36 protein-coding genes and 3 tRNA genes are annotated in these 41,575 nt (G+C 60.5%); 25 read left to right on the top strand and 14 right to left on the bottom strand.

What is annotated here, in order from left to right; all coding sequences use genetic code 11:
* Window positions 1-166 precede the first annotated feature (166 nt).
* Window positions 167-802, bottom strand: coding sequence for an HAD family hydrolase (locus ACTNBU_RS07070; RefSeq protein ID WP_441032128.1), 636 nt, complete (start codon window positions 800-802; stop codon window positions 167-169).
* Window positions 803-994: 192 nt separating this feature from the next.
* On the opposite strand from ACTNBU_RS07070, the gene ACTNBU_RS07065 reads away from it, so the two are divergent.
* Window positions 995-1,071 (top strand) — tRNA-Pro (locus ACTNBU_RS07065).
* A gap of 97 nt (window positions 1,072-1,168) precedes the next feature.
* A tRNA-Pro gene (locus ACTNBU_RS07060) sits at window positions 1,169-1,245 on the top strand.
* Between the two features lie 94 nt (window positions 1,246-1,339).
* On the opposite strand, the gene ACTNBU_RS07055 is transcribed toward ACTNBU_RS07060, so the two are convergent.
* The 5 genes from ACTNBU_RS07055 to ACTNBU_RS07035 all read right to left on the bottom strand — a co-directional run bounded on the left by ACTNBU_RS07055 (window position 1,340) and on the right by ACTNBU_RS07035 (window position 6,198).
* Window positions 1,340-2,056: an SAM-dependent methyltransferase gene (locus ACTNBU_RS07055; RefSeq protein WP_441032126.1), complete on the bottom strand. Its 717-nt coding sequence runs from the start codon at window positions 2,054-2,056 to the stop codon at window positions 1,340-1,342.
* Between the two features lie 5 nt (window positions 2,057-2,061).
* Window positions 2,062-3,096: a ribosome small subunit-dependent GTPase A gene (rsgA, locus tag ACTNBU_RS07050; protein WP_441032124.1), complete on the bottom strand. Its 1,035-nt coding sequence runs from the start codon at window positions 3,094-3,096 to the stop codon at window positions 2,062-2,064.
* Complete coding sequence (locus ACTNBU_RS07045; RefSeq protein WP_441032122.1) at window positions 3,093-3,662, bottom strand: TetR/AcrR family transcriptional regulator; 570 nt, start codon at window positions 3,660-3,662, stop codon at window positions 3,093-3,095. Before ACTNBU_RS07045 ends, rsgA begins: the two co-directional genes overlap by 4 nt.
* Before the next feature lie 509 nt (window positions 3,663-4,171).
* Window positions 4,172-5,644, bottom strand: coding sequence for an anti-sigma-I factor RsgI family protein (locus ACTNBU_RS07040; RefSeq protein WP_441032120.1), 1,473 nt, complete (start codon window positions 5,642-5,644; stop codon window positions 4,172-4,174).
* Window positions 5,641-6,198, bottom strand: coding sequence for an RNA polymerase sigma factor (locus tag ACTNBU_RS07035; RefSeq protein WP_441032118.1), 558 nt, complete (start codon window positions 6,196-6,198; stop codon window positions 5,641-5,643). The genes ACTNBU_RS07040 and ACTNBU_RS07035 overlap by 4 nt, the downstream gene beginning before the upstream one ends.
* Window positions 6,199-6,440: 242 nt before the next feature.
* Here ACTNBU_RS07035 and ACTNBU_RS07030 point away from each other — a divergent pair, with 242 nt between their 5' ends.
* Together ACTNBU_RS07030 and ACTNBU_RS07025 are read left to right on the top strand one after the other, a co-directional pair.
* The gene (locus ACTNBU_RS07030; protein WP_441032116.1) at window positions 6,441-7,745 is read left to right on the top strand and encodes an FAD-dependent oxidoreductase; all 1,305 of its coding nucleotides are present in this window, start codon (window positions 6,441-6,443) and stop codon (window positions 7,743-7,745) included.
* A 106-nt stretch (window positions 7,746-7,851) separates the two neighbouring features.
* Entirely contained in the window at window positions 7,852-8,511 is a 660-nt protein-coding gene (locus tag ACTNBU_RS07025) for a YesL family protein (protein WP_441032114.1), read from the top strand.
* Window positions 8,512-8,661: 150 nt separating this feature from the next.
* Here ACTNBU_RS07025 and ACTNBU_RS07020 read toward each other — a convergent pair whose 3' ends face one another.
* A complete protein-coding gene (locus ACTNBU_RS07020; RefSeq protein ID WP_441032112.1) occupies window positions 8,662-9,324 on the bottom strand; it encodes an SGNH/GDSL hydrolase family protein in 663 nt (220 codons plus the stop codon).
* Window positions 9,325-9,327: 3 nt separating this feature from the next.
* Complete coding sequence (locus tag ACTNBU_RS07015) at window positions 9,328-10,710, bottom strand: ROK family protein (RefSeq protein WP_441032110.1); 1,383 nt, start codon at window positions 10,708-10,710, stop codon at window positions 9,328-9,330.
* 184 nt (window positions 10,711-10,894) lie between these two features.
* Between ACTNBU_RS07015 and ACTNBU_RS07010 the strand changes: the two genes are divergently transcribed.
* From ACTNBU_RS07010 to ACTNBU_RS06965, 10 genes are all read left to right on the top strand, one after another.
* On the top strand, window positions 10,895-12,097 hold the full coding sequence (locus ACTNBU_RS07010; protein WP_441032108.1) for an AGE family epimerase/isomerase: 1,203 nt from the start codon (window positions 10,895-10,897) through the stop codon (window positions 12,095-12,097).
* Window positions 12,098-12,133: 36 nt separating this feature from the next.
* Entirely contained in the window at window positions 12,134-12,988 is an 855-nt protein-coding gene (locus tag ACTNBU_RS07005) for a MurR/RpiR family transcriptional regulator (protein ID WP_441032106.1), read from the top strand.
* A 170-nt stretch (window positions 12,989-13,158) separates the two neighbouring features.
* On the top strand, window positions 13,159-14,454 hold the full coding sequence (locus ACTNBU_RS07000; protein ID WP_441032104.1) for an ABC transporter substrate-binding protein: 1,296 nt from the start codon (window positions 13,159-13,161) through the stop codon (window positions 14,452-14,454).
* A gap of 96 nt (window positions 14,455-14,550) precedes the next feature.
* On the top strand, window positions 14,551-15,468 hold the full coding sequence (locus ACTNBU_RS06995) for a carbohydrate ABC transporter permease (RefSeq protein WP_441032102.1): 918 nt from the start codon (window positions 14,551-14,553) through the stop codon (window positions 15,466-15,468).
* Between the two features lie 13 nt (window positions 15,469-15,481).
* Window positions 15,482-16,366 (top strand): carbohydrate ABC transporter permease, encoded by an 885-nt coding sequence (locus ACTNBU_RS06990; RefSeq protein WP_441032100.1) that lies wholly within the window; start codon window positions 15,482-15,484, stop codon window positions 16,364-16,366.
* Between the two features lie 50 nt (window positions 16,367-16,416).
* Window positions 16,417-17,331 carry a dihydrodipicolinate synthase family protein gene (locus tag ACTNBU_RS06985; protein WP_441032098.1) on the top strand — a complete coding sequence of 305 codons (915 nt, stop codon included), beginning with the start codon at window positions 16,417-16,419 and terminating at the stop codon, window positions 17,329-17,331.
* Window positions 17,332-17,362: 31 nt separating this feature from the next.
* Window positions 17,363-18,115, top strand: a complete 753-nt coding sequence (gene nagB / locus ACTNBU_RS06980) for a glucosamine-6-phosphate deaminase (RefSeq protein ID WP_441032097.1) — start codon at window positions 17,363-17,365, stop codon at window positions 18,113-18,115.
* Window positions 18,106-19,239 carry an N-acetylglucosamine-6-phosphate deacetylase gene (nagA, locus tag ACTNBU_RS06975; RefSeq protein WP_441032095.1) on the top strand — a complete coding sequence of 378 codons (1,134 nt, stop codon included), beginning with the start codon at window positions 18,106-18,108 and terminating at the stop codon, window positions 19,237-19,239. Before nagB ends, nagA begins: the two co-directional genes overlap by 10 nt.
* 196 nt (window positions 19,240-19,435) lie before the next feature.
* The gene (locus ACTNBU_RS06970) at window positions 19,436-20,566 is read left to right on the top strand and encodes an ABC transporter ATP-binding protein (RefSeq protein ID WP_441032093.1); all 1,131 of its coding nucleotides are present in this window, start codon (window positions 19,436-19,438) and stop codon (window positions 20,564-20,566) included.
* A gap of 143 nt (window positions 20,567-20,709) precedes the next feature.
* Window positions 20,710-21,246 (top strand): TetR/AcrR family transcriptional regulator, encoded by a 537-nt coding sequence (locus ACTNBU_RS06965; protein ID WP_441032091.1) that lies wholly within the window; start codon window positions 20,710-20,712, stop codon window positions 21,244-21,246.
* Between the two features lie 151 nt (window positions 21,247-21,397).
* Here the strand turns inward: ACTNBU_RS06965 and ACTNBU_RS06960 are convergent, their stop codons facing one another.
* Window positions 21,398-21,856 carry a YhcH/YjgK/YiaL family protein gene (locus tag ACTNBU_RS06960; RefSeq protein ID WP_441032089.1) on the bottom strand — a complete coding sequence of 153 codons (459 nt, stop codon included), beginning with the start codon at window positions 21,854-21,856 and terminating at the stop codon, window positions 21,398-21,400.
* Between the two features lie 178 nt (window positions 21,857-22,034).
* Here ACTNBU_RS06960 and ACTNBU_RS06955 point away from each other — a divergent pair, with 178 nt between their 5' ends.
* The 5 genes from ACTNBU_RS06955 (at window position 22,035) to ftsH (ending at window position 28,578) form a co-directional block, all read left to right on the top strand.
* Window positions 22,035-23,183 (top strand): sialic acid TRAP transporter substrate-binding protein SiaP, encoded by a 1,149-nt coding sequence (locus ACTNBU_RS06955; RefSeq protein WP_441032087.1) that lies wholly within the window; start codon window positions 22,035-22,037, stop codon window positions 23,181-23,183.
* A 70-nt stretch (window positions 23,184-23,253) separates the two neighbouring features.
* The gene (locus tag ACTNBU_RS06950) at window positions 23,254-23,811 is read left to right on the top strand and encodes a TRAP transporter small permease (RefSeq protein ID WP_441032085.1); all 558 of its coding nucleotides are present in this window, start codon (window positions 23,254-23,256) and stop codon (window positions 23,809-23,811) included.
* Window position 23,812: 1 nt separating this feature from the next.
* Window positions 23,813-25,102, top strand: coding sequence for a TRAP transporter large permease (locus ACTNBU_RS06945; protein ID WP_441032083.1), 1,290 nt, complete (start codon window positions 23,813-23,815; stop codon window positions 25,100-25,102).
* 896 nt (window positions 25,103-25,998) lie between these two features.
* Window positions 25,999-26,535, top strand: coding sequence for a TetR/AcrR family transcriptional regulator (locus ACTNBU_RS06940; RefSeq protein ID WP_441032081.1), 537 nt, complete (start codon window positions 25,999-26,001; stop codon window positions 26,533-26,535).
* A 225-nt stretch (window positions 26,536-26,760) separates the two neighbouring features.
* On the top strand, window positions 26,761-28,578 hold the full coding sequence (gene ftsH / locus ACTNBU_RS06935; RefSeq protein WP_441032079.1) for an ATP-dependent zinc metalloprotease FtsH: 1,818 nt from the start codon (window positions 26,761-26,763) through the stop codon (window positions 28,576-28,578).
* Between the two features lie 77 nt (window positions 28,579-28,655).
* On the opposite strand, the gene ACTNBU_RS06930 is transcribed toward ftsH, so the two are convergent.
* On the bottom strand, window positions 28,656-30,203 hold the full coding sequence (locus tag ACTNBU_RS06930) for a nitrite/sulfite reductase (protein ID WP_441032130.1): 1,548 nt from the start codon (window positions 30,201-30,203) through the stop codon (window positions 28,656-28,658).
* A gap of 356 nt (window positions 30,204-30,559) precedes the next feature.
* On the opposite strand from ACTNBU_RS06930, the gene ACTNBU_RS06925 reads away from it, so the two are divergent.
* Entirely contained in the window at window positions 30,560-30,829 is a 270-nt protein-coding gene (locus ACTNBU_RS06925) for a DUF4368 domain-containing protein (RefSeq protein WP_441032078.1), read from the top strand.
* A gap of 388 nt (window positions 30,830-31,217) precedes the next feature.
* Here the strand turns inward: ACTNBU_RS06925 and ACTNBU_RS06920 are convergent.
* Window positions 31,218-31,304: transfer RNA gene (locus ACTNBU_RS06920), tRNA-Leu, on the bottom strand.
* A 67-nt stretch (window positions 31,305-31,371) separates the two neighbouring features.
* Complete coding sequence (locus ACTNBU_RS06915; RefSeq protein WP_441032076.1) at window positions 31,372-33,822, bottom strand: ATP-dependent Clp protease ATP-binding subunit; 2,451 nt, start codon at window positions 33,820-33,822, stop codon at window positions 31,372-31,374.
* A gap of 297 nt (window positions 33,823-34,119) precedes the next feature.
* On the opposite strand from ACTNBU_RS06915, the gene ACTNBU_RS06910 reads away from it, so the two are divergent.
* The 3 genes from ACTNBU_RS06910 to rsmI all read left to right on the top strand — a co-directional run bounded on the left by ACTNBU_RS06910 (window position 34,120) and on the right by rsmI (window position 36,005).
* Window positions 34,120-34,293: a DUF362 domain-containing protein gene (locus ACTNBU_RS06910; protein WP_441032074.1), complete on the top strand. Its 174-nt coding sequence runs from the start codon at window positions 34,120-34,122 to the stop codon at window positions 34,291-34,293.
* Between the two features lie 138 nt (window positions 34,294-34,431).
* A complete protein-coding gene (locus ACTNBU_RS06905) occupies window positions 34,432-35,166 on the top strand; it encodes a tRNA1(Val) (adenine(37)-N6)-methyltransferase (protein ID WP_441032072.1) in 735 nt (244 codons plus the stop codon).
* Window positions 35,163-36,005 carry a 16S rRNA (cytidine(1402)-2'-O)-methyltransferase gene (gene rsmI / locus ACTNBU_RS06900; protein ID WP_441032070.1) on the top strand — a complete coding sequence of 281 codons (843 nt, stop codon included), beginning with the start codon at window positions 35,163-35,165 and terminating at the stop codon, window positions 36,003-36,005. The genes ACTNBU_RS06905 and rsmI overlap by 4 nt, the downstream gene beginning before the upstream one ends.
* Window positions 36,006-36,078: 73 nt before the next feature.
* Here the strand turns inward: rsmI and ACTNBU_RS06895 are convergent, their stop codons facing one another.
* On the bottom strand, window positions 36,079-36,864 hold the full coding sequence (locus ACTNBU_RS06895; protein ID WP_441032068.1) for a ZIP family metal transporter: 786 nt from the start codon (window positions 36,862-36,864) through the stop codon (window positions 36,079-36,081).
* A gap of 320 nt (window positions 36,865-37,184) precedes the next feature.
* Here ACTNBU_RS06895 and pckA point away from each other — a divergent pair, with 320 nt between their 5' ends.
* Both pckA and ACTNBU_RS06885 read left to right on the top strand, forming a co-directional pair.
* A complete protein-coding gene (gene pckA, locus ACTNBU_RS06890; protein ID WP_441032066.1) occupies window positions 37,185-38,753 on the top strand; it encodes a phosphoenolpyruvate carboxykinase (ATP) in 1,569 nt (522 codons plus the stop codon).
* 132 nt (window positions 38,754-38,885) lie between these two features.
* Window positions 38,886-39,404 carry a DUF6199 family natural product biosynthesis protein gene (locus ACTNBU_RS06885; protein WP_441032064.1) on the top strand — a complete coding sequence of 173 codons (519 nt, stop codon included), beginning with the start codon at window positions 38,886-38,888 and terminating at the stop codon, window positions 39,402-39,404.
* 142 nt (window positions 39,405-39,546) lie between these two features.
* Here the strand turns inward: ACTNBU_RS06885 and ACTNBU_RS06880 are convergent, their stop codons facing one another.
* Window positions 39,547-40,596 carry a G5 domain-containing protein gene (locus tag ACTNBU_RS06880; RefSeq protein ID WP_441032062.1) on the bottom strand — a complete coding sequence of 350 codons (1,050 nt, stop codon included), beginning with the start codon at window positions 40,594-40,596 and terminating at the stop codon, window positions 39,547-39,549.
* Window positions 40,597-41,575 lie beyond the last annotated feature (979 nt).

The following is a 41,575-nucleotide window of genomic DNA, read 5'->3' as shown; positions in this document are numbered from 1 at the left end:
TGGAAATGGAATGACTCTGCCCATTTCCTATTTTCGATTCTATTTTCCCGAATATGTGCTGAAAACCCGGTTGCCGCCTAATTGCGCAACCGGGTTTCTCGACAGCCTGAGACCGTACTCATTACAGGAGTACGGCCTCTTGCTTTTTTCAGACAGGTCCGCCATCTCATTTTCCGAGCCGTTCCAGCGTCTCCGGCAGCTCTGCAAGGCTGTGAACGGCAGGGACGCCCTCCACAACGCCGAAGCCATAGGCCGCATGCAGGAAGGGCACTCCGGCCTCTCTGGCAGATCGTTCGTCCAGCGCGGTGTCGCCCACATAGATGGGGCGTTTCAGGCCATGGCGGCGGACCACCAGCCGGATGTTTTCGCTCTTGGGCAGTCCGGTGCGGCCGGCGCACTCGAAATCCGCAAAGTATTTTCCCAGCCCGGTCCCCTGATAGAAGGCCTGGATATATCCGTCCTGGCAGTTGCTCACCACGAACAGCGGGCACTGTTCCGACAGACGCGCCAGGACCGTCTCCGCGCCGGGATAGACGGCGGCGCCATGGACGGCCAGATATCGGTTCTCCTCGTCGAAGCACGCCTCCATCAGCTCCGCCTGCCGCTCTTCCGGCAGATCAGGGAACAGCCGGGCGGCGATCTCCATCTGCCGCAGGCCCATGCAGGCGCTCATCTCCTCCTCCGTCAGCGGCGGGCGGCCTGCGCCGCAGCGGGCCAGGACCTGATTCCAGGAGAGGATGACCTCCGGCACAGAATCCCAGAGGGTACCATCCAGATCGAACAGGATGCCGTCGAAAACCATGGTATTCCCCTTTCTGTATCTCAGTACTCGTTCAGAAGCATTTATCAATATATCAGCTTTTTCCCGGAAGCGCAACGATCTCTTCCGCCTGTCAAACGCCGCTGCAAAAAAATGATTTTTTTGAAATTAGGGGTTGATTTTTCCTGGGAGGTGTGGTAATCTAAATAAGCTGAAACGAACGAGGCAACAAATCCGGGTGTGGCGAAGCTTGGTATCGCGCTTGACTGGGGGTCAAGAGGCCGCTGGTTCAAATCCAGTCACTCGGACCAAAAAATCCTGAAACCTTTGGGTTTCAGGATTTTTTCCGGAAGGTTTGGTCAATCGGCCAGACTGAAACGAATAAAACAAACGAACGAGACAGCAAATCCGGGTGTGGCGAAGCTTGGTATCGCGCTTGACTGGGGGTCAAGAGGCCGCTGGTTCAAATCCAGTCACTCGGACCAAAAATCGACAGGTTTCGATAGGAAGCCTGTCGATTTATTTTTTATGCCCAATGCGCTTGTCTTGCCCGGAAATTGGCGGCCTTCGCATTCATTCTTATTTTTTCCTCAACACGATTTTGATAAAGTTCAAATACTTTCCCCCACCGGCTTCCATGGCTTTGCGGTCGCCGATCGCATACGCATTCTCCTGCCTTAGCCAGTCCGCCCACACTTCTTCATTGGATTCCATCTGGCTGACTTCGATGATCTCGGCATCCCCGCTCCGGCTGACCATGTCGCGCCAGTAGGCCACATCATGCATATAGTCCATTTGTTCCGGCGTCCAGGACAGCAACAACTCCGGTGGCAAATGCTTGTGACAATCATGCTTCATGCCCGGGATCGCGATGTAGACATATCCGCCTTTCTTGAGAAAGGGCAGCAGCTTTCGATCCAGAAAGTCCGGATTGCGGCCAAAATAATTGTAGGAATCCGTGCTGACAATGCTGTCAAAAAATTCTGTTTCAAATGGCAAAGCGGTTGCATCCGCTTTGACTGGAATGATTTCTGCTTCGGATAACCCCATTTCCCGGAAAAAACGCCGGTTTTCCTCCGGATCGCTCCACAGGTCTGCGGCATAGACAGTAAAACCGTATTCCTTTGCCAGAAACACGCTGGTCAGCCCCTGTCCGCTGCCAAGGTCACAGACCACGCTCCCGGCAGGGATCTGATGACCGGTCAGAAGTTCTTCCTCCAATTTCATAGGATTTGGACCCATGATTTTCCCCATGAGTTCCGGCGTGTTGTATTTTTCACTGAGCGGATATTTCATGCAGATTACCTCTTCTTGTTATACTTATTGATTTTTGAGATCTCTTTGGATTTCTTTTCTTTTGCGGCCAGATAGCTTTCGCTGTCGGCGGCATAGGAATTCTCGTTTTTCAGCTTCTGATAGGACTGCCAGCGGCCGCTGTCCAGTTCACCGCTCCGGATGGCGGCCCGGACGGCGCAGCCCGGTTCGCCCGAGTGAGAACAGTTGCGGAAACGGCACCGGGCTGCCAGTTCTTCAATATCTCCGAAGGTCTGCCCGACCCCGGAAGCGGCATCCCACATTCCCAGTTCACGCATTCCCGGTGTATCAATGACCATGGCCCCGTTGGGCAGAACCAGCAGTTCCCGATGGGTCGTGGTGTGATGGCCCTTATCATCATTTCGAAGACCGTCTGTTGCCAGGCGTTCTTCCCCCAGCAGGCGGTTGATCAGCGTGGACTTGCCCACACCGGAGGAACCCACAAAGGCAACGGTCCTGCCCTCCGTGATATACGGCATGATCTGCCGGTATCCGTCCGACTCCATGGCGGAGGTGGTGAGAATCTCCACGCCCATGGCGATGGCTCCCACTTCCCTTTGTTTTTGGGGCAGGTCCGCGCACAGGTCCGCTTTTGTCAACACCACCACCGGATCCGCTCCGCTTTCCCATGCAACGGCAAGATAGCGCTCCAATCGGCGCAGATTGAAATCGTTGTTCAGGCTCATACACAGAAATACAGTGTCGATATTGGCAGCCACTACCTGTTCTGTTTTAGAAGTGCCTGCCGCCTTGCGAACAAACAGGCTTTTACGGGGCAGCACCTGATGGATGATGGCAGTATCCGGATCGGCACAGTTGACCATCACATAGTCGCCTACGGCGGGGTAATCGGACGGGGACTGGGCATCGAATTGAAACTTACCGGAAACCAGAGCGTTCTCTTCGCCTATGCTGGTGCGGATCCGGTACATGCCCTTTTCCTGTAACGTGATCCGCCCCACGGTCAGTTCGGGGTACTGATCGGCCAGCGCCGCCCAGCGGTCCGGGATCAAAAAATTCATCTGCGCCACCTCTCCAAATGGGCGTCCAGCAAGGCAAATACGGACGCCTTATCCTCCGCGTCATCGTAGACGCTGTACAATAGGTACATCGGGCCATAAAAAGTCAGGGCTTCCGCCTGAGAACCCAATAAATCCGCGACATAGTTCAGCGGGCCGGCACCAAGATACTGATGGTAAAGGCCGTTCATTTCTTCGCTGCGGTATTGTTCCACCGTCAGCATCTTACGGAAAGCAGATGCAAACGCATCTTCCGTCCAATAACGGAATTGCTGTTTGCTGAATGTGATCAGATCCTCTATGGACGATCGTTCATAGGCTTCCGGCATGACCTCTGCCGTTCCTTCCGGCAAAGAACAGGCGATCGCGTTTTCTCCATCCCGCTGTTCCATGACCCGTAAGATGCTGTCAAAAATATCGCGTTTACTTTTGTAATGCTTATAAAGGGAAGGGGCTTTGATACCGACAGCTTTTGCGATCTGATCGACACTGACAGCCTCATATCCCTCTTTTGAAAACAGTTTTACTGCTTCCGTCAGAATTCTTTGTTTCGTCGTTTCGTTTTTCATAACACCCTCGTAGCTAACGATTATTAGCTAAATTATAAGCTAATAATTATTAGCTGTCAATACAGTCTTTCAAAAAAGCTGCAAGCGGTGGTGTTGTTTTCAATTCTGATCATGAAGCGACCGGCATTGTTACACGTGGAATCGTTTCACTTACAGATGATACGGATCATGAAAAACAAGAATTTGTTTCATTGCATTTCGTTTTTGAGCCTATGAAATGCATGACTCAAATCTGCTTTTGAACCATGCCGCTGACTATTTTATTTTCATTTGGATAAAAGCATCTTGCTTGCTGCTTGCAAACCATTGATTTTACTTACGTTTGACAGATCCTTTCATGACACTCCGACCAAAAAATTCTGAAACCTTTTGGTTTCAGGGTTTTTTCTTCTTTAAAAGTTGTGGATCAGCTGGGAAACGAACCGCCGCGGCCGGATGCCCTGAGGGCTTTCTGGCCGCGGCGTCTTGTTTTTGCGATGTACTGTCCTCCGGTCTCAAATCACAGCGGCTCAGTCATCGTCTTCGTCTCTGTCATCGTCATCGTCGTCATCTCTGTCATTGTCTTCGTCCCGATCGTCGTCCTCCTCATCCTCGTCATCCGCTTCGGCCTCAATATCCTGTTTGAGGATCTCGCCGCTCTCGGCGTCGACCTCATATTCGTATTCGCTCCGGCCAGACCGGAAGGATATCTCGTAGACCCAGCTGCCGTCCTCATCGTCCAGGCTGCACCGGACGTTGGAGACGTCGGAGCTGCTGACGCCAGCCTTGCTGTAGGCATACTTCAGCGCTTTCTCCCGGCTGATCAGCTCCGGCTGCGCGCTGCCGGCACTCCAGGTCTGATCCTCCTCTTCCTGCTCCATGTCCCGGCTCAGGATCTTGCCGGTCTTCGCGTCGATCTCGTACTCATACTCATTCTTTCCGGACCTGAACTCCACTTCATACAGCCACTCGCCGTCATCCTCGTCCAGCTTGCACTTCTTCAGCTCCGCCTGGCTCGACTTCACACCGGCATCCGCATACGCGATCTCCTGCGCCTTTTCGGCGGTGATGAGTCCGTCGGGGATGGTATTCACCTGGTTTCCGCCGTTCAGCTTCGTGGGATAGAAGTTCAGGATCTCGCCGGACAGGGCGCTGATCTCAATGCCGTACTTGTAAGTGTCGGTGAGGATCTCCAGGTCGTAGAGATAGACCAGCTGCTTTTCATAGAACGCCTCCTTGAGGAACGTCACCTGGCCGGCCGTCTTGCCGATCTTCTCCAGCGCAATGGCCTTGGCGTCCTCCAGGGAGATCATGGTGGTGCTCTCCGGATAGACGATCTCCCACAGGTCGATGACCGGCATCTTCACGGCGTCCTCAAAGGTCAGGGCGCCGTCCTTCGCAGTCACCGCCTGCTCCGCCAACGCCGCCTTGCCCACGGAGACATTGTTCTCCTTGGCCAACTGCTCCAGCTGGGTGTTCTTCTCCGTGGTCTGGGTCATGACAGAGCCGTTCACCGCGTTGCTGGAGAGAATGCTGTTGACCGCCTCCGTCAGCTTTCTGCTCAACGCCTCGCTGCGCTGAGGATCACTGTTCTCCACGCAGATATTGATGGCGTTGTTGGCCTTGTCCAGATAGCCGTTTTTCAGCATGGAGCCAATGACCGCGTTGACCGCCACGTCCAGATCCACGTTCTTCAGATCCATCCCGTCCAGGACGATCTCCGCGTCCTCGTTCAGCGCCTGGACGGACAGGACCTTTTCATTCCGGTTGACGCTGATCTCCAGGCTGGGATTGACGTCGATGCCCACCACCGAGTCCACCCTGAAGTTGGCGTAGGTCAGATTGATGCCGAACACCAGGATCAGTGCCGCCGCCACGGCGCCCACCTGCATCCAGATCCGCCGGGTGCGGTTCCGCTTCTTGTCCGGCACGTAGGATCCAGCCCCGGTGATATAGTCGTCGCTGATCTCGCCCAGCGCCTTTGAAAATTTCTGTGTGTTCATACGATGACCCCTCTTTCCAGAAAGTATTTCCGCATCTGTGCGCGGGTTCGGGTGAGCCGCACGGATACATTCTTCTCTGTCATGCCCATTCGCGCCGCGATGTCCGCGTAGGGATCCGAAAACCAGTATCGCCGCAGGAAGATGACCCGATTCTCCAGGGACAGCGTATCCAGAAATGCCTCGATGATGCGGACCAATTCCTTGGTCTCCATCTCGCTCTCCACGGTGTTGGAGGACGCCAGGCAGTTTTCCAGTTCTTCCATGGCCGCGTCATAGCTGCTGTTCCGTTTGACGGCAGTGTTCGCGTAATAGCGCTTCAGAGAGATGTTCCGAACGATTTTGTAGAGATAGGCGGACAGCGGATCGGGCTTCGCCGGCGGGATGGCGTTCCAGGCGCCCAGATAGGCGTCATTGACGCACTCCTCCGCATCCAGCTGGTCTTTGAGGATGTTGTTTGACAGCCTGTGGCAGTCTTTGCCGTACTTCGCATCCATCTCCCGGATGGCCTGCTCCGACCGCTCAAAAAACAGCTTCAGAATTTTCTGATCTTCCATCGATGGCGCCGCCTCCTTTTCCCTTCACATATTCACTACGGTTCTGCCAGCGAAAACTACACTGAAAAGAAATTATTTTAAAACTTTTCAAAATCTTCCAAAAAGGGGAGCTCATCCCCCATACCTCTATTTTACCCGACGGCAGGGCGGGAAGAAAGGGCAAACCCACTCCCGCCGCCTGATTTTCCGCCGCGGCCTGATATTTTTTCCTCCGGCGCGCATACTATCCCCGGTGATGAAATATGCTGGACTCCATCTGGACGGCCGCGGCGGAGCTGCCGTCCTTCCCCCGTCTGGAACAGGACGTGAAAACAGATGTGCTGATCATCGGCGGCGGCCTTGCCGGACTGCTGTGCGCCTACGCTCTGGAACAGCGGGGCATCGACTATCTGCTCATCGAAGCGGACACCATTTGCAGCGGCGTCTCCCGCAACACCACGGCGAAGCTCACCTCCCAGCACGGACTGATCTATGACAGGCTCGTCCGCCAGTTCGGCGTGGGCGCCGCCCGGTTGTACTGGCGGGCCAACGAGGCGGCCCTGAAGCGGTACCGGCAGCTGGCCAGGCGGTTTCCCTGCGATCTGGAGACAAAGGACGCCTACGTCTACACCTTGGAGGACAGGAACAAGCTGGAGCGGGAGCTACGCGCCCTGGAGGCCATCGGCGCACCCGCCGAATTGGTGGAAAAGCTGCCCCTCCCCTTCCCCACCGCCGGAGCCGTCCGGCTCCGGGAGCAGGCCCAGTTCCACCCTCTGAAGCTGACGGCGGGCATCGCACAGGGGCTGCACATCCGGGAGCACACGGCGGCCAGGGCCTTTGAGGGGAAGACCGTGGTCACGGACCGGGGCGTCATCCGGGCGGAAAACGTCATTGCGGCCACCCACTTCCCCCTGAACAACAAGCACGGCGCCTATTTCCTGAAGCTGTACCAGCACCGCTCCTACGTGCTGGCGCTGGAAAACGGGCCGGATCTGGACGGCATGTATGTGGACGCGTCGGGCACCGGATTGTCCTTCCGCAATTACGGCGGCTTCCTGCTTCTGGGCGGCGGCGCCCGCCGCACCGGCCATCCGGACGGCGGCTGGGCGGAGCTGGAAGCCTTCGCCCATGCCCACTATCCGGATGCCCGGGAGCGCTGCCGCTGGGCGGCCCAGGACTGCATGTCCCTGGACGGCGTGCCCTATATTGGCCAGTACAGCAGGCGGACTCCCGGCTTTTTCGTGGCCACCGGCTTCAACAAGTGGGGCATGACCTCCGCTATGGTGGCCTCCATGATCCTCAGCGATCTGGTGCAGGGAAAGGAGAATCCCTTCGCGCCGGTGTTCTCCCCCTCCCGGACCATGCTCCGGCCCCAGCTGCTGGTGAACGGGGTCACCGCCACCGCGAATCTGCTGACGGTGTCGAAGCACCGCTGTCCCCACATGGGCTGCGCGCTGAAGTGGAATCCCCAGGAACACTCCTGGGACTGTCCCTGCCACGGTTCCCGCTTCGACGAGAACGGCACGCTGCTGGACAATCCCGCCACCGGGGACCTGGATATAGGCTGATCGCTGCCGGGGAGTTGCGGAACGGATCGAAGAATGCTATACTGAGACAAACGACCCGGCCCGCGGCGTCCCCCGTCCCCGCCGCCGGTAGCACACGGAGGTCCTTATGTTTCAGAGCTTTTTCAATCCGGAGAACCCCATCTTCCGCTTTACCGGACGGGTGCTGGACATTGTGGTGCTCAGCTTCCTGTGGCTTGTCTGCTCCCTGCCCGTTGTGACCGTTGGCCCCGCCACCGCCGCCCTGTATTACAGCTGCGTCAAATGCCTGCGGTACAAGGAGGGCGGCGCCTACCGCTCCTTCCTCTCCGCCTTCCGGCAGAATCTGAAGACCGGCACCGGCGCCGCCGTGATCCTGCTGGCGCTGGGTCTGATCCTGGACGCGGGCTGGATCTTCTTCACCATGGCCGCCGGTACCGGTGAGACAGTGTGGGTGGTCCTGCGGGCGGCCTATCTGGTGTGCCTGCTGATCCCCCTGTCCGTGCTGACCTGCGCCTTCCCCCTGCTGTCCCGGTTCACCTATACCGCCGGGAGCCTGCTGGCCAACAGCCTGCGGCTCACCTTCCGCCATCTGCCCCGGCTGGTGGGGGCGGGCGTGGTGAACGGCCTGTTCATCCTGGTGACGCTGAAGGGCTGGTATTACGGCCTGATGCTGCTGACCCCCGCCCTGGACGCCCTGGCGGTGTCCTTCCTGCTGGAGCCGGTGTTCCGGCAGTACACGCCGTCGGAGGAGACGGCGGACGGGGAGACGCCCTGGTATCTGCGATAACGCCAAACGTAACCGCTCCCCGGCCGGGGAGCGGTTTTCTGAATATATAAGAAGATGTGCAAACCGGTTTGGTTTGCACATCTGATTCGTAAATGGCCGTGTCCAGTTTTTTGTCGTACCGGAGAATGCGTGCTTTGCCGGTGATCCGCCTTACGCCAGTTCCGGCACCAGCTCCGCCAGGACCTCCGCCAGACGGGCATGGCTGGCGCGGGTCAGGTGCATGAAGTCCACCTCATTGAACGCGCAGCCCAGGGCGCCCACGTCCAGGAAATGGACCCCCAGCTCCTCCGCCAGGGACCGGAACTGCCCCGGCACCTGACGAGACTTCTCCACGGCGCCGGTGCCCATCTCCTCCGCCGCGTAGGAGCGCAGGACGCCCTCTCCCATGGCCGGCGGGGCCATCAGCAGAATGTTGGGCGTTCCGTCCGGACCCCAGCAGTCCACGGTCCGGGCCTTTTCGATGAGACGGCCCATGCCCTTCCGGATGGCGTAGGCGTTGGCCCCCAGCCGCTCCTTGGTGTCGTTGGTGCCCAGCATGATGATCAGCAGGCTCACCGGCTGATGGCTCTTCAGGCAGGGACGCAGGTACGGCAGAGCGGACAGTCCCTCCTCCACCGGGTCCTCAAAGACCGTGGTGCGGCCGGAGAGGCCCTCCTCAATCACCAGATAGTCGTCTCCCAGCGCCTTTTGCAGCAGGCGGGGCCACCGCTCCTCCTCACTGAACCGGGCCAGGGCCCCGTCGGCGCAGTCGGCGGGGTCCGGGCAGTAGCCGTGGGTGTTGGAATCCCCCAGGCAGACGATGTGCTTCTTCACCGCTTACTTCTTCAGCTCGGGCAAGCTGGCGGCGGCGGCGGACTGGCCCACGCGGCGGAACTTCTCGTCGGGCAGGGCCAGATGGATCTTCTCGTTAACTTCGGGATACTCGTCGGCCAGCACCTTCTTGCAGGTGGCCAGCAGCAGGTCGCCGCCCTTGCCGCTCATGACGCGGCCCAGCAGCAGCACATGGCGGTAGCCGTACAGCTCGTAATACAGGGTCAGGGCGTGGGCCAGATACACGCCGATGCTCTCGTAGATCTTGGCGGCCCGGGGATCGTCCTGCTCCATCAGGCCCTGGACCACCTTCAGCTTCTCGGCGGGAGACAGAGAGGCGTCCAGCTCGATGCCGGCGGCGGGGGCCAGCTTGATGACGGAATCCTGGGAGAAGTACTTGACGCCGCAGCCGATGTCGCCGGACCACTCGTCCTGCATGGCGGTGGGGGCGGCGTCCACGGGGACGAAGGCCAGTTCGTTGAGCCAGCCTGTGATGTTGCCGTCCTCGTCCACATAGCCCACGGCCTCGCTGGTGCCCATGGCGATGCCCAGGACATTGTTGTCCTCCAGGCTCATGGCGCCGGCCAGGGCGGACACGTCGCCGTCGTTGACCACGGCGTAGGGCACGTCGCCGAAGGTGTCGGTGATGGCGCGGATGTAGATGTCCTTCACCTTGGCATCGAACTGGTCCTTGGGCACCTTTAGGAACAGTGAGGCGTTCATGGTGCGGTTGTCAATGTACACGCCGGCGGAGCTGACGCCCACGGCGTCCACCCGGGGCAGATGCTCGGCGGCGGACTTCAGGGCCGCCACGATGCCGTTATAGTGGTAGTCGGGGTCGGAGTTGGTCTTGGGGAACCAGACCACTTCCTCGCTGTAGACGCTCTCGCCGTCGATGACAGCGGAGACCTTGCGGTCGCTTCCGCCGGCGTCGAAGCCGATGCGGCAGCCGTCCAGATGGCGGCCGATGGCCTTGGAGAAGCTCTTCTCCTCGGGCACCCGGTCCACCCGCAGCACCTCGAAGGGATGCTCGAACACATTGCCCATGTAGTCGAAGTCGAAGTCCCGGGAGCCGCCGGCGGAGTAGTGCTGCTTCATGGCGTCGCAGACGGCCTCGTTGCCGGCCAGGTACACCCGGAAGCCGCCCTTCACCCACAGCAGGGTCTTGATAATGCGGTCGATGTAGTAGATGTCCGCCTCCCGCATGTCCTCCGTGCCGTGGACACGGGTGCGGTAGACGGCCATCTGGCCCTGGGAGCGCTCCACAGCCACGTCGAAGGGCTCCCTGGCGTCCTTCAGGAACGCCTCATTGAACAGGTTCAGGGGAATGAACGCGGGGTCCAGCGGGGGCAGGTTCTTCACATTCACGTCGATGCCGAGGTATTTCATAACCAGAATCCTCCTTTATGAATTTAAACAGTTTTTATGGCCGGACTGCTTTTGCTTTCACCTCATAGGCTACCAGCTTTTTTCATTTTGTCAAGAGTTTGAAAATTTTTTTCTAAAATTTCTTGACGTACCGCACAAAAGGACATATGATGGAGTTATCAAACGAAAGGATGGTGCCCAAAACATGGACAAAGCAAAGCTGCAATCCTATCGGGATTGGGTGCAGAACGAACTGGACGTCTGCGCCAACTTCTGGCTGAAGAACGGTATGGACCGGGTACACGGCGGCGTTTACACCTGCCTGGACCGCAAGGGTGAGATCTACTCCACCGACAAGAGCGTGTGGATGCAGGGCCGCTGCGGCTGGATCTTCGCCTTCCTGTGCCACACCTACGGCGTCAGGGAGGAGTGGCTGGCGGCCTCCAAGAGCTGCCTGGACTTCCTGGAGAAATACTGCATCAACCACGCCGCCGGCGGCCGGATGTACTTCACCGTCACCGAGGACGGCAAGCCCCTGCGCCAGCGCCGCTACTACTTCTCCGAGGCCTTCTACGCCCTGGCCAACGCCGAGTACTACGGCGTCACCGGCGAGAAGGAGAACCTGGATCGCGCCCGCCGGGCCTACGACCTGTACTGGGATCTGGCCCACGGCATGCCCGACCCCGTGGGCATGGGCCCCAAGACCATCCCCGAGACCCGCTCCGGCCGCGCCTTCGGCATCCCCATGATCATCCTGAACGTCACCGGCGTCATGCTGCGGGTGGACGAGGAGCGGAAGGCCCTGTACGAGGAGCGCGCTCAGGCCTGCGTGGATGAGATCTTCAAGTATCACGTCCATCCCGAGCTGAAGTGCGTGCTGGAGAACGTGGACGTGGACGGCACTCCCCGTCTGTACTACACCGAGGGCCGCACCGTCAACCCCGGCCACGACATCGAGGGCGTGTGGTTCCTGCTGGAACACGCCAAGCGCACCGGCGATCAGGAGCTGGTGAAGAAGGCCGCCCAGATCTTCGACTGGGCCATCGAGGCCGGCTGGGACAACGAGTACGGCGGACTGCTGTACTTCACCGACTGCCTGAAGAAGCCCCCCGAGGCCTACGAGCACGACATGAAGCTGTGGTGGCCCCACAACGAGATCCTCATCGCCTCCCTGATGCTGTACCGGGACACCGGCGACGAGAAGTATCTCAACTGGTTCGACAAGACCCTGACCTACTGCAAGGAACACTTCTCCGATCCCGAGTTCGGCGAGTGGTACGGCTACCTCCGCCGGGACGGCCTGCCCACCCAGCCCTCCACCAAGGGCTCCACCTTCAAGGGACCCTTCCATCTTCCCCGCTGCCTGATCATGTGCGACACCATGCTGGGCGAGCTGCTGGATCGCTGAGCCGCTCCGCGACAAACGGAGAGGAGGCGTCCCCGAATGCCTGAAGAAAATGTCTTTACCCGCATCACCCGCGAATACTACCAGCTTACCGCCTCTGAAAAAAAGCTGGCGGCCTTCGTGACGGCCAACGGCCAGCGTTCTCAGACCATGTCCATCTCCGAGCTGGCCGCCGCCTGCGGCGTGGCGGAGGCCACCATCTCCCGCTTCTGCCGCCGGATGGGCTACCGGGGCTACAGCGCCTTCCGTCTGGCCATCGCCGCCGCCACCGCCGGCCGCTCCAGCTCCGATCCCCTGCACGGCGAGATCCTGCCAGAAGACACCGTGCCGGACCTGTGCGCCAAGCTGGCCGGCGTGGACACCGACGCCATCCGGGAGACCCAGTCCCTCATCATCCCGGACTCCATCATCGCCGCGGCAAATATCCTGACGGCGGCGGACAAGGTGCTGTGCATGGGCCAGGGCGGCTCCATGCTCATGGCCGAGGAGGCCGCCCACCTGTTCACCACCGCCTTCCCCGGCTTCTTCGCCGTGGCGGACTCCCACATGCAGGTCATCACTGCGTCCAGTCTGACGGAGCGGGACGCCATTCTGTTCTTCTCCTACTCCGGCTCCACCAAGGACCTGATGGATGTCCTGCACGTGGCCCGGCAGCAGCACGCCAAGAGCATCCTCGTCACCCGTTACCCCGGCTCCCCCGGCGCCGCCCTGGTGGACGTGGTGCTCCAGTGCGGCTCCATCGAGGGTCCCCTGCAGTTGGGCTCCGTGGCCGCCCGCATCGCCCAGCTGTATCTCATCGACGTTCTGTTCTCCGAGATGTGCCGCCGGGACATGGAGCGGTGCCGGCATCAGCGGGAGCTGGTGGCGGAGGCCCTGTCCGAAAAGCATGTGTGACGGTCCGGTTTTCAGGGAGAATCCACAAGTTGTTTCAAAATTTTTTCATATTTTGACGGTTTTGAAAATTTTTTTGCGGACGACTTGACAACCCTTTCCAGGGATTGTACAATTTGCACATAGGCAATGGAACCCGGCACGCTATTTTTATCATATCAGGAGGAATGAAGATGAAAAAAGTTCTTGCGCTCGTCATGTCTCTCGCAATGGTCCTGTCCCTGGCCGCCTGCGGTGAAAAGGCTCCCGCCTCTTCCGCCAGCAGCGCCAGCGCCGGATCTTCCGCCCCCTCTGCCGCTCAGACCGAGATCGTCTGGTGGGCCTTCCCCACCTTCGGCGTGGACTCCGGCTATGAGCAGGAGCTGGCCGACGCCTTCATGGCCAACAACCCCGATGTGAAGATCACCGTTGAGACCATCGACTTCCAGTCCGGCCCCGACGCCCTGACCTCCGCCATCACCGCAGGCACCGCCCCTGACGTTCTGTTCGACGCTCCGGGCCGTATCATCGAGTACGGCAACGCCGGCAACCTGGTCTCCCTGGACGACATGATCGACTCCCTGAAGAGCGATCTGGCCAGCGAGAGCCTGCTGGAGACCTGCGTGGGCGCCGACGGCTCCTACTACATGTATCCCATCTCCTCCTCTCCCTTCTACATGGGCCTGAACAAGGAGATGCTGGAGGCTGCTGACGCCCTGCAGTATGTGAACCTGGAGGGCGACCGCACCTGGACCACCGACAACTTCGTCAAGATGTGCGAGGCTCTGCGCGACGCCGGCGTCTGCATGACTCCCGGCATCGTCTACTGCGGCGCCCAGGGCGGCGACCAGGGCACCCGTGCTCTCGTCAACAACCTGTACTCCGGCACCATCGTCGGCTCCGACGGCAAGTGGAACGTGGGCGCCGAGGGCGTGAAGGCTCTGGAACTGCTGAAGTCCATGTATGACAACAAGTCCATGGACGCCGGCTTCTCCATGGCCGCCGCCGACGAGCTGCAGCAGTTCCAGCAGGAGACCTGCGCCATGACCTTCTGCTGGGGCACCTCCAACGCCAAGAGCTACGCCTCCGAGGACTACACCCAGATCTCCGTTCCCTTCCCCTCTGACGATGGCGTGCCCGAGCTGGAGTACCTGGTGAACGGCTTCTGCGTGTTCGACAACGGCGACGACGCCAAGGCCGACGCCGCCAAGCGCTTCATCGCCTTCATCTGCGACGACGCCGAGTGGGGTCCCAAGAGCGTTGTCCAGACCGGCGCCTTCCCCGTCCGCGCCTCCTTCGGCAACCTGTATGAGGGCAACGAGGAGATGAGCCTGCTGGCCTCCTGGTCTCAGTACTACGGTCCCTACTACAACACCCGCGCCGGCTTCGCCGCCATGCGGCCTCTGTGGTTCAACATGCTGCAGCAGGTCTTCAACGGCACCCCCGCTCAGGAAGCCGCCGACGCCTTCAACACCAACGCCAACGGCTGAGCATAACGGTTTTCACTCCCTCCCTCTGCATCAGCGGCGGGGGGGAGTGACCCCGTAGCGAGATTTCTCATGACTTGATGAAACGAGGGAAGCCCCATGGCAACCACAAAAGCACCCAAGCGCAGCCTTGTTCTCCAGCGGAGAGAAACCATCGTCTCCTATCTGTTCCTGCTTCCGGCGCTGTTTTTCTTCGTTGGCTTTGTCCTGACGCCCATGGCCATGGGCGTTGTCACCAGCTTTACCGACTCCAACTTCAGTAACGTCAACACTGGTTCCCATTTCGTGTTCCTGGACAACTACATCCGGCTGTTCAAGGACCCCATCTTCCTGAAATCCGCAGTAAACACCGTCATCATCGTGATCGTGGCGGTCCCCACCGTCACCGCCTTCTCCCTGTGGGTGGGCTCCGCCATCTATAAGATGCACGCCGCCGCCCGCTCCTTCTTCCGCTGCGTGTTCTACCTGCCGGTGGTCACCGGCTCCGTGGCCGTCGTCGTGGTCTGGAAGTGGATGTTCGACAAGTACAACGGCCTGTTCAACTACGTCATCCGCACCATGGGCGGCCAGGGCCTGATGTGGACCGAGAGTGAGAAGACGGCCCTGTGGTGCATCATCCTCATCCTGTTCACCACCTCCATCGGCCAGCCCATCGTGCTGTACGTATCCGCCCTGGGCAACGTGGACAACTCCCTGGTGGAGGCCGCCCAGGTGGACGGCGCCACCGATCTCCAGGTGTTCTGGAAGATCAAGTGGCCCTCCATCATGCCCACCACGCTGTACGTGGCCGTCATCACCACCATCAACAGCTTCCAGTGCTTTGCCCTGATCCAGCTGCTGACCTCCGGCGGACCCAATTACAGTACCAGCACCGTCATGTATTACCTGTACGAGATCGCCTTCCGCACCACCAAGGACTTCGGCTACGCCGACGCCATGGGTGTGATCCTGGCCATCGTCATCGCCCTGTTCAGCGCCTTGCAGTTCAAGGTCATGAACGGCGGCACTACAGAATAAGGGGGGCGAGAGCATGACTGGTAAAAAGAGAAAGGTAACTCCGTATTTCGTCATCTGCGTGATCCTGCTCATCGCGCTGGCCATCTTCTTCCTGTTCCCCCTGTACTGGATCGTCACCGGCTCCGTGAAGGAGAAGAGCGACATCATCATCAAGGCCGGTGAGTCCGTCAAGTGGATCCCCACCTCTATCTCCTGGGGCAACTTCGCCCGCCTGTTCAAGACCCAGACCACGCTGTTCGGCGTCGGAATGCCGCTGGCCCTCCGCTGGCTGTTCAACAGCGTGTTCATCTCCGTGGTGGCCATGGCCCTCACCTGCTTCAGCGCGTCTCTCGCCGGCTACGCCCTGGCGAAGAAGCGCTTCTGGGGCCGGGGCTTCGTGTTCTCCCTGTTTGTGTGCGCCATGGCGCTGCCCAAGCAGGTCATCCTGATCCCCCTGCTGCGGGAGATGTCGCTGCTGCATCTGGTGGACACCGTCTGGGGCTCCATCTTCGCCGTGATCTTCCCGGTGGTGGGCTGGCCCTTCGGCGTGTTTTTGATGAAGCAGTTCTCCGAGGGCATTCCCTCCTCCCTGCTGGAGGCCGCCCGCATCGACGGCGCCGGTGAGGTCAAGACCTTCATGAACGTGGCCCTGCCCATCATTCAGCCCGGCATCGGCGCGCTGGCCATCTTCACCTTCATCAACGCCTGGAACGAGTATCCCCTGCAGCTGATCATGCTGTCCAAGTCCGACGCCAAGACCATCGCTTTGGGCATCGCGGGCCTCCAGAGCGAGATGTCCAACGACTACGGCCTCATCATGGCCGGCGCCGCGCTGGCCGCCGTGCCCATCATCATCGTGTTCCTCTGCTTCCAGAAGTACTTCACGCAAGGCATCACCATGGGCGCCGTGAAGGGCTGATGGTTTCACTTTCAGGATCGACCAAATAAACAGAAAGGATCTGTATAACAATGACTGACATCAAGAAATACCAGGGTATCTTCCCCGCCTTCTACGCCTGCTATGAGGACGACGGCTCCGTCAGCCCCGCCCGCACCCGGGCGCTGGCCAAGTATCTGCTGGACAAGGGCGTCAAGGGCCTGTATGTGGGCGGCTCCTCCGGCGAGTGCATCTACCAGAGCGTGGCCGAGCGCAAGGTCATCCTGGAGAACGTCATGGCCGAGGTGGGCGGCAAGATGACCATCATCGCCCACGTTGCCTGCAACAACACCGCCGACTCCCAGGAGCTGGCCCGTCACGCCGAGTCCCTGGGCGTGGACGCCATCGCCTCCATCCCCCCCATCTACTTCCACCTGCCGCCCTACGGCATCGCCCAGTACTGGAACGACATCTCCGCCGCCGCTCCCAACACCGACTTCATCATCTACAACATCCCCCAGCTGGCGGGCGTGGCCCTGTCCATCCCCCTGCTCCAGGAGATGCGGAAGAATCCCCGGGTCATCGGCGTCAAGAACTCCTCCATGCCCACCCAGGACATCCAGATGTGGAAGGATGAGGGCGGAGCCGACTTCGTGGTCATGAACGGTCCCGACGAGCAGTTCATCTCCGGCCTGGCCATGGGCGCCACCGGCGGCATCGGCGGCACCTACGCCGTCATGCCCGAACTGTTCCAGAAGGTCTACGACCTGTATCAGGCCGGCGACATGAAGCCCGCCGCCGAGATCCAGAACGAGATCTGCCGCATCATCTACAAGCTGTGCGCCGGCCACGGCAACCTGTACGCCGTGATGAAGGGCGTCCTGAAGAAGCACGGCTGCGACATCGGCTCCGTCCGCAAGCCCATGCCCGCCCTCATCGACAGCGACCAGGCCGTCGTGGACGAGGCCTCCGCCATGATCGACGCCGCCATCGCCAAGTACTGCTGAGCAGTTTATCCAAGCAAAGGAGAATCGCACTATGAGAATTTATCAAGAGGCGGATTACGAGGGCATGAGCCGCCGGGCCGCCAACCTCATCTCCGCCGAGGTCATCCGCCAGCCCGACTGTGTGCTGGGTCTGGCCACCGGCTCCACCCCTGTTGGCACCTACAAGCAGCTGACCGTCTGGAACCAGCGGGGCGACTTCAGCTTCAAGGAGGTCCACACCGTCAATCTGGACGAGTACAAGGGCCTGGCCCCTACCCATGACCAGAGCTACCGGTACTTCATGCAGACCAACTTCTTCGACCACATCGACATCCACTTTGAGAACACCCACGTGCCCGACGGTCTGGCCACCGACGCCGCCGCGGAGTGCGCCCGGTACGACGAGCTGATCCGCTCCCTGGGCTACGCCGACCTGCAGCTGCTGGGCCTGGGCCGCAACGGCCACATCGGCTTCAACGAGCCCTGCGACTGCTTCGTGAAGGAGACCCACGTGGTGGATCTGACCCAGAGCACCATCGACGCCAACGCCCGGTTCTTCGCCAGCGCCGACGATGTGCCCCGTCAGGCCCTGACCATGGGCATCGGCTGCATCATGGCCGCCCGCCGGGTGCTGCTCATCGCCAGCGGCGCCGACAAGGCCGACGCCGTGTACAACGCGTTCTGCGGCCCCATCACCCCCCAGTGCCCCGCCTCCATCCTCCAGCTCCACAATGACGTGGTCCTGGTGGGCGACAAGGCGGCCCTCAGCAAGCTGGTGGCCGCGGGGGTACACGTATGCGAGTGATCAACGGCCAGGTCTTTGACCTGGAACAGGGCTTCGTGGAGCGGGACGTCTGCACCGACGGCACCCTCCTCTCCGCCGCCAGCGGCGACGGAGAGACCCTGGACGCCGCGGGCTGCTACGTCATCCCCGGTCTGGTGGACGTTCACTTCCACGGCTGCGTGGGCGAGGACTTCAGCGACGCCACTCCCGACGGCCTCCAGCGCATGGCCGACTTCGAGCTGAGCCAGGGCGTCACCTACATCTGCCCCGCCGGTATGACCCTGCCGGAGGACCAGCTGACGGCCATCTGCAAAAACGCCGCGGCCCATCGTGCGGCGGCGTCCCACGGCGCGGAGCTGGCGGGCCTCCATCTGGAGGGCCCCTTCCTCTGCATGGCCAAGAAGGGCGCTCAGAACGGCGCCTTCCTCCACGATCCCGACGGCGATATGCTCCACCGGCTCCAGGAGGCCGCGAACGGCCTTGTGAAGCTGGTGACTCTGGCCCCGGAGCAGCCCGGCTCCCTGGAGTTCATCCGCGCCGCCCGGGCCGACGGCGTCAACGTCTCCCTGGGCCACACCACCGCGGATTACGAGACCGCCAGCGCCGCCTACGAGGCCGGCGCCCGGCAGGCCACCCACCTGTTCAACGCCATGCCCCCCTTCACCCATCGGGAGCCCGGCGTGGTGGGCGCCGCCTTCGACCATCCGGAGGTCCGGGCCGAGCTGATCTGTGACGGCATCCACATCCACCCCAGCGTGGTCCGGGCCGTCTTCCGGCTGTTCGGGCCAGAGCGGGTCATCCTGATCTCCGACTCCCTGCGGGCCACGGGCATGCCCGACGGCGTCTATCCCTTCGGCGGCCAGGAGATCGAGGTCCACGGCAACCGCGCCACCATGCTGGGCCATCCGGAGACCCTGGCCGGGTCCGTCACCAGCCTGATGGGCTGCCTGCGGCAGGCCGTGTCCTTCGGCATCCCCCTGGCGGACGCCGTCCGGGCTGCGTCCTTCAACCCCGCCCAGTCCATCGGCATCGACCAGCGGGCCGGCAGTCTGGACACCGGCAAGGAGGCCAGCTTCGTCCTGCTGGACAAGACCGACCTGTCCATCCGCTCCATCGTGTTCAAGGGCGCTCTGGTGCAGGACTGAACCCTTCCCCGAATTTTTGAATCAGGCGCCGTGTGCTACTCCATCCCTATAGCGCTCGGCCAGCCATAAAAAAGGAGGAGACCATATCCGCCGGCCGGCGGTGCGGCAGTGTGGAGACCTGCCGTAATACGTCAGAGGTTCCGCTCCTCTGCCGCGAGGGAGTCCGTGCGGATGCAGGGCTCTTACGGCCGTTTCAATGGCAACTGTTTCTCTGAAAGGCATCAAAAAGATCTACGACAACAAGGTCACCGCTGTCCACGACTTCAACCTGGAGATCGCGGACAAGGAATTCATCGTGCTGGTAGGCCCCTCCGGCTGCGGCAAGTCCACCACCCTGCGGATGGTGGCCGGTCTGGAGGACATCTCCGAGGGCGACCTGCTCATCGACGGCAAGCGCATGAACGATGTGGAGCCCAAGGACCGGGACATCGCCATGGTGTTCCAGAACTACGCCCTGTATCCCCACATGACCGTGTATGAGAACATGGCCTTTGCCCTGAAGCTGCGCAAGGTCCCCGCTGACGAGATCGACCGGAAGGTCCGGGAGGCCGCCGAGATTCTGGACATTACCCAGTATCTGGAGCGCAAGCCCAAGGCCCTGTCCGGCGGCCAGCGCCAGCGCGTGGCCATCGGCCGCGCCATCGTCCGCAGCCCCCGGGTGTTCCTGATGGACGAGCCCCTCAGCAACCTGGACGCCAAGCTCCGCAACCAGATGCGCGCCGAGATCATCAAGCTCCGCCAGCGCATCGACACCACCTTCATCTACGTCACCCACGACCAGACTGAGGCCATGACCCTGGGCGACCGCATCGTCATCATGAAGGACGGCTTCATCCAGCAGATCGGCACGCCGCAGCAGGTCTTCGACCATCCCGCCAACATCTTCGTGGCCGGCTTCATCGGCATGCCCCAGATGAACTTCTTCGACGGCCAGCTCCTGCTGGAGGACGGAAAATACGCCGTGAAGGTCATGGACGCCGTCATGGAGCTGTCCCCCGAGATCCAGGCCCAGCTGAAGGCCCGGAACATCCCCGCCAAGGCCGTGACCCTGGGCATCCGTCCCGAGCACGTCTCCTTCGTGCCAGAGAGCGGCCCCCACTGCCTCACCGGCTCCGTGGACGTCAGCGAGATGATGGGCAGCGAGATCCATCTCCACGTCAACGCCGGCGGACGGGACGTGGTGCTGCGGGTCCCCACCACCGAGCTGGCCAGCGAGCACAAGGGCGGCTTCGCCTACGGCGCGCAGGTCCACTTCACCTTCCGCAGCGACCTGATCCATCTCTTTGACCCCGAGACTGAGGAGAACCTCCTCCCCCTGGAACAGTAAAAAACAGGAACACGGCGGGCCGGATATTCCGGCCCGCCGTTTGTTTCTCCATCACTGTGAAAAATTTCACTCTTTCTGGACAACCCTTCCGGTTTGTAGTATGATAGTATTCAAAAGTATACCTCATCGCGGGAGGGCAGACGATGTCCAACAAAACCAAAAAACTGATCGCCGAGACCCTGTTGTCCATGGCCCAGCATAAAAACCTGGATAAGATCACGGTGACGGATCTGGTGGAGGCCTGCGGCATCTCCCGGCAGACCTTCTACTACCACTTTCAGGACATTCTGGACGTCATCGAGTGGACCATCGGGCAGGCCGTTCAGAACGCTCTGGAACGGAGTCTGGCGGCCAAAATGCCGGAGGAGGCTACCCGGAATTTCGTGCTCATGGCCATCCAGCACCATGAACTGTTGGACAAAATGGTCTTCTCCCAGAAGCGGGATCAGGTGGAACGGCTGGTGATCCAGGGTGTCCGCACCTATTTGCAGGAACTGGCCCGCCGTATCGGGCCCAACAGCTCCATGAGTCTCTACGACCCTGAGGTGGTGTTGGATTTTTACACCTATGGCATCACCGGCGTCCTGCTGAACAACTGCGGAAAAACCTCTGTGGACGTGGACCGTCTGTCCAAGCAGCTTTGCCAGCTGTTTGAGGGACTGGACGGCAAGGGCAGATGAGTTCCATCTCTTTTCCCGTATGTTTCCGAACCGGAGAAGCGTGTTTTTGACAATTCACTGGGACCGGCGCCTCCGCCGGCTCCTTCAGACGCAGAAAACCGTCCGACCCGGAATCTGTCCGGGCCGGACGGTCTGTTTTTCAGGAACGGGGTCAGACCTTCACCTTGAACACGGCCTTTTTCACCGCGGAGGGGCCGCCCCGCTGGACCTTCACCATATGGACGTCCTCCGGGAACACCACCAGAATGTCGCCGGGCCGCATGGCCACCCAGGCGTCCACCGGACCCTCATAGGGGATGAAATCCCCTGCCGCGTCGTATTCTCCGGCGGTGAGGGAGCCCGCGTCGGTGACGCCGATGCGCTCCTCCCCCTCCAGCACCACATGGATGTCGGCGTAGTCCCGGTGGCCCTCCCAGGCGGCCTCGGACTCGGGCATGGTGGTGTAGTCGAACCGGTTGATGAACACGTTGTCGCCGTCCACCTCGTTGCGGCCCATGGCCAGCTTCGTCAGGTCGGCGGAGACCAGATAGCGGATGGCGGTGTCCAGAGTGTCGCTCATGCCCAGATAGCGTTCCATATCCTTGCGCTTTGTATAGATCAAAAAAACCACCCTCTCAGATGAAGTTCATGGGAAAAATGCTTATTTATATTCATAATAGCATACATGGCGGCAGAATACAAGATGAAAACCGCTTTTGAAAATTTGACACAATTACCAATTTTTTTGAAAATAATTTTCACAGCAGGCAGGCGGAAACTTATTGACATTTGCAAAATTGTTGTTTACTATGTATATATACAAAAAACGACAAATGAAAAACATAGGCAATTTCACAGTGTATTCAACGGCTCCTGCCGATGAAGAATACTATAATTTAATGCGGAAAGGGAGAAAAGAAATGAAAAGAATGATCGCGGCACTTTTGGTTGTCGCAACCGGCGTACTCGCATTGGCCGGATGCGGCAGCTCCTCCGGAGGGAATGCGCAGGCTTCTGCACAGGCTTCTGCGCAGGCTGCACAGCCCGACAAGAACGTCACATTGAAGATCGGCTTCCAGGCAAACACCTCTTCCAACGAGTACAAGGCGGCAGAGCTGCTTGCTGAGAAGGCAAGCGAGTATTCCAACGGTTCCATTACCGTGGAGATTTATCCCGGCGGACAGCTCGGTGATGACAGAGCTATGATCGATCAGGTCGCGGCTGGCGCGCTGGACATGGTTTTCGCAGAGACTGGCAGAATGGGCCTCTGGGAGCCCGAACTCGAGATCTTCGGCTATCCCTTCGCTTTCGATGATTTCGATCACATGATCAGAACTCTGAACGATACCGAGTATGGTCAGTCCATCTACGCGAAGCTCGAGTCCCGCGGCTGGAAGGTTCTCGCCGATGCCTATAACGGAACAAGACAGACCACGTCCAACAGGAAGATCGAATCTATCGATGACATGAAGGGCATGAAGCTGAGAGTGCCGAACGCTGATGCCAACCTCGCGTTTGCCAAGTATTCCGGAGCGGCCGCTACGCCGATGCCCTTCGCGGAAGTGTATCTCGCCCTGAAGACGAACGCGGTTGACGGACAGGAGAATCCTCTTTCCACCATCGACGCTCAGAAGTTCTACGAGGTTCAGGATTACTGCGCTTTGACGGGTCACATCATCAACGACAACAACTACATCATCAGCAAGATTGTCTTTGATAAGCTCTCTCCCGCACAGCAGGATGCTATCACGAAGGCCGCTGTTGACGCAGCCGCATTCCATACGGAGACCTTCGTAAACGATGAAAAGGCCCTTATTGAGAAATTCGAGCAGAACGGTATGACCATTACAACTCCGGACAAGGCGCCGTTCAGAGAGGCATGCGCGCCGATGTACGATGAGTATGTTGCCAAGTATGGCGACGCAGCTGTAAAGGCCATCGAAGAAGCTAGACAGTAATCAGTAGTTTTAAGGGGCCCTTCGAGGCCCCTTAACTACATCGGCATTTATGGTCTTTTGGGGGTTTACTATGAAAGTTGGCAAAATGACTATTAAAACGCCTGCTGATGCGATTCACGCACTGGAAAAACTGGAGCAGTTTGTTGCGGTGATTCTTTTTAACATCATCCTGTTCTCTCTTTTCTGGCAGGCTGTATCAAGAAAAATCGGCTCTCCTTCTGCATGGACAGATGAGACAAGCCGCCTGTTGTTTGTATGGATGGGTGTCCTTGGCTGCCATCTTGCGCAGAGAGAAAATATTCACGTCAGAATCGACGCTATATTGCTCTCTCTTCCCAAGAAGGTCCAGCTCATTATTGAAGCGTTCATCAACGTGATCATGATCGGTCTGTTGTCCATGATCTTCTACTACACTTTCTCCATCGTAGAGAGAAAGTCCTATACGCCGCTTGTAACGCTGGGGATCGGCGAAAGCTGGCTGTATGGCGCAATGTTTTTATGGACGGCCCTGACGATCATTGAAATGGTCGCGCAGCTTGTCAACATCGTCAGGCATGGTGAGGTTATACGGGCTTGGGTCGTTGAAGACTCCAAGAATGACTTCTATGACATAAAGGAGGATGAGTAATATGCAAATGGCATTGACCTTTGTGTTATGGTTTATCCTGATCATGCTCGGCGTCCATGTGGGATACGCCCTTATCATGGCTTCCGTCTTCTTTTTCGCCACATCGGGAGGCTGGAGTCTCGTTCCTTTCGCGCTGGAGCAGATGTTCAATGGTATCAACAGTCAGACATTGCTGGCAGTACCGTTCTTCGTTCTTGCGGGTAACCTGATGAACGGCGGCGGTGTTACCACCAGAATCTTCGATTTCGCCGCGTCCATGATCGGCCACAGAAAGGGCGGCCTTGCACACGTAAACGTCCTCGCATCCCTGATTTTCTCCGGTATGTCCGGTTCTGCCCTGGCGGACGCGGGCGGACTTGGCCAGCTGGAGATCAAGAGCATGAAGGACGCGGGCTTTGACGAAGGCTTTGCCGGCGGAATTACAGCGGCAAGCTGCATCATCGGACCGCTGGTTCCTCCCTCCACTCCGCTCATCATCTACGCTGTGCTTGCAAACCAGAGCGTTGAAAAGCTCTTCATGGCAGGTTTCCTGCCGGGCCTGCTCACCACTGTCGCGCTGATGATCATGTGCTCGATTCTTTCTCACAAGAGAAACTATCCCTCCGAGCCGAAGAGAAGCTGGTCTTACAGAGCAAACTCCTTCAAGAAGAGCTTCTGGGCGCTTTTAACTCCGGTAATCATCCTTGTAGGTATCTTCTCGGGTTATTTCACCCCCACCGAAGCTGCCGTGTTCGCCGCTCTATACACCATGGTCCTCGGATTCTTCGTATACAAAGAGCTTACATTGAAGAACTTTTTCAAGATCTGTCTCGACTCCATCAAGACAAGCGGAACCATCGTGCTGATGATGCTCGGTGTAACCCTGTTCCAGTTTGTGATCTCCCGTGAGCAGATGCCGCAGGCGATCGCCACGTTCTTCACCAGCCACGTGAGTTCCAAGCTGACGCTGCTGCTGATGATCAACATCGTACTGCTGATTCTCGGCACATGCATCGACGCGCTCCCGCTTCAGATGATCCTCGTGCCGATTCTGCTCCCCGCGGTACTGGCATACGGAATCAACCCCATTCACTTTGGCGTAGTCGTGATCTTCAACCTCATGATCGGCATCCTGACTCCTCCCATGGGCACCGCCCTGTTTGTCGTCGCCCGGGTCGGAAACATGAAGTTCAAGACCCTGATGAAAGGCGTCGTCCCGTTCCTGATTCCCCTGATCATCACGCTGATCCTCTTAAATATCTTCCCGCAGATTACGCTCCTGCTTCCCACCCTGCTCACAGGCGGAGTGTAATTCAGAGAAGTATCCCTGTCACCTTGATTCCCTGCCCCTCATTCCCGAGGGGCAGGGGTTCTTTTCACATCACGCATTCCCGGGACCTCTCTCTGCTCAATCAGGCCAGAAAAAACGCAGGGGATCGTCTTCGGGACCGTCATGTCCCATGCCATGGCCCGCGGCATGGGCCTTTTCGTGTTCCTGTTCTCCAATCTCCGGAGGCCACCGGCGTGAAAAGTGATTGCAAATTCCGCACGCCCATGCTATTTTGAACTCACAGCTTTTTCCCGCATCAGGTGCAGGGAGGGAAATCCTTTGGCAGGCGGGGACCTGCGCCCCGCCGCTCCGGCGGACAGTCTCCGGGTCCGGACGCGGCATCCCGGGCCTTTCCCCGCGCGTATTCTCCTTCCATCAGACAGAGAGGAGCATGAGATGAAGACCGTATTGAAAGTAAAAAGTCAAAACCTCCGGCTAAGCCGGAGGCTTGATTAAGCCCTATAAGGGCTTAATACCGGCACGCGTCTCAAGACGCATTGAAAAATCTTTCGCTCGCATCACTTGCCCCACCGCCCGTAAACGGGCCAAAGCTACCGATTGTGAGGCTTTTCAAATCGGTAGCTTTACAATTTGTCATGAATTAGTCTCCGGTTGATGTAAGTTTGGTCGGCAAACCTTTTCTCATTTCAACTCGGGGACTTTTTCTTGTTTACTTTTTTCATCGCTATAAGCTCTTTTAGCCCCCCGGCAAAGCCGGGGGTTCACTTTGCCAAAGCAACAGGAACACGGCGGGCCGGATATTCCGGCCCGCCGTTTGTTTCTCCATCACTGTGAAAAATTTCACTCTTTCTGGACAACCCTTCCGGTTTGTAGTATGATAGTATTCAAAAGTATACCTCATCGCGGGAGGGCAGACGATGTCCAACAAAACCAAAAAACTGATCGCCGAGACCCTGTTGTCCATGGCCCAGCATAAAAACCTCGATAAGATCACGGTGACGGATCTGGTGGAGGCCTGCGGCATCTCCCGGCAGACCTTCTACTACCACTTTCAGGACATTCTGGACGTCATCGAATGGACCATCGGGCAGGCCGTCCAGGAGGCGCTGGAACGGGGCCTGGCAGCCAAAACGCCGGAGGAGGCCACCCGGAATTTCGTGATCATGGCCATCCGGCACCATGAGCTGCTGGACAAACTGGTCTTCTCCCAGAAGCGGGATCAGGTGGAGCGGCTGGTGATCCAGGGTGTCCGCACCTATTTGCAGGAACTGGCCCGCCGTATCGGGCCCAACAGCTCCATGAGTCTCTACGACCCCGAGGTGGTGTTGGATTTTTACACCTATGGCATCACCGGCGTCCTGCTGAACAACTGCGGAAAAACCTCTGTGGACGTGGACCATCTGTCCAAGCAGCTTTGCCAGCTGTTTGAGGGACTGGACGGCAAGGGCAGATGAGTTTCATCTCTTTTCCCGTATGTTTCCGAACCGGAGAAGCGTGTTTTTGACACTTCTCCGGTTTTGTCTATACACTTGAGGAAATCTGACAGTGGCCGCGGCCCCCAATGTCTGCCATAATAGAGCAAGATATGGATGATCCCGCCGGTAAAGTCTTTCCGCGGCGGAATTGCCGGAAGCGCCCCAGGACGGTCCTTCCGGCTGCACATAAAAGGAGGAGACCATATGAATGAAGTAAGACCCCCGAAAAAGCCTCTGCTTTACTACTACGGCATTGTTCTGATCGTTGTGATGCTGTTCAACTTCCTGGCCATGCCCTGGCTGTCGGAGCACCAGATCAAGGACGTGGACTACAACACCTTCGTCACCATGACGGAGAACGGCGAGGTGGGCCGCGCCCAGATCCAGGAGCAGGACAACCGCATTCTGTTCACGGACAGGGAGGAAAAGACCATCTTCAAGACCGCCATGGTGCCTGACGACGATCTGCTGCCCCGTCTTTTGGCCGCCGGGGTCTCCACCACCGGCGAGGAGATTGAGCAGACGTCCTTCCTGGTGTCCCTGCTGGGATGGGTCCTGCCCCTGGTGATCTTCATCGCCCTGGGCCAGTTCATGTCCAGGAAGATGATGGAGAAGATGGGCGGTCCCAACTCCATGATGTTCAACGCCGGAAAGAGCAACGCCAAGGTCTACGTCAAGTCCTCCGACGGCATCAAGTTCACCGACGTGGAGGGCGTGGACGAGGCCGAGGAAAGCCTTCAGGAGATCGTGGACTATCTGCACAATCCGGACAAGTACCGGGAGATCGGCGCCTCCATGCCCAAGGGCGTGCTGCTGGTAGGCCCTCCGGGCACCGGCAAGACCATGCTGGCCAAGGCCGTGGCCGGTGAGGCCAACGTGCCCTTCTTCTCCATGAGCGGCTCCGAATTCGTGGAGATGTTCGTGGGCATGGGCGCCAGCAAGGTCCGGGACCTCTTTAAGCAGGCCAAGGAGAAGGCACCCTGCATCGTGTTCATCGACGAGATCGACGCCATCGGCCAGAAGCGCAGCGGCGGTCAGATGGGCGGCAACGACGAGCGGGAGCAGACCCTGAATCAGCTGCTGACGGAGATGGACGGCTTCGAGGGTAACAGCGGCGTCATCATTCTGGCGGCCACCAACCGTCCCGAGTCTCTGGACCCCGCCCTGACCCGTCCCGGCCGCTTTGACCGCCGGGTGCCGGTGGAGCTGCCGGATCTGAAGGGCCGGGAGGCCATCCTGAAGGTACACGCCAGAAAGATCAAGGTGGCGGAGGACGTGGACTTCCTGCAGGTGGCCCGGATGGCCTCCGGCGCGTCCGGCGCGGAGCTGGCCAACATCGTCAACGAGGCTGCCCTGCGGGCCGTCCGGGACGGCCGGAAATTCGCCACCCAGGCGGACCTGGAGGAGAGCATCGAGGTGGTCATCGCCGGCTATCAGAAGAAGAACGCCATCCTCACGGACCATGAGAAGCGCATCGTGGCCTATCACGAGATCGGCCACGCATTGGTCGCCGCCAAGCAGACCAACTCCGCCCCGGTGCAGAAGATCACCATTGTCCCCCGTACCTCCGGCGCTCTGGGCTATACCATGCAGGTGGAGCAGGGCAACCACTATCTGATGAGCAAGGAGGAGATCGAGAACAAGATCGCCACCTACACCGGCGGACGGGCAGCGGAGGAGCTGATCTTCAACAGCGTCACCACCGGCGCCTCCAACGACATCGAGCAGGCCACCAAGCTGGCCCGGGCCATGGTCACCCGCTTCGGCATGAGCAGGGACTTCGACATGGTGGCCATGGAGACGGTGAACAACCAGTATCTGGGCGGCGACACCTCCCTGGCCTGCTCCGCCGAGACCCAGGCTCAGATCGACCGTCAGGTGGTGGAGCTGGTGAAGCAGCAGCACGACAAGGCGCTGACCATCCTGACGGAGAACCGGGCAAAGCTGGACCAGTTGGCCCAGTTCCTCTACGAGAAGGAAACCATCACCGGCGAGGAGTTTATGGAGATCCTCAACGGCTGATGGGGACTTCCCTTCCTTCGATACGCGAACATCCCGTGCCCCAATGGGGCACGGGATGTTTTCTGCTTTCGCCGTATTTACTTCAGGTAGGGCTCCGCCACGCGCTCGATGCCGTCGGGGTTGGCCTGGTTCCAGGCGGCGAAATCCATGCCGCTGGCTGCCACGATGCGGCCCAGCTCCACCAGGAACGCGGGAACTTCGCTCTCCAGGATGGTGCCCAGTTCCCGGCCCATGGTCTCCGCGCCCTGACGGCTCTCGCCGTTGACGAACAGGGCAAAGGCGGGCTGGGGCTTCTTGTCCACCAGCTTGGACGCACCCCGGAAGCCGATGACGCCGGTCTGGTGCGTGCCGCAGGAGGACATGCAGCCGGAGACGTACATCTGGGGCAGAGCGCCGTCGGGCAGGTCCGCCGCCCGGACCGCCTCCACGCAGGCCGCCAGCAGGCCCTGGGAATCCCGGGTGCCCACCTGGCAGGTGGTGCCGCCGATGCAGCTGACGGACATCTCGAACAGGCTCCGGGCGCTGTCCGCCGTCACGTCCAGGACGCGGCGGGCCTCGTCGCCGGTGAGGTTGATGATGTAGGCCGTCTCGTCCGGGGACAGGCGCATCTCCGCGCCCTCGATGTCCGCCAGAGCGTCGCTGATGGCGCACAGCGTCTCCGGGGCAGCCTGGCCGCCGATGGGATGCCACACTACGGTGTACAGCCCCGGCTGCTTCTGGGGCAGCACACGGCGGTCCTCCACGGTGGAGCCGTCGCCGGTCTTGGTGATGGTCTGGGGAGCGGGATGGATGTCCAGGTCCTCGCCGCTGGCCAGCACCTCCGCCAGCTTCTCCTGATAGGCCTTCACATAGGCCTCCGGACCGCCCAGGGACTCCTGCATATAGCGGGTGCGGGCCTTGCCCCGGTTCTCATAGTTGCCGTAGGCGCGGAAGGTCAGCCACATGGCCTTGATGTAATAGAGGATCTTCTCCGGCGCCACGGCCTCCGCCACTTTCACGCCGAAGCGGGGGTTGTTGCCCAGGCCGCCGGCGCTGTAGACATCGAAGGTGCCGTCGGGACGGGCGGCAAAGCCCAGATCCCGGTAGGTGGCGTGGGGCACGTTGGCGGGAGAGTTGGAGAAGCCCACCTTCAGCTTCCGGGGCATCTTCTCCGCCTTGACGAAGTGCATCAGGTACTCACCTGCGGCCTCTGCCCAGGGCAGCACGTCGAAGTACTCCCCTTCCTCTACGCCGGTCAGGGGCGAGCAGGTCACGTTCCGGGGGAAGTCTCCGCCGCCGCCCATGGTGACAATGCCGCAGTCCAGGGCGCCCTCCATGATGGCACACACCGTCTCCGGCGCCAGGTCGTGGAGCTGGATGGTCTGGCAGGTGGTGAAATGAGCCCGGGGCACGGGATACGTCCGGATGGCCTTGGCCGTGAAGGCCAGCTTCTCCTTGGTCACGCGGCCCGCGGTCATCCGCAGGCGCAGCATGCTGGCCTTGCCGCCCTTCTGGGCATAGCTGCCATACAGGCCGGAGAAACCCTTGTAGGCCGCCTTGTCCAGCTCTCCGGCATAGAACGCCGCGGTCTTCTCCCGGAAAGCCGGCAGGTCCTGTTTCCAGCTCTGGGGATCAATGTTGTTCATTTTCTCTCCACTCTCTTTCATATAAATTCCGGTCATGTCCTCATTGGGAGGGAAGTTGATTTCATTGGGAAATACCGATTGAATCTATTATAAAATACCCATATACCGAAGTCAAATCCTCCGGCGGATTATTTGAGATTATTTCTTTTTTTGACGAAAAAAGCCGTCCGGCCCGGATCTTGTCCGGGCCGGACAGCCTGGTCTTTTGATCGGACGGACCGGACAGACCTTCGCCATGTGGACGTCCTCCGGGAACACCGCCAGGATGTCGCCGGGCCGAATGGTCACCCAGGCGTCCACAGGAGCCTCATAGGGGATGAAGTTCCCCGCCGCGTCGCAAGCTCAGTTGCAAGTCCGTGACAGCGGATATGTTGATTGGCACCGTCCGCAAATACACCAAGGCAAAGACCCTGACGCCCCGTATGCTCAATGAACTGATCGATCACATCGAAGTCCATCAGGCAGAGAAGATCGAAGGCGAATGGGTGCAGCACCTTGTGATCCATTACAACTGTGTGGGCGCTATCTTCATCCCCGATGTGTTCCCACTTCCGGCACCCCAGGTGTCGGTCAATACAAGAAAAGGCGTAGCTGTCAACTACGCCCCCTGTGAACCCGCTGTGTAAAAAAGGCGAGTGCTCTTAACAGCCTTTCAAATGCTGTAAGAACACTCGCCATGGTGCCGGTGGCTTCAATCCGGATATTTTCGTTTCATCCCCGGTCAAAAACCGACCGCGAATCCAGCGGAGCGAATCGCGGGCGGAAAGGAAGAGCAAGGGAGCGGGCGGAAGACGTTCTTTTGTTCCATAGGAATAAAAGAACGTCGGAGCAAAGCGGACTTTGCTCCGACGTGGAAAGCGCGAACAGTTTCGAGGCTCCAGTTTTCAGGTCTGCACCCAAACCCAAACCGAAGCCCAGCGAAGCGGGTTCGGTTTGGAAAGGAGGAGCAGCGAAATGAGCGCGCTCTGACTTTTGAAAAAAGTCGGAGCAAGCGATATGCAGCTTGCTCCGACGTGGTGCCGGTGGCGGGACTCGAACCCGCACGCCATCGCTGGCAATGGATTTTGAGTCCACCTCGTCTACCAATTCCAACACACCGGCTTAGTCCTCTTACAATACCACAGTTTCCCTGGAAATTCAAGAGGTTTTTTCACCGGCGCTTTGACACTTACTTCGTCACCAGCAGTCGGTCTCCCTCCAGCGTCAGACGGGCGGTGTCGCCGGAGTGCAGCGTACCGTCCAGCAGCTGCTCCGCCACTGCGTCCTCCAGCTTCTCCTGGAGGCACCGGCGCAGGGGACGGGCGCCGTATTTGGGGTCGTAGCCCTCCCGGGCCAGCTCCTCCACCGCGTCCTCGTCCGCCTGGAGGGTGATGCCCACGGCGGCCATCCGCTCCGCCGTGGCCCGGAGCATCCGCCGGGCGATCTCCGTGATGTCCGTCCGGCTCAGGCGGCGGAACACGATGATCTCATCCACCCGGTTGAGAAACTCCGGCCGGAAGGTCCGGCGCAGCTCCTCCATCACCGTCTCCCGTGTCCGGCGGAAGGCCGCCTCCTCGTCGCCGGAGGCAGCGCTGTCAAAGCCCAATCGCCCGCCGGAGGAGAGGATGTGCCCCGCCCCGACGTTGGATGTCATCACCACCACCGTGTTCCGGAAGTCCACCGCCCGGCCCTGGGCGTCGGTGACCCGGCCGTCCTCCAGAATTTGCAGCAGGACGTTCCAGACATCCTCGTGGGCCTTCTCGATCTCGTCCAGCAGCAGCACAGAGTAGGGCTTCCGGCGGATCTTCTCCGTCAGTTGGCCGCCCTCCTCATGGCCCACGTAGCCCGGGGGCGAGCCAATGAGCCGGGACACCGTGTGCCGCTCCATATACTCGGACATGTCCAGCCGGATCAGCGCCCGCTCGTCGCCGAACATGGTCTCCGCCAGCGTCTTGCACAGCTCCGTCTTCCCCACGCCAGTGGGGCCCAGAAACAGAAAGCTGCCGATGGGCCGCCGGGGGTCCCGCAGTCCCACCCGGCTCCGGCGGATGGCCCGGGCCACCGCCCGGACGGCGTCGTCCTGCCCCACGATCCGCCGGTGGAGCTGATCCTCCATGTGCAGCAGCCGCTGCGACTCATCCTCCGTCAGCCGGGTGACGGGGATCCCCGTCCAGCCGGACACCACCGCGGCGATGTCCTCCGCCGTGACGGGACGGTGGCCGCAGTTCCCCTGGCGGCGCTTCTCCCGCTCCGCCTCCACCTGCTGCTGATAGTTCTGCTCGATGTCCCGCAGCTCCGCCGCCCGCTCGAAGTCCTGGTCCATGACGGCGCCGTCCTTGTCCTTCCGCAGCTCCGTCAGCTTGGCCTCCAGGCTCTTCAGCTCCGGGGACAGCTCCTCCCCCTCCATGCGGACCCGGGACGCCGCCTCGTCCATGAGGTCGATGGCCTTGTCCGGGAGAAACCGGTCGCTGATATACCGCACCGACAGGGAAACCGCCGCCTCCAGGGCCTCGTCGGTGATGGTCAGGCGGTGGTGCTGCTGATACCGGGGCCGCAGGCCCCGCAGGATCTCCATGGCCGTCTCCCGGGAGGGCTCCCCCACCTGCACCGGCTGGAAGCGCCGCTCCAGGGCGGCGTCCTTCTCGATATACCGCCGGTACTCGTCCAGGGTGGTGGCTCCCACCACACGGATCTCCCCCCGGCCCAGGGCGGGCTTGATGATGTTGGCGGCGTCCACCGCCCCCTCGGCGGACCCGGCGCCCACGATGGTGTGCAGCTCATCGATGAACAGGATCACGTCCCCGGCGGCCCGGACCTCCCCCAGGGCCTTCTTCACCCGCTCCTCAAACTCGCCCCGGTACTTGGTGCCGGCCACCATGCCCCCCATGTCCAGGGAGAACACCCGCTTGTCCAGCAACTCCACCGGCACGTCCCCCAGGACGATCTTCTCCGCCAGCCCCTCGGCGATGGCGGTCTTGCCTACGCCGGGCTCGCCGATGAGGCAGGGGTTGTTCTTGGTCCGGCGGGACAGGATCTGAATGACCCGGCCGATCTCCTTCTCCCGGCCGATAACCGGGTCCAGCTTGCCCATCCGGGCATCGGCGGTCAAGTCCCGGGAGAACTCCCGCAGGGTCTTCAATCTGGCGTCGGAGGACTGGGGACTGGGGGCCGGAGGTTTCGTGCCGCCGGACCAGCCCCGGGGCTGCTCCCGGACCTTGTTCATGAGAATGCTGTAAAGTCGCCTCGGCTCACAGCCAGCCATCCGCAGGACCCGGACGGCCATGGTGCCCCCCTCTCGCAGCAGGCCCGACAGCAGATGCTCCGTGCCCACAAAGTTGCACCCGCCCCGGGCGGAGTCCTCCACGGCGATCTCGATGACCCGCCGGGCCTTGGGCGTCAGGCCCTGGGCCGGGTCCGTACCCGGCAGCCCTATCCCCACGGTGCGCTTCACGATCTCCACCGCCATCTCCGCGGTGAGGCCTGCCTCCGTCAGGACGGCGCGGGCCGTCCCCTCCTCCTCCCGCAGAAGGCCCAGCAGCAAATGCTCCGTGCCCACGTAGCCGTGGCCCAGCTCTCCCGCCGCCTCCTGGCTCAGCCGCAGGGCCTCCTCCGCTCTGGGTGAAAACCGGTTTTCGTTCATAACTGTGATCCGCTCCTTTCCGCCGCGGGGCCCCGCCGTCGCCGTCAGGACCCCCACATATGCTCAGTCTTTCCACTATTTTCTCATTTCATAACATCCCTCCGCGCTTTCGGCCGCAGTCGGAACGTCCCGTATGCTTTTGTGAACATTTTTGTCTAGTTAGTGTTAACAAACTTCTTTTTTGCAGCTTTTCCGACGCTTTTCGAAAAATTTTCTCCCGGGACTTCCAGCTCTCCCCCTTGCATTTTTGAAAATATATGCTACAATGGGGATACAATTCATTTGGAGGTGTTTCCCATGGCCTATAAGATTACTTCTGCTTGCGTTAGCTGCGGTTCCTGCGCGGACGTCTGCCCCGCCGGTGCCATCAGCCAGGGCGATGATTCTTACGTGATCGATGCCGGCGCCTGCCTCGACTGCGGCTCCTGCTCCGACACCTGCCCCAACGGCGCCATCGTCCCCGCTGAATAATTGTGACGATACATAAAATCCCGCAGGTCAGTGCCTGCGGGATTTTATTATGTATTTTTATCCGGAAACATGCCCTTGCGGCGCTCCGGGATTTATCCTATAATATAAAAACATGGACTTACGGAGAGGAGGCGCGGCATGGAACACAGTGAGTCTCTCCGCCCCGGCGGATACCGGTTCTTCTATGACGACGCATTGTTCCGTCCCGGCACGGACTCCTTTCTCCTCTCCTCCCTGCCCCGGCTGAAGCCCGGCCTGCGGGTCTGCGATCTGGGCAGCGGCACGGGGCTGCTGGGATTGCTGCTGCTCCAGCGGGAGCCGTCCCTGACCGTCACCGGCGTGGAGATCCAGAGAGCCGCCGTCCGTCTGGCGGAGAAGGCCGCCGGGGAAAATGGCCTGACAGAACGGCTCACCACCATTCAAGGGGACCTGCGGGACATCCGGAGGCTGCTGGGGGCCGGGGCCTTCGATCTGGCGGTATGCAATCCCCCCTACTACGCCCCGTCCAGCGGCGGCATTGCGCCGGAGGAGGCCCGCCGCACCGCCCGGTCGGAGGTGTCCTGCACCCTGGAGGACGTATGCCGGGCGGCGTCGTATCTCCTGCGGTGGGGTGGGGCCTTCTGTCTGGTCCACAAGCCGGAGCGGCTGACGGACCTGCTGTGCCTGCTGCGGGAGACCGGTCTGGAGCCCAAACGGCTGCGGCTGGTGGAGAACCGGACCGGGGCGGCGCCGTCCCTGGTGCTGCTGGAGGGCCGCCGGGGCGGAAAGCCGGGACTGACCGTAGAGCCGCCCCTGATCCTGCAAAAGCCGGACGGCTCCCCCACGGAAGAACTGGACGCCATCTATTTTCGGACAACGGAGGACACGCCATGAGCGGAACACTGTATCTGGTGGCCACCCCCATCGGGAATCTGGGAGACTTCTCTCCCCGGGCGGTAGACACCCTGGAAAACGCCGATTTCATCGCCGCCGAGGACACCCGAGTGTCCATGAAGCTGCTGAATCATTTTGGCATCAAAAAGCCCCTGGTGAGCTACCACGAGCACAACCACGTCACCGCCGGACAGTCCATCCTGTCCCGGCTGCTGGCGGGAGAGACCTGCGCCCTGGTGACGGACGCCGGGACGCCTGCCATCTCCGATCCCGGCGAGGATCTGGTGCGGCTGTGCGCGGAAAACGGCGTGCCGGTGTATTCCATCCCCGGCTGCTGTGCCGCCGTCAGCGCTCTGGCGGTCAGCGGACTGCCAACGGGGCGGTTCACCTTTGAGGGCTTCCTGACCGTCAACAAAAAAAGCCGCCGGGAGCGGCTGGAGCAGCTGAAGTCCGAGGAGCGCACCATGATCTTCCACGAGGCCCCCCACAAGCTCCGCACCACCCTGGCGGACCTGCGGGACGCCTTCGGCCCGGAGCGGCGCATCAGCCTGTGCCGGGAGATGACGAAGCTCCATGAGGAGACCATGCGCTGCACCATCGGGGAGGCCGTGGACTACTACGAGCTGACGGAGCCCAAGGGCGAGTACGTGCTGGTGGTGGCCGGCGCAGAGCCTGCGGAGGCGCCCGCCGCCACCCTGGAGGACGGCGTCCGCATGGTCCGGCAGCTCCGGGAGGAGGGCGCCCGGACCAAGGACGCGGTGAAGGAAGTGGCCACCCACACCGGCCTCAGCCGCAACGAGCTGTACGCCGCCGTGCTGGCGGCGGAGCGGGAGGAATAAGCCGCCGCTTTCTCAAAGGTTCTGATCAGAAAAGCCGCCGCGCAGATGCGCGGCGGCTTCTGTCTTGTGTAGTTCACGCCAGCATGACGTCCAGCAGCATCATCACCAGAAATCCGGCCATGACGCTGGCGGTGCCCACGTGGGAGTGCTCCCCCAGATGGGCCTCCGGGATCAGCTCCTCCACCACCACGTAGATCATGGCGCCGGCGGCGAAGGACAGGATCCAGGGCATGACGCCGCCGATGCTGCCCGCCGCCAGGACGGTCAGCAGCCCGAACACCGGCTCCACCACGCCGGACAGGGCGCCGCAGACGAAGGCCTTCCCGTTTCCCGTCCCCTGAGATTTCAGGGGCAGGGAGATGGCTGCGCCCTCCGGGAAGTTCTGGAGTCCCATGCCGATGGCCAGCGCCACGGCGGCGGGCAGCGCGCCGTTCTGGGCGGCCACGGAGAAGCTGAGGCCCACGGCCATGCCCTCCGGGATGTTGTGGAGCGTCACCGCCAGGACGATCATGGTGGTGCGCTTCCAATGGGCCGGCAGGCCCTCCGGCTCGTCGCTGCCGATGTGCAGGTGGGGCATCAGCCGGTCCAGCACCATGAGAAATACCCCGCCCAGCAGAAATCCGCCGCCCACCGGCAGCACCACGGAGCCGCCGCTGTTCTCCGCCATCTCCATAGCCGGCAGCAGCAGCGACCACACCGACGCCGCGATCATCACCCCGGCGGCAAAGCCCAGAAACACCCGCTGGGTGTTCCGGCTGATGTCCTTCCGGAAGAAAAATACCATGGCCGCGCCCAACACCGTGGCAAGGCAGGTAAAGCCCGTGCCCAGCGCCGCGTACAGCAGTTCTTTTTGCAGCATTTTTTGTCCCCTCTTTCATCATTCAGTTTTCCCTGCGGCAGGCCGCCCTCCCCCGTTTCCGGTCCGGACGGCCGCCGGAAAGGGGTCTTTTTTCACTTTCCCTTCCCTGCGATATCATACCGCGAAATCCGCCGGGTGTAAATTTCTTTTTTCCGTCTTGCATAATTTTTTCAAAGGTTGTCAAACGTCGCAAGAAATCGTTTACGCAGTTTTTCTCTTTGTTCTTGCATTTTCGTTTCCAATCCTGTATACTATAGGACGTTCCGAGGTCAAACCAGATGGCACACGCCATCGTAATGATTTAATAGGAGGAATTCATCATGGAAACCTATGGTCTGGAATCTCTGGGAATCATCAACGCTGCCGCCGTCTACCGCAATCTGACTCCCGCGCAGTTGACTGAGCACGCTCTGCGCCGCGGCGAGGGCAAGCTCTCCAACACCGGCGCGCTGGTGGTGAAGACCGGCAAGTACACCGGCCGCAGCGCCAACGACAAGTTCATCGTCGACACCCCCGCCGTCCACGACGAGATCGCCTGGGGCAAGGTGAACCGCCCCATTGAGAAGGCCAAGTTCGACGCCATCTACAGCAAGGTCATCGCCTACCTGCAGAACAAGGAGATCTTCATTTTCGACGGCTTTGCCGGCGCCGATCCCAAGTACACCCAGGCGTTCCGCATCGTCAATGAGCTGGCCTCCCAGAACATGTTCATCCACCAGCTGCTGCGCCGCCCCACCGCGGACCAGCTGAAGGACTTCAAGGCTGACTACACCATCATCGCCGCCCCCGGCTTCAAGTGCGTCCCCGAGATCGACGGCACCCGTTCCGAGGCCGCCATTCTGGTGGACTACGAGGCCAAGCTGGTGGTCATCTGCGGCACCCAGTACGCCGGTGAGATCAAGAAGTCCGTCTTCTCCGTCATGAACTACGTCCTGCCCAAGATGGGCGTGTTCCCCATGCACTGCTCCGCCAACATCGGCAAGGACGGCGACTCCGCCGTGTTCTTCGGCCTGTCCGGCACCGGCAAGACCACCCTGTCCGCCGATCCCAACCGCATGCTTATCGGCGATGACGAGCACGGCTGGGCCGACGACTCCGTGTTCAACTTCGAGGGCGGCTGCTATGCCAAGTGCATCAACCTGAGCCCCGAGGGCGAGCCCGAGATCTACAACGCCATCAAGTTCGGCGCCCTGGTTGAGAACGTGGTCATGGACGACGAGACCCGCGAGTTCGACTTCTATGACGACTCCCTGGCCGTCAACTCCCGCGTGGGCTATCCCGTGGAGTACATCCCCAACGCCGAGCTGTCCGGCATGAGCCCCAGCGTGCCCAAGACCGTCATCTTCCTGACCGCCGACGCCTACGGCGTGCTGCCTCCCATCTCCAAGCTGGACAAGAACCAGGCCATGTATTACTTCGTCTCCGGCTTCACCAGCAAGGTGGCCGGCACCGAGATCGGCATCACCGAGCCCGTGCCCACCTTCTCCACCTGCTTCGGCGAGCCCTTCCTGCCCCTGGATCCCTCCGTCTACGCCGCCATGCTGGCTGAGAAGGTGGAGAAGTCCGGCGCCAACGTGTACCTGGTGAACACCGGCTGGAACGGCACCGGCAAGCGCATGAAGCTGAGCTACACCCGCGCCATGGTCACCGCCGCCCTCACCGGCGCCATCGAGAAGGGCGAGTTCGTCACCGATCCCACCTTCGGCGTCCAGGTGCCCACCGCCATCGAGGGCGTGCCCTCCGAGCTGCTGATCCCCGAGAACACCTGGGAGGACAAGGCCGCCTACAAGGCAAGCTGCCAGAAGCTGGCCAAGAGCTTTGTGGAGAACTTCAAGAAGTACACCCACATGAGCGCCGAGGTCGTCGCCGCCGGTCCCAAGGCCGAGTAAGACGCCCGGTTTCCACCGCTGTTTCTTCCACTCCCCGGAGCGCTGCTCCGGGGAGTTTTGTTATCAAATTGTGATGATTTTCCTCTGCTTTCCATGATATGATCAGGGAAATATGAAAGCGAGGTTTCCGCCATGAAACGCTCCATCCCCCTGCTCCTGCTGCTGTGCCTGCTCGTCACCGGCTGCGGTCGAAAGCAGGCGGACCTGACGGTCTACGAGTACAACGGCTTCACCGTGGACACCCAGACCCAGACCATCACCCGCGGAGACGATGTATACCGCTATGCATTCTCCGGCAGCGAAGTCACCATCACCTATCCCAACGGCGCTGCGTATTGGTGGAAGTATGAGCAGAACGGCGGCGCCGGCGGCTGGAGCGGCGACTATGACACGGACCGTTACGCCGACGGCTGGGATCTGTTAAACGCCCTGTCCTACGAGCCGCCCCGGCAGTCCGGCGGCAGGAACGCCCCTGTGGGGCTGCTGCTGATCCCTGTGGGGCTGTTCCTCCTGATCTCTCCGCGCACCGTCTGGTATCTCAGCCATGGCTGGCGGTTCAAGAACGCCGAGCCATCCGATCTGGCGCTGGGACTGAACCGGCTGGGCGGCGGAGCCGCGCTGGTCATTGGCGTATTGCTGCTGTTCCTGTGAACCGGGGGACTCCGCCCCGGCTCTCCCCCGCCGGTCCGCAGAAGGCCCTCCCATTTTGGGACGGCCTTCTTCTTTGCGCAGACAAGGAAAACCGCCCCCTCCCGGTCTTTCGGGAAGGGGCGGTCGCTGTGTTTGGGCGCGGTCACTCCAGGATATACACGGTGCAGCTCCGGCGGCCGAAGCTGATGCACTGCTCGTAGGTGTCGTAGTACAGGTCCACCTTGTTGCCCCGGACGCCGGTGTCCTCCGCCACGGCCAGGCCGTAGACCACCTTGCCGTCATCGGAGACGATATACAGCCGGGTGCCCAGAGGAATGACGCTCTTATCCACGGCCACGGTGCCCACCCTGACGGCGGTGCCGGAGGCGGTGCGGTAGCCCACTCCGTCGTAGCCGGAGGTGTAGGCGGTGGCGGTCATGGATCTGACGCCGGTGAATTTCAGTGTGGCGCCGGACTCAAAGGTCAGCACGCCGCTGCCGTCGCCGTTTTTGCTGACGCCGGCGATGCGGTCAAAGCCGTCGCCGCTGTCAGCTGTCTCAGGCTTGCCGGTGCCCACCAGGATGCGCTCCGTAACGGCGGTGGAACTCTCCTCGCCCACCAGCTGCCGGGACACCAGCTCGCCGCCGGAGTACACCACCTCATAGACGGCGGTACGGATGCCGTTGCGGCCCTCATGCTCCACCACCTCGGTGCCCTCGGGCAGGCTGGGGGTGGGGATGCGCTCCGTCTCATAGGCCACGGCCTCGCTGGAGCGGTCATAGTAGGTGAGTTCGGAGTCCACCGTCACCTCCACGCCGCTGTCGGACAGGTCCACCAGCACCATGTCCAACGGACCGGGCTCCACCTGGAGACGGCCCAGCAGCGCGGAGATGGTCTCTCTCCGGGACAGTCCGGAGACGGTGCCGCCGTTCCAGCGGATGGTGACGGGGGTATCCTTTTTCAGCGTGACCTGGAAGCCCCCGGTGCCGGTGCCCAAATAGAGGAACTGCGAGGAGAAATCCTTCAGCGTCTCCTCCTTCGCCGCGCCGTCCAGCACAATGGCGGAATCGGTGCTGCCGGTGAGGATATACAGGGCGCTGGCCTGATTGGTGGAGAACAGTCCGGCGCAGGTGACGGCGGCCGCCACCAGCAGCACCGAGGACAGTCTGCTCCAGAACCGGTGCAGCGTCTCCACGGAAAATGCGTGTTTCAAATGATTACCTCCTAAGCGTTTTCCAGTTTGTCTCCGGCCCGGGATCCGCGCCCGGACCGCCGGACGGAATGCCAGTGGCGGTGCTCAGCCGGAGAAGAAAACAAATTGTTACTTTTGTTACCGCTTGGGAAACTGGGCATAGTATACACCAATCACCCACTTCTGTCAAGTTTTAAGGCGAAAAGCAGTGTTATGTCTCCCACTTTCTCTCCAATTTTGCAAAATCAGACTTCCTCTATTTGGAAATTAGAATCGAAAAGTAACAAAAAAATTACAACTGTTTCAAAAAGGTATAGTATTCACTTTTTCTGCATTTTATTCCTTGAATTCTCCAGAAAATCAGCAAAATACGGAACCATCATCCGGTTTTTATCGGATGGGCGTTCCCGCCTTCGGCGGCGTCCCCCGCCCCCCCGGCGGACACTGGAAGCGGGATGCGGCCGGGGGCCGGTGCGCACAGGAACCGTGAGACGAAAAGCACTGGCTCCGCGTCCCTGCGAAGCCGGTGTGAAAAGCTGTTCCGGCGGGTCTTCCCCGCTCATGTTTCGTCGGGCCGCGTCTCCAGCGTGAACCAGAACAGGCTGCCCTGCCCCGGCTAGCTCTCCACGCCGAACCGGGCGCCGTGGCGCTTCAGGATCTCCCGGGTGATGGCAGGGGCGACACCGCACACACGGACAGTGCCGCGGCCAGCACTGCGGCGGCGACCGCCGCCTTTTTGATGGTTCTGTTCATATGATCCACTCGCTTTCCAGAGATTCTGCCAACCGGCAGTATGTAAGGATCGCGCGTCCGGATGGAATCTCCGTGGAATCCGTTAGGAATTTGTGTGGAATTTGAGGCGGAAGCATCGTTAACGATGCTCCCGCCTCAGGCTGTCGAAAAACCCGGTTGCGCAATTAGGCGGCAACCGGGTTTTCAGCACATATTCGGGAAAATAGAATCGAAAATAGGAAATGGGCAGAGTCATTCCATTTCCACC

This window comes from Dysosmobacter sp. HCP28S3_G4 (assembly GCF_052065175.1).
Taxonomy (GTDB): domain Bacteria; phylum Bacillota; class Clostridia; order Oscillospirales; family Oscillospiraceae; genus Oscillibacter.
Note: the sequence above shows the minus strand (reverse complement) of the source record. Positions and strands in the feature narration are given on the sequence as shown.

Bases quoted from the DNA above. Each gene is read 5' to 3' on its own strand.
- ACTNBU_RS07070 (WP_441032128.1), bottom strand. From the start codon at position 802: ATGGTTTTCGACGGCATCCTGTTCGATCTGGATGGTACCCTCTGGGAT.
- ACTNBU_RS07055 (WP_441032126.1), bottom strand. From the start codon at position 2,056: ATGAAATATCCGCTCAGTGAAAAATACAACACGCCGGAACTCATGGGG.
- rsgA (WP_441032124.1), bottom strand. From the start codon at position 3,096: ATGAATTTTTTGATCCCGGACCGCTGGGCGGCGCTGGCCGATCAGTAC.
- ACTNBU_RS07045 (WP_441032122.1), bottom strand. From the start codon at position 3,662: ATGAAAAACGAAACGACGAAACAAAGAATTCTGACGGAAGCAGTAAAA.
- ACTNBU_RS07040 (WP_441032120.1), bottom strand. From the start codon at position 5,644: ATGAACACACAGAAATTTTCAAAGGCGCTGGGCGAGATCAGCGACGAC.
- ACTNBU_RS07035 (WP_441032118.1), bottom strand. From the start codon at position 6,198: ATGGAAGATCAGAAAATTCTGAAGCTGTTTTTTGAGCGGTCGGAGCAG.
- ACTNBU_RS07030 (WP_441032116.1), top strand. From the start codon at position 6,441: ATGCTGGACTCCATCTGGACGGCCGCGGCGGAGCTGCCGTCCTTCCCC.
- ACTNBU_RS07025 (WP_441032114.1), top strand. From the start codon at position 7,852: ATGTTTCAGAGCTTTTTCAATCCGGAGAACCCCATCTTCCGCTTTACC.
- ACTNBU_RS07015 (WP_441032110.1), bottom strand. From the start codon at position 10,710: ATGAAATACCTCGGCATCGACGTGAATGTGAAGAACCTGCCCCCGCTG.
- ACTNBU_RS07010 (WP_441032108.1), top strand. From the start codon at position 10,895: ATGGACAAAGCAAAGCTGCAATCCTATCGGGATTGGGTGCAGAACGAA.
- ACTNBU_RS07005 (WP_441032106.1), top strand. From the start codon at position 12,134: ATGCCTGAAGAAAATGTCTTTACCCGCATCACCCGCGAATACTACCAG.
- ACTNBU_RS07000 (WP_441032104.1), top strand. From the start codon at position 13,159: ATGAAAAAAGTTCTTGCGCTCGTCATGTCTCTCGCAATGGTCCTGTCC.
- ACTNBU_RS06995 (WP_441032102.1), top strand. From the start codon at position 14,551: ATGGCAACCACAAAAGCACCCAAGCGCAGCCTTGTTCTCCAGCGGAGA.
- ACTNBU_RS06990 (WP_441032100.1), top strand. From the start codon at position 15,482: ATGACTGGTAAAAAGAGAAAGGTAACTCCGTATTTCGTCATCTGCGTG.
- ACTNBU_RS06985 (WP_441032098.1), top strand. From the start codon at position 16,417: ATGACTGACATCAAGAAATACCAGGGTATCTTCCCCGCCTTCTACGCC.
- nagB (WP_441032097.1), top strand. From the start codon at position 17,363: ATGAGAATTTATCAAGAGGCGGATTACGAGGGCATGAGCCGCCGGGCC.
- nagA (WP_441032095.1), top strand. From the start codon at position 18,106: ATGCGAGTGATCAACGGCCAGGTCTTTGACCTGGAACAGGGCTTCGTG.
- ACTNBU_RS06970 (WP_441032093.1), top strand. From the start codon at position 19,436: ATGGCAACTGTTTCTCTGAAAGGCATCAAAAAGATCTACGACAACAAG.
- ACTNBU_RS06965 (WP_441032091.1), top strand. From the start codon at position 20,710: ATGTCCAACAAAACCAAAAAACTGATCGCCGAGACCCTGTTGTCCATG.
- ACTNBU_RS06955 (WP_441032087.1), top strand. From the start codon at position 22,035: ATGTATATATACAAAAAACGACAAATGAAAAACATAGGCAATTTCACA.
- ACTNBU_RS06950 (WP_441032085.1), top strand. From the start codon at position 23,254: ATGAAAGTTGGCAAAATGACTATTAAAACGCCTGCTGATGCGATTCAC.
- ACTNBU_RS06945 (WP_441032083.1), top strand. From the start codon at position 23,813: ATGCAAATGGCATTGACCTTTGTGTTATGGTTTATCCTGATCATGCTC.
- ACTNBU_RS06940 (WP_441032081.1), top strand. From the start codon at position 25,999: ATGTCCAACAAAACCAAAAAACTGATCGCCGAGACCCTGTTGTCCATG.
- ftsH (WP_441032079.1), top strand. From the start codon at position 26,761: ATGAATGAAGTAAGACCCCCGAAAAAGCCTCTGCTTTACTACTACGGC.
- ACTNBU_RS06930 (WP_441032130.1), bottom strand. From the start codon at position 30,203: ATGAACAACATTGATCCCCAGAGCTGGAAACAGGACCTGCCGGCTTTC.
- ACTNBU_RS06915 (WP_441032076.1), bottom strand. From the start codon at position 33,822: ATGAACGAAAACCGGTTTTCACCCAGAGCGGAGGAGGCCCTGCGGCTG.
- ACTNBU_RS06910 (WP_441032074.1), top strand. From the start codon at position 34,120: ATGGCCTATAAGATTACTTCTGCTTGCGTTAGCTGCGGTTCCTGCGCG.
- ACTNBU_RS06905 (WP_441032072.1), top strand. From the start codon at position 34,432: ATGGAACACAGTGAGTCTCTCCGCCCCGGCGGATACCGGTTCTTCTAT.
- rsmI (WP_441032070.1), top strand. From the start codon at position 35,163: ATGAGCGGAACACTGTATCTGGTGGCCACCCCCATCGGGAATCTGGGA.
- ACTNBU_RS06895 (WP_441032068.1), bottom strand. From the start codon at position 36,864: ATGCTGCAAAAAGAACTGCTGTACGCGGCGCTGGGCACGGGCTTTACC.
- pckA (WP_441032066.1), top strand. From the start codon at position 37,185: ATGGAAACCTATGGTCTGGAATCTCTGGGAATCATCAACGCTGCCGCC.
- ACTNBU_RS06885 (WP_441032064.1), top strand. From the start codon at position 38,886: ATGAAACGCTCCATCCCCCTGCTCCTGCTGCTGTGCCTGCTCGTCACC.